51 protein-coding genes (1 of these 51 running past the window's edge) are annotated in these 57,671 nt (G+C 40.0%); 40 read left to right on the top strand and 11 right to left on the bottom strand.

What is annotated here, in order from left to right:
* From AAGC65_RS05025 to AAGC65_RS05010, 4 genes are all read left to right on the top strand, one after another.
* Positions 1–46 carry the 3' end of a hypothetical protein gene (locus AAGC65_RS05025; protein WP_343111322.1) on the top strand. Its footprint begins 152 nt before the window's first position, so 46 of the gene's 198 nt are visible here — the last part of the coding sequence; its start codon lies off the left edge, out of view; it ends in the stop codon at positions 44–46.
* Between the two features lie 143 nt (positions 47–189).
* Complete coding sequence (locus tag AAGC65_RS05020) at positions 190–375, top strand: hypothetical protein (RefSeq protein ID WP_343111321.1); 186 nt, start codon at positions 190–192, stop codon at positions 373–375.
* Between the two features lie 70 nt (positions 376–445).
* Positions 446–1,612, top strand: coding sequence for an HlyD family efflux transporter periplasmic adaptor subunit (locus tag AAGC65_RS05015; protein WP_343111320.1), 1,167 nt, complete (start codon positions 446–448; stop codon positions 1,610–1,612).
* Positions 1,613–1,622: 10 nt separating this feature from the next.
* Positions 1,623–3,734 carry a peptidase domain-containing ABC transporter gene (locus AAGC65_RS05010; protein WP_343111319.1) on the top strand — a complete coding sequence of 704 codons (2,112 nt, stop codon included), beginning with the start codon at positions 1,623–1,625 and terminating at the stop codon, positions 3,732–3,734.
* 58 nt (positions 3,735–3,792) lie between these two features.
* On the opposite strand, the gene AAGC65_RS05005 is transcribed toward AAGC65_RS05010, so the two are convergent.
* Entirely contained in the window at positions 3,793–4,890 is a 1,098-nt protein-coding gene (locus AAGC65_RS05005) for a hypothetical protein (RefSeq protein WP_343111318.1), read from the bottom strand.
* A gap of 2 nt (positions 4,891–4,892) precedes the next feature.
* Between AAGC65_RS05005 and AAGC65_RS05000 the strand changes: the two genes are divergently transcribed.
* Together AAGC65_RS05000 and AAGC65_RS04995 are read left to right on the top strand one after the other, a co-directional pair.
* Positions 4,893–5,465, top strand: coding sequence for a thymidine kinase (locus AAGC65_RS05000; protein WP_343111317.1), 573 nt, complete (start codon positions 4,893–4,895; stop codon positions 5,463–5,465).
* Positions 5,466–5,625: 160 nt separating this feature from the next.
* Positions 5,626–5,994, top strand: coding sequence for a response regulator (locus AAGC65_RS04995; RefSeq protein ID WP_343111316.1), 369 nt, complete (start codon positions 5,626–5,628; stop codon positions 5,992–5,994).
* Positions 5,995–6,049: 55 nt separating this feature from the next.
* Here the strand turns inward: AAGC65_RS04995 and AAGC65_RS04990 are convergent, their stop codons facing one another.
* Positions 6,050–8,221 (bottom strand): TonB-dependent receptor domain-containing protein, encoded by a 2,172-nt coding sequence (locus tag AAGC65_RS04990; RefSeq protein WP_343111315.1) that lies wholly within the window; start codon positions 8,219–8,221, stop codon positions 6,050–6,052.
* A 334-nt stretch (positions 8,222–8,555) separates the two neighbouring features.
* Here AAGC65_RS04990 and AAGC65_RS04985 point away from each other — a divergent pair, with 334 nt between their 5' ends.
* Positions 8,556–8,747, top strand: a complete 192-nt coding sequence (locus AAGC65_RS04985; RefSeq protein WP_343111330.1) for a cold shock domain-containing protein — start codon at positions 8,556–8,558, stop codon at positions 8,745–8,747.
* Between the two features lie 187 nt (positions 8,748–8,934).
* Here AAGC65_RS04985 and AAGC65_RS04980 read toward each other — a convergent pair whose 3' ends face one another.
* The 3 genes from AAGC65_RS04980 to AAGC65_RS04970 all read right to left on the bottom strand — a co-directional run bounded on the left by AAGC65_RS04980 (position 8,935) and on the right by AAGC65_RS04970 (position 13,247).
* The gene (locus AAGC65_RS04980; protein WP_343111314.1) at positions 8,935–9,795 is read right to left on the bottom strand and encodes an RNA polymerase sigma factor RpoD/SigA; all 861 of its coding nucleotides are present in this window, start codon (positions 9,793–9,795) and stop codon (positions 8,935–8,937) included.
* A gap of 304 nt (positions 9,796–10,099) precedes the next feature.
* Positions 10,100–12,562 carry an AsmA family protein gene (locus tag AAGC65_RS04975; RefSeq protein WP_343111313.1) on the bottom strand — a complete coding sequence of 821 codons (2,463 nt, stop codon included), beginning with the start codon at positions 12,560–12,562 and terminating at the stop codon, positions 10,100–10,102.
* Positions 12,563–12,656: 94 nt separating this feature from the next.
* Positions 12,657–13,247 carry a DUF4202 domain-containing protein gene (locus AAGC65_RS04970; protein WP_343111312.1) on the bottom strand — a complete coding sequence of 197 codons (591 nt, stop codon included), beginning with the start codon at positions 13,245–13,247 and terminating at the stop codon, positions 12,657–12,659.
* Between the two features lie 286 nt (positions 13,248–13,533).
* Between AAGC65_RS04970 and AAGC65_RS04965 the strand changes: the two genes are divergently transcribed.
* Positions 13,534–14,232, top strand: a complete 699-nt coding sequence (locus AAGC65_RS04965) for a Crp/Fnr family transcriptional regulator (RefSeq protein ID WP_343111311.1) — start codon at positions 13,534–13,536, stop codon at positions 14,230–14,232.
* A gap of 15 nt (positions 14,233–14,247) precedes the next feature.
* Here the strand turns inward: AAGC65_RS04965 and AAGC65_RS04960 are convergent, their stop codons facing one another.
* Together AAGC65_RS04960 and AAGC65_RS04955 are read right to left on the bottom strand one after the other, a co-directional pair.
* The gene (locus tag AAGC65_RS04960) at positions 14,248–16,095 is read right to left on the bottom strand and encodes a chloride channel protein (protein ID WP_343111310.1); all 1,848 of its coding nucleotides are present in this window, start codon (positions 16,093–16,095) and stop codon (positions 14,248–14,250) included.
* 88 nt (positions 16,096–16,183) lie between these two features.
* On the bottom strand, positions 16,184–16,837 hold the full coding sequence (locus AAGC65_RS04955; protein ID WP_343111309.1) for a Crp/Fnr family transcriptional regulator: 654 nt from the start codon (positions 16,835–16,837) through the stop codon (positions 16,184–16,186).
* 250 nt (positions 16,838–17,087) lie between these two features.
* Here AAGC65_RS04955 and AAGC65_RS04950 point away from each other — a divergent pair, with 250 nt between their 5' ends.
* Positions 17,088–18,971 carry a chloride channel protein gene (locus AAGC65_RS04950; RefSeq protein WP_343111308.1) on the top strand — a complete coding sequence of 628 codons (1,884 nt, stop codon included), beginning with the start codon at positions 17,088–17,090 and terminating at the stop codon, positions 18,969–18,971.
* A gap of 14 nt (positions 18,972–18,985) precedes the next feature.
* Here AAGC65_RS04950 and AAGC65_RS04945 read toward each other — a convergent pair whose 3' ends face one another.
* Positions 18,986–19,270 carry a hypothetical protein gene (locus AAGC65_RS04945; RefSeq protein WP_343111307.1) on the bottom strand — a complete coding sequence of 95 codons (285 nt, stop codon included), beginning with the start codon at positions 19,268–19,270 and terminating at the stop codon, positions 18,986–18,988.
* Positions 19,260–19,631, bottom strand: a complete 372-nt coding sequence (locus AAGC65_RS04940; RefSeq protein ID WP_343111306.1) for a DUF488 family protein — start codon at positions 19,629–19,631, stop codon at positions 19,260–19,262. Before AAGC65_RS04940 ends, AAGC65_RS04945 begins: the two co-directional genes overlap by 11 nt.
* Before the next feature lie 127 nt (positions 19,632–19,758).
* Here AAGC65_RS04940 and AAGC65_RS04935 point away from each other — a divergent pair, with 127 nt between their 5' ends.
* The 4 genes from AAGC65_RS04935 (at position 19,759) to AAGC65_RS04920 (ending at position 23,099) form a co-directional block, all read left to right on the top strand.
* A complete protein-coding gene (locus AAGC65_RS04935; RefSeq protein WP_343111305.1) occupies positions 19,759–20,823 on the top strand; it encodes a hypothetical protein in 1,065 nt (354 codons plus the stop codon).
* Positions 20,824–20,871: 48 nt separating this feature from the next.
* Positions 20,872–21,441, top strand: a complete 570-nt coding sequence (locus tag AAGC65_RS04930; RefSeq protein ID WP_343111304.1) for a porin family protein — start codon at positions 20,872–20,874, stop codon at positions 21,439–21,441.
* Between the two features lie 96 nt (positions 21,442–21,537).
* Complete coding sequence (locus tag AAGC65_RS04925) at positions 21,538–22,113, top strand: RNA polymerase sigma-70 factor (protein WP_343111303.1); 576 nt, start codon at positions 21,538–21,540, stop codon at positions 22,111–22,113.
* Entirely contained in the window at positions 22,110–23,099 is a 990-nt protein-coding gene (locus AAGC65_RS04920) for a FecR domain-containing protein (RefSeq protein ID WP_343111302.1), read from the top strand. The genes AAGC65_RS04925 and AAGC65_RS04920 overlap by 4 nt, the downstream gene beginning before the upstream one ends.
* 159 nt (positions 23,100–23,258) lie before the next feature.
* Here AAGC65_RS04920 and AAGC65_RS04915 read toward each other — a convergent pair whose 3' ends face one another.
* Together AAGC65_RS04915 and AAGC65_RS04910 are read right to left on the bottom strand one after the other, a co-directional pair.
* Positions 23,259–24,944: a hypothetical protein gene (locus tag AAGC65_RS04915; protein WP_343111301.1), complete on the bottom strand. Its 1,686-nt coding sequence runs from the start codon at positions 24,942–24,944 to the stop codon at positions 23,259–23,261.
* A gap of 279 nt (positions 24,945–25,223) precedes the next feature.
* Positions 25,224–26,015: a CHAD domain-containing protein gene (locus tag AAGC65_RS04910; RefSeq protein ID WP_343111300.1), complete on the bottom strand. Its 792-nt coding sequence runs from the start codon at positions 26,013–26,015 to the stop codon at positions 25,224–25,226.
* 539 nt (positions 26,016–26,554) lie between these two features.
* On the opposite strand from AAGC65_RS04910, the gene AAGC65_RS04905 reads away from it, so the two are divergent.
* The 27 genes from AAGC65_RS04905 to AAGC65_RS04775 all read left to right on the top strand — a co-directional run.
* Positions 26,555–27,607: a response regulator gene (locus AAGC65_RS04905; RefSeq protein WP_343111299.1), complete on the top strand. Its 1,053-nt coding sequence runs from the start codon at positions 26,555–26,557 to the stop codon at positions 27,605–27,607.
* 463 nt (positions 27,608–28,070) lie between these two features.
* Positions 28,071–28,835: a polysaccharide biosynthesis/export family protein gene (locus AAGC65_RS04900; RefSeq protein ID WP_343111298.1), complete on the top strand. Its 765-nt coding sequence runs from the start codon at positions 28,071–28,073 to the stop codon at positions 28,833–28,835.
* A 40-nt stretch (positions 28,836–28,875) separates the two neighbouring features.
* The gene (locus AAGC65_RS04895; RefSeq protein ID WP_343111297.1) at positions 28,876–31,188 is read left to right on the top strand and encodes a polysaccharide biosynthesis tyrosine autokinase; all 2,313 of its coding nucleotides are present in this window, start codon (positions 28,876–28,878) and stop codon (positions 31,186–31,188) included.
* A gap of 250 nt (positions 31,189–31,438) precedes the next feature.
* Positions 31,439–31,984 (top strand): UpxY family transcription antiterminator, encoded by a 546-nt coding sequence (locus AAGC65_RS04890; protein WP_343111296.1) that lies wholly within the window; start codon positions 31,439–31,441, stop codon positions 31,982–31,984.
* On the top strand, positions 31,971–33,260 hold the full coding sequence (gene tviB / locus AAGC65_RS04885; RefSeq protein WP_343111295.1) for a Vi polysaccharide biosynthesis UDP-N-acetylglucosamine C-6 dehydrogenase TviB: 1,290 nt from the start codon (positions 31,971–31,973) through the stop codon (positions 33,258–33,260). Before AAGC65_RS04890 ends, tviB begins: the two co-directional genes overlap by 14 nt.
* A 9-nt stretch (positions 33,261–33,269) precedes the next feature.
* Positions 33,270–34,709 (top strand): lipopolysaccharide biosynthesis protein, encoded by a 1,440-nt coding sequence (locus AAGC65_RS04880; protein WP_343111294.1) that lies wholly within the window; start codon positions 33,270–33,272, stop codon positions 34,707–34,709.
* Positions 34,706–35,881 (top strand): DegT/DnrJ/EryC1/StrS family aminotransferase, encoded by a 1,176-nt coding sequence (locus tag AAGC65_RS04875; protein ID WP_343111293.1) that lies wholly within the window; start codon positions 34,706–34,708, stop codon positions 35,879–35,881. The genes AAGC65_RS04880 and AAGC65_RS04875 overlap by 4 nt, the downstream gene beginning before the upstream one ends.
* Positions 35,878–36,735 (top strand): glycosyltransferase family 2 protein, encoded by an 858-nt coding sequence (locus tag AAGC65_RS04870; RefSeq protein WP_343111292.1) that lies wholly within the window; start codon positions 35,878–35,880, stop codon positions 36,733–36,735. The genes AAGC65_RS04875 and AAGC65_RS04870 overlap by 4 nt, the downstream gene beginning before the upstream one ends.
* Before the next feature lie 24 nt (positions 36,736–36,759).
* Complete coding sequence (locus AAGC65_RS04865; RefSeq protein WP_343111291.1) at positions 36,760–37,881, top strand: glycosyltransferase; 1,122 nt, start codon at positions 36,760–36,762, stop codon at positions 37,879–37,881.
* A 37-nt stretch (positions 37,882–37,918) separates the two neighbouring features.
* Positions 37,919–38,686 (top strand): DUF2334 domain-containing protein, encoded by a 768-nt coding sequence (locus AAGC65_RS04860; protein ID WP_343111290.1) that lies wholly within the window; start codon positions 37,919–37,921, stop codon positions 38,684–38,686.
* 33 nt (positions 38,687–38,719) lie between these two features.
* Entirely contained in the window at positions 38,720–39,988 is a 1,269-nt protein-coding gene (locus AAGC65_RS04855) for a DegT/DnrJ/EryC1/StrS family aminotransferase (protein WP_343111289.1), read from the top strand.
* 16 nt (positions 39,989–40,004) lie between these two features.
* Complete coding sequence (locus AAGC65_RS04850) at positions 40,005–40,616, top strand: sugar transferase (RefSeq protein ID WP_343111288.1); 612 nt, start codon at positions 40,005–40,007, stop codon at positions 40,614–40,616.
* A 3-nt stretch (positions 40,617–40,619) separates the two neighbouring features.
* A complete protein-coding gene (locus tag AAGC65_RS04845; protein WP_343111287.1) occupies positions 40,620–41,855 on the top strand; it encodes an O-antigen ligase family protein in 1,236 nt (411 codons plus the stop codon).
* Positions 41,856–41,879: 24 nt separating this feature from the next.
* The gene (locus tag AAGC65_RS04840; protein ID WP_343111286.1) at positions 41,880–42,941 is read left to right on the top strand and encodes a glycosyltransferase; all 1,062 of its coding nucleotides are present in this window, start codon (positions 41,880–41,882) and stop codon (positions 42,939–42,941) included.
* Positions 42,942–42,961: 20 nt separating this feature from the next.
* Positions 42,962–44,803 carry an asparagine synthase (glutamine-hydrolyzing) gene (gene asnB / locus AAGC65_RS04835; RefSeq protein WP_343111285.1) on the top strand — a complete coding sequence of 614 codons (1,842 nt, stop codon included), beginning with the start codon at positions 42,962–42,964 and terminating at the stop codon, positions 44,801–44,803.
* 19 nt (positions 44,804–44,822) lie between these two features.
* Positions 44,823–45,554 carry a hypothetical protein gene (locus tag AAGC65_RS04830; protein ID WP_343111284.1) on the top strand — a complete coding sequence of 244 codons (732 nt, stop codon included), beginning with the start codon at positions 44,823–44,825 and terminating at the stop codon, positions 45,552–45,554.
* Positions 45,551–46,465, top strand: a complete 915-nt coding sequence (locus AAGC65_RS04825) for a hypothetical protein (RefSeq protein WP_343111283.1) — start codon at positions 45,551–45,553, stop codon at positions 46,463–46,465. Before AAGC65_RS04830 ends, AAGC65_RS04825 begins: the two co-directional genes overlap by 4 nt.
* Positions 46,452–47,540: a glycosyltransferase gene (locus AAGC65_RS04820; RefSeq protein WP_343111282.1), complete on the top strand. Its 1,089-nt coding sequence runs from the start codon at positions 46,452–46,454 to the stop codon at positions 47,538–47,540. The genes AAGC65_RS04825 and AAGC65_RS04820 overlap by 14 nt, the downstream gene beginning before the upstream one ends.
* A 46-nt stretch (positions 47,541–47,586) precedes the next feature.
* Positions 47,587–48,042: a hypothetical protein gene (locus AAGC65_RS04815; protein WP_343111281.1), complete on the top strand. Its 456-nt coding sequence runs from the start codon at positions 47,587–47,589 to the stop codon at positions 48,040–48,042.
* 189 nt (positions 48,043–48,231) lie between these two features.
* Positions 48,232–49,326 carry an NAD-dependent epimerase gene (locus AAGC65_RS04810; protein ID WP_343111280.1) on the top strand — a complete coding sequence of 365 codons (1,095 nt, stop codon included), beginning with the start codon at positions 48,232–48,234 and terminating at the stop codon, positions 49,324–49,326.
* Between the two features lie 197 nt (positions 49,327–49,523).
* Positions 49,524–50,963 carry a pectate lyase gene (locus AAGC65_RS04805; protein WP_343111279.1) on the top strand — a complete coding sequence of 480 codons (1,440 nt, stop codon included), beginning with the start codon at positions 49,524–49,526 and terminating at the stop codon, positions 50,961–50,963.
* Between the two features lie 257 nt (positions 50,964–51,220).
* Positions 51,221–52,363 carry a glycosyltransferase family 4 protein gene (locus AAGC65_RS04800; RefSeq protein ID WP_343111278.1) on the top strand — a complete coding sequence of 381 codons (1,143 nt, stop codon included), beginning with the start codon at positions 51,221–51,223 and terminating at the stop codon, positions 52,361–52,363.
* A 47-nt stretch (positions 52,364–52,410) separates the two neighbouring features.
* Positions 52,411–53,214 carry a phytanoyl-CoA dioxygenase family protein gene (locus tag AAGC65_RS04795; RefSeq protein WP_343111277.1) on the top strand — a complete coding sequence of 268 codons (804 nt, stop codon included), beginning with the start codon at positions 52,411–52,413 and terminating at the stop codon, positions 53,212–53,214.
* Positions 53,215–53,255: 41 nt separating this feature from the next.
* Entirely contained in the window at positions 53,256–54,227 is a 972-nt protein-coding gene (locus tag AAGC65_RS04790) for a hypothetical protein (RefSeq protein WP_343111276.1), read from the top strand.
* On the top strand, positions 54,224–54,730 hold the full coding sequence (locus AAGC65_RS04785) for a GNAT family protein (RefSeq protein WP_343111275.1): 507 nt from the start codon (positions 54,224–54,226) through the stop codon (positions 54,728–54,730). Before AAGC65_RS04790 ends, AAGC65_RS04785 begins: the two co-directional genes overlap by 4 nt.
* A 23-nt stretch (positions 54,731–54,753) precedes the next feature.
* A complete protein-coding gene (locus AAGC65_RS04780) occupies positions 54,754–55,782 on the top strand; it encodes a GNAT family N-acetyltransferase (protein ID WP_343111274.1) in 1,029 nt (342 codons plus the stop codon).
* A 39-nt stretch (positions 55,783–55,821) separates the two neighbouring features.
* On the top strand, positions 55,822–57,671 hold a 1,850-nt coding region (locus AAGC65_RS04775), incomplete at its 3' end, for a nucleoside-diphosphate sugar epimerase/dehydratase (RefSeq protein WP_343111273.1).

The following is a 57,671-nucleotide window of genomic DNA, read 5'->3' as shown; positions in this document are numbered from 1 at the left end:
CGGTGTAAATTTAAACTTTATTATTAAAGCTCTTCAAAATTTATAATAAAGGTATTTTAAACGGCCGTTGCCTTAAATAGTGTTAACGGCTGTTTATTTTGATGTTTCTATTTACAGTTATATTAATAGGAGTAACTCAAAAAGCCTTTAAAAAAGTAAGGACTAAGCTTTATTCACAATCTATTTATCATGAAAAATTTAGAATTAAAAAATCTTGGTGTTCAGGAAATGAACACTACTGAAATGACAAAAGTTAACGGTGGTGGTTTGGGTGATATCCTGATTAACATCAACCTGGAGCCTGTATTTCAACTTCTTACTAATATATTAACAGGTGTAGTAACTGGCTTAGGCAAATTATTGCAGGGCTTATAAGCAAAAAATCATTAAATAGCTGTTATCCTCATTGTAATAGGGGATAGCAGCTATTTTGTATTTCCATACTATGGCTGTATATAACTATTCTACCGAAGCAATTACCCATACTTCAATTGTTTATCGCTCGCAAATAAGTAAGCGTACAAAACTTATTTATCTTATTACAATTGTAGCTACGCTGGCAACTTTCGCCGCTTTACCATTCATTAAAACATCAATAAGTATAAAAGGCAGTGGCCTTATACAGTCATCTGTTGAAAAAACAGAATTAACCATACCGGTTAATGGCCGGTTAATCGGGCTAAAACTTACCGACAATCAAAAAATTAAAGCGGGTGATACTATTTTAGTTATAGATGCATCCGTACAAAAACAACAAGGCGACCTGGCCGAAAGGCGTAAAAACCAGATTGGCCAGTTTCTGAATGATATTAATCAACTAATGGCCGGTGTTAACAGCCGGAGTCTAAATACTCCGGGTTTACAAACCGGACAATACAATGCCTCATGGCAACAATTTGCACAAGAACTTCAAAATGCGGCAATAGCCAGGCAACAGGCAGGCAGCACCTTTAATCGTTATGATGAATTATATAAAAATAAGGTGCTCACAGAATCGGAGTATGAAAAATATAAGTTTGAATACGAACAGGCTAAATCGGCTTACCTGATGGTACTGGCAAAATATAAAACCCAGTGGCAAACTGAAGCTAATGGGTACAGGAATGAATTAAGGCAGCTTAGTGGTCAGGAAGCAGAATTAAATGAGCAAAAAAGACAATATACGCTGAGAGCCCCTATAGGTGGCTCAGTTCAAAATATAGTAGGCCTGCAAAATGGCGCTTATGTTTTTGCTAATCAAAAGATAGGAGAAATATCTCCCGATTCAAATTTAACGGCGTTTTGTTATATAAAACCTGAGGATATAGGCCTGATCAAAAAAGGGCAGGAGGTGCGTTTTCAGGTTGATGCTTTCAATTACAATCAATGGGGTCTGGTAACCGGCAAGGTGATAGATATTAGTGATGATATTATTGTGGTGAACCAGAATCAACCTGTATTTAAGGTAAAGTGTTCGTTTGACAAAAATTACCTCAGCCTAAAAAACGGTTACAAGGGTTATCTGAAAAAAGGTATGAACTTTACAGCACGCTTCAAGGTAACCAGCCGCAGCCTGTACCAGTTATTATATGATAAAGTTGATGATTGGGTAAACCCTAATATAGGAGCATAAAAATAAAGCTATGAGCATTAAGATAAAACAACGGGATATAACAGATTGTGGTGCAGCCTGCTTAGCTTCTATTTCATCGCATTATAAACTTGACCTCGCGGTTGCCCGCATCAGGCAGCTTGCCGGTACCGATAAAAAAGGTACCAATGTTTTGGGCATGGTAGAAGCTGCTCAAAAATTGGGTTTTGAAGCCAAAGGTGTAAAAGGCCCATTTGAAAGTCTGTTTAAAATACCAAAGCCCGCGGTAGCACACCTGGTTGTTAAAGAGATTTTGCACCATTATGTAGTGATCTATAAGGTTACCGATAAATACGTGGAGGTGATGGATCCTATTGATGGTCAACTGCACCGCAGAACACATGATGAGTTTAAGGCAGAATGGTCGGGTACGCTTGTGCTGTTGCTACCCTCTGAGGATTTTCAAACAGGTAACGAGAAAAAATCGGTTCAGGGGCGTTTCTGGAATCTAATAAAACCACATAAAAACATTCTGGTACAGACATTATTTGGTGCGGTGATCTACACTATTTTAGGTTTATCAACCTCTGTTTTTGTTCAAAAGCTGGTTGATTTTGTATTGGTTGATGGTAACCGTAACCTGCTGAACCTGATGGGCATTGGCATGGTGGTTATTCTGGCGGTTCAGCTTTTTATTGGTACCGCTAAAACGGTATTTACCCTCAAAACAGGGCAGATGATAGATGCCCAACTTATATTAGGCTATTATAAGCACCTGTTACGTTTACCGCAGCAGTTTTTTGACACCATGCGCGTGGGGGAGATCATCTCGAGGATCAACGACGCTGTTAAGATCAGAACGTTTTTAAATGATGTGAGTATCAACTTTTTGGTAAATATATTTATTGTGGTGTTTTCATTCATCATGATGTTTACCTATTACTGGAAGCTGGCCCTCATTATGCTCACCGTTATCCCGCTTTACCTGGCCATTTATTTTATAACAGATAAGATCAATAAAAAGGCGCAGCGAACCCTGATGGAAGATTCGGCCGAGCTGGAAACCCAATTGGTAGAGAGCTTAAACTCGGTAGGCACTATCAAACGTTTTGGGTTGGAAGATTTTGCCAACGAAAAAACTGAACTGCGTTTTGTGAAGCTGCTTAAAACGGGTTTTAAATCAAATATAAACTCCGTTTTTTCGGGTACATCATCTGAGCTGGTATCACGTATGCTAACCATTATATTGCTTTGGGTTGGTGCAGGCTTTGTAATGGACAATACCATTACCCCCGGTGAACTGTTGTCGTTTTACACATTGATAGGTTATTTTACAGGTCCGGTTTCGTCATTGATTGGTATGAACAGAACCGTGCAGGACGCGGTGATAGCTGCCGACAGGCTATTTGAAATTATGGATCTGGAACGGGAAAGCGATGAAAACCAGATAGAGCTTACGCCCGATAAAATTGGTGACATTCAGTTTGAAAATGTTTCGTTCAGATATGGTACACGAGTTGCCGTTTTTGAAGATCTTAACTTAACCATACCCAAGGGTAAGTTTACAGCCATAGTAGGCGAAAGCGGCTCGGGCAAATCAACCCTGATGTCTATACTGCAAAATATTTACCCCATTCAGGATGGTAATGTGCGCATAGGCAAATACGATCTGAAATATATCAAAATCAGTTCACTTCGCAAACTCATTTCAGTTGTTCCCCAGCAGATAGATCTGTTTGCGGGTAACGTGATTGATAATATTGCTATTGGTGATGATGAGCCGGATATGCAAAAGATCATTGACATAGCTACCAAACTTGGATTGATGGGTTTTATAGAAGCACTACCAAAAGGCTTCCAAACCTATCTGGGCGAGAACGGTACTTCATTATCGGGCGGGCAAAGGCAGCGTATCGCCATAGCCAGGGCACTATACCGCGACCCGGAGATACTTATTTTAGATGAGGCCACATCATCACTTGATTCTGCTTCTGAAAAATATGTTCAACGAATGATAGAGATTTTAAAGGCCGAGCATAAAACGGTGATTGTTATTACACACCGTTCAAGTACCTTAAACAATGCTGATAATATCATTGTGCTTGATAAGGGTATAGTTATTGAACAAGGCAGCCATAAAATGCTTAACTATAGCCTGAGCTAACTCAAACGATTAAAAACAACAAAGCCGGACATAATTGCCCGGCTTTATTGTTTAGCGCCTAACTGGCGGGATATCTTCGTCTCAATAAATCAAAAAACTTTTCGGCTGTTACAGGTTTATCTGCCCAATGGTTTTTTGTTACATAGTTGGTTTTCAGAAAACGTTCGGCTTCCTCAAATGAGTTAAAGCGGTTTACGATCTCTACGGCTTCGCTGTAAGCCAGGCTGTAGCCGTTAAACAGATCTTTAATATATAAAAGCTTGTCATTAAGATTAATGGCCGATTTTAGATCGGTTATGGGTAAAAGAGCAGGCTGTTGAGGTGCGCTTTTTTCCTTTTCGGCCATTAATGCAGATATTTTCTGGTTAATGGTTAATACTTTATCTTCACTGATCTCTTTAGAGCCATTTAAATCTGCAGTAGCCTGGCCATTGGTTGCCAATGTAAAAGGTGGCTCCGGAGTATGCTCAACCTCGGGTGCAAGGGGAGGTAATTGCTCGGTCAGTTCTTCCTGCTCAAAATGGTCGCCTTCATCTTCCCAATCAGGAGTAGTATCGAGTTCCAGTTCTTGTTCCAAAGGTTCCGGCTCTTCTCGCTCAAATGAATAAGAATCCACAACCGGGGCTTCTGTTTTCAGGTCGATTTCAGCAACTGGTTCCTCTTCATTTTCAGGAATAATTACCGGCTCGGGTATGACAGGGTTATAAGGAGCTTGAACGGGAGGTTCGATGGCCTGGGTTAACTCAAACTTCTCTGTAGTTGGTTTTTGTTGTACAACAGGTTCAAAATAACGCTGCTCATGAATAGGCTCCGGTTTTTTTTCTGGGGCCGCCGACACAATTGGTTTTTCAATAACCGGTTCAGGTATTTCGGCAGGTGGGGCCGGTTGGGGTTGGGTTGGTAAACTGCGTTCATGTAACCTACGCAGTATTTCTGCATGATCTTTTAAAAAATGAGCGTTGGCAACAAAAAGCTCCAATTCAAGCTCATTTAAGTCATTGCCGTCGGCTTCAAGGTAATCATATTGGTCATTAAGCTCTTTTAAAATACCACCTATCTTTTTAAATACATCCATTTGCTTCATGGCTTCCAATGTTGTGAAAATGCTTACCAAAAATAGGATTAAATTCTGATATTTGCCCTCCAGAATAGTCATAAATGGTATTTAGCGAAGAAGTTTTTAAACGTAAAAATGAGTTTGGCGGCAGTATAGAATTAATCTGCGGATCGATGTTTTCGGGCAAGACCGAAGAGTTGATCAGGCGGCTCAACCGGGCCCGCATAGCTAAGCTGAAGGTCGAGATTTTTAGCCCCAAAGCCGATACTCGTTTTGTTGAAGATGCGCTTGTATCCCATAATGCCAACTCTATTTCCTCAACTCCGGTTGATAGTGCTTCGGCCATATTACTGCTGGCTAATGATGCCAATGTAATAGGTATAGATGAAGCTCAGTTTTTTGATAATGAACTGCCTGAGGTTTGTAACATATTGGCCAATAAAGGTATACGTGTAATTGTAGCTGGTTTGGATATGGATTTCAAAGGCCGTCCCTTTGGTCCTATGCCAGCCATAATGGCCATTGCGGAATCAGTTACCAAACTGCAGGCTGTATGCGTGCAATGCGGTCACCCTGCCCTGTACTCATACCGGTTAGTGCCTGACGATGCCCGTATATTATTGGGCGAAAAAGAAAGTTACGAACCACGCTGCCGTGTTTGCTATCGTCATTAAACACTTTTAGGTAAAATTTTTATATAAATCCCTGTTTTTCAAAACAAAAGGTAGCCTGTTAAGTGTTATGCTTTTGGATAAACTTGAATGTGTCTTTTAATTAACTAATTTAATTAGAATTAAACTTTCAGGTTGTGTTATTACCTAATTGCAAGGATTTATGGCTAAAAAAATTTTAGTGATCGAAGATGATAAAGACATCAGGGATACCATTGTTTATGTGTTGGAAGAAGAGCAGTATGAGGTGATTGCCTCTGATAATGCCAGGATCCTTAAAAAATTAAACAATGTTGAGCCCGACCTGATATTGCTTGATAATTGGCTTACCGATTGGACAAGCGATGCAAACGGGCAGCAATTAAGTAAAGAACTAAAAAATGACCCCGCTACAAGCCATATCCCTATTATCATTATTTCGGCTGTGAATAATTTAAAAGAAATTGCTGAGGCTGGTGAGGCAGATGGCTATCTTAAAAAACCATTTGATTTAATTGAGTTGGTTGATATAGTTAAAAAGCACGTAAAATAATATCATACCTTAAATAACAAATGGCCTCTTCAATATTGAAGAGGCCATTTTTATGTTAGAGTTTTAAACCCAGGCTAATATTAAATGTACGGCCATCGGCAGGTAAAATACCCGGGCCGGGATACATATTAATCCGCCGGGTAAAATAGCGGGAGTTAAAAATGTTATTAACGTTTGCGCCTACACGGTAATTTTTCAGGAAATTATAATTGAAGGCCCAATCGGCAACATGGTAGGCGGGTACCAGGCCGGTAGCACCTGTAGGGTTAAACACGGTATTGTTGGCATCGCTAAAGCTTTTACTGGTATAGCTGTATTGCAAGGTGCTGGTTATATGGCTGCTTAAAAATGTTAAACCTGTACGGTTTATCCAGTCGGGAGTACTTTCGGTATGGTTATTTTTGAGGCTGATATTTGTACCGTTTTGGTTAATAGAACCGCTGGTATAGCGCCCATGAGTGTAAGCCAGTGAATTGAAAAGGCGTAAATCCCAGTTGGCATGTTCGTCAAATGAACGTAGTATAGATACCGATGCATATGCTTCGATCCCCTTAGCCACGGCGTTACCAATGTTGGTAGCAAATAGGTGTGGCGCATTATTGGCATCGGTTTGAGTTAAAGTTCCGGCACGATTGCCATAGTACACATAAAAGCCGTTAACATCATAATTAAGTATGGTGCTAATATGGCCACGGTATCCCAAATCAATGTCATACCCACGGCTGTCTTTAATGTTTGGGTCAATGATGGTAAGCTGATCTGCCGGGGTAACTGCCGCATATAAATAAGGACGATAGGCCTGCGATATATTGCCATACAATTGGCTGCTATTGTTGAATTGATATTGCAAGCCTGTACCAAATAGCGGATAGTTGCGGTTGCCTTTATAACCTATAGGGAAGCTGGCATTATTGATAACTCCGGATGTGGTAGTTTTAATTACCTCGTAACGTACACCCGGTGTAATGCTGAAAGCCGGCGTTACCTGAAAGGTGTTTTCGGCAAAGGCGGCATAATTCATGCTATGCAACCGGAGATCGATGCCGTAAGGCTTAACCAGGCTCAAATCAAAGTCAGATGCGATGGTGCCGGTGCCTTTTTGCTTGCGTTTGGTGGTTTCTTCAAAATATCTTATACCAGCAGTAAATGTACTCTTAAGCTGACCAAGTTGATAAGTATGCAATAGGCGGGCTTCGGTAGTAAAAGCAGCATAGTAATCACGATCAACCTGGCGCGGATTGTAAGTGTTGGTTTTGGTATTAACCGTATCGGCTATGTTAGGTGTATTGATAAATTGAACGCTATTGCGCTGGCCAAATAAAGCGTGCGAGGTAACCTCCAGTTGGGTGTTACCGTTGAATGCGTAATTAAACAGCAGGGCCGGGATATTGATCTCCGGATTGAAAAAATTACGGAAACGGGTCGACTGTCGGTTGTTGGCATCAAACTGGACATCGGTTAAACCGCCTGCTATCTGTTGCCTGTAATCTGACCTGGAAAACTGTAGGGCAATACTTCCCTTGCTATTAAACTGGTAGCGTATATTGGCATAGTACGCCCTATAGTTAAAAGCCGCGTCGGGCCGCCAGCCATCTCCGGTACGGGCCGAATAATAAGCGTAATAACTTATTTTGCCAACTTTACCGCCTATGGCATTATAGGAGTTGAAAAAGCGGTTTGAGCCCGCGCTTTGCTCCGTTTCAAAACCAAACACTTTAGTGCTGTCACCTTCTTTAATTTTAAAATTCATCATGCCGCCAAACTGGCTACCAAACTGCAACGCAGCTGAACCTCGTACATATTGAATTTCGCTGATGGCCTGGAAGGGTATATTATAATGATTTTCAGGATAACCGAATACGTCAGAATTGGTATTGTACCCATTTTGGCGCATATTCATCTCAATAGACCGATGCGGATCTGTACCGCGTGTGCCTATGTTGATTTGCAGGCCGGCACCGTCCATTTCCCACACATTAACCCCGGGTACCTGCGACATGAGCATACGGGCGGTATTGTTGCCCAAATTTATTTTACCCGCATCAGGGTAAATCAAATTAGTTTTCTTGCCAGTAAAAATATAAGTTCCTGTTATGTTGTGTAAATAATTCTGGCGGTTTTCTTTAATAATTACACTATCAAGCTGAATGGTTGTTTGCTGTGCATGCAGATAACCGGAACCAGAAATAAACAATGCAGTAAGCGCGAGTTTGTAAAGTTTAGTCATGTATTAATACAGTCAGGTTTATTGTTTGCCATTGGAAGGCGTGGTGTATGGGCTAATATATAATTATGCTCCTGTATTACCAATAACGAGTTATATTTAATTGGAAATAGTTTAAATACAAATAAAATTAATCCACCAATATCAGGAAAATGAGATAGTGTATTTTGTACATCTTACTCAAGCTAAAGCGCTTAAAGCAAGGCAATTCAAGGCTGTTCATGGATGAACTTTTAGTGCTAACTTTTTAAAACTTTTGTAGATATATTAACTTAATTGCCTTATTTATAGTTGATTATTGCTTAATTACTGTATCTTTACTTAATTAAATAAAAATATAATGCAAGGAACAGTAAAATTTTTCAATGAAAGCAAAGGTTTTGGATTTATTATACCAAGCGATGGTGGAGCCGAAGTTTTTGTACATGCCTCAGGCCTTATTGACACTATCCGTGAAAACGATAGCGTTACCTACGATGTAGAACAAGGTAAAAAAGGCGTAAATGCGGTAAATGTAAAAGTAGGTTAATATACTATCATTATAATCGTACGACGAGGCATCTGCACAATTGCAGATGCCTTTTTTGTACCCTGAGTTTCCTATTCATCTATTAGTATAGATAAGCCAGAAGCTACTTAATAGATATAAAAAAAGCGCCAATGATTACCATTGGCGCTTTTTAATTATATAGAGTGCTGTGCACCCTGCAGGTATTTTAGTTCAAATATGATTGCAACAAGTTTGACTTGGAGTTGTGGCGTAAACGCATTAAGGCTTTATCCTTTAACTGACGTACACGCTCGCGGGTAAGGTTAAACTTCTCACCAATTTCTTCTAAAGAATGCGCGGCATAGCCACCTAAACCAAAGAATAAAATAATAACCTCACGATCACGCTCAGCAAGAATACCTAATGAACGTTTGATCTCCTGTGACAATGAATCGATCATCAGATCGGTATCGGTTGCAGCATCAGTGCTTTGCAATACATCAAGCAAAGTGTTTTCCTCGCCTTGTATAAACGGAGCATCCATTGATATCTGACGACCGGCGTTGCTCAGTGAATCAGATATTTTATCAACCGATATTTCCAGATCTTCGGCAAGTTCTTCAGGTGTTGGCTGACGTTCAAATTCCTGCTCCAGTTTGGAGGCGGCTTTGTGAATCTTGCTTAATGAACCAATTTGGTTTAAAGGTAAACGTACAATACGTGATTGCTCGGCCACGGCTGATAATATTGACTGACGGATCCACCATACGGCGTATGAAATGAATTTAAAGCCTTTTGTTTCATCAAAGCGCTTGGCGGCTTTAATTAAGCCTAAGTTTCCTTCGTTTATAAGATCGCCAAGGGTAAGGCCCTGGTTTTGATATTGTTTTGCTACTGATACCACAAAGCGAAGGTTAGTTTTTGTTAACCTCTCTAATGCAGCCTGGTCGCCCTCACGAATCTTTTGTGCCAGGATCACTTCTTCCTGCGCGCTAATTAAATCCACTTTGCCTATTTCATGCAAATACTTTTCAAGCGACTGAGACTCGCGGTTGGTAATGGATTGGGATATTTTAAGTTGTCTCATTTTTTTGAATAGATTTTTTCAAGCTAATAACAGTCCGATAAGATATTGTCTGGTTGGTTAACCAGACGCTAATAAATAATAAATTAAATTAAACTTTGCTTCGGTGATCTTCTTTTCTTTCTGTACCCGGGATTGTTACGAGGGTTGATAATGCAATTATTGCTGAACGAAGCGTGGTGTTAGTAACCAATAAATGTTTAATCAATATATGATCTCTTAAATGGATGCACAAAGGTACGTAATTCAATGCCATTATTGTGTCAAAAATACATCTAATTGCAGGCTCTGTTGTTTTAGCATATTTTTATTGTTTAACTTCAGCAGCTTCTTCAATAGGCTCATTCTTTTTAGGTCTGTTTTTGTTCCATTTTATTTTTATTTTCCCGTCATCGCCATCAGTAGCTAATATATGTAATACTATGCCGCGCATGCGCTTTTTATTTCGTTCAGTTTTATCTACAATGGCTGTGTCCTTCTTAGGGTTGCGCAATGGTATGTCCAGGGCTATATTGGTGCCCTTTGATAATGAATAAACACCGGCTACATCCATGTTAAGCACACTTGAATTAATTTGCATGGGGCTGATAGTTATTTTATCGCCCGCGATATCAAATTTGCCTTTCAGATTGGAAAAGGTGATGTTTTCCAGATCACGAAACGGGAACGCGAATTTACCTACACTCTGAATCGGCTCAAACTTGATCAGTGCACCTTTTTGTAGGTCAATTGTAGTAACCCCATTTATCGACCTCGGTACTAAATTGCCCTCGCTATTAATACTTCCTGTAACATGAGCCTGCGCCGAAAGAAATCCTTTAAGATTTTTATAAGTAAAACTTTGCAGGCCAAAATTATTAAACGAGTAAAAAAAGTTGTTCACATTCACGTTATCGACTTGGGTATTGAGTAAAAAGTTATTTACTGCGCCATTCTGTGTGATATTACCAGCCAGTTTTAATGACCCGCCGGCGTGTTTTACACTTGCATTTTGTACACGTATGGTGTTATCCGCCAACAGTAGATCGGCAGTGGCATCAGTAGCCAAAAACTTTTTATAATAAACTTTAGCAACCCGCAAATGCAACTCGGCTCTGCCTTTATCAAAAGCGGTGTTTAGCTGGCTATTTAAATTAACCTTGCTATTTTTGGTAGATACTTCACTTTTACGGGCATTTAAAAAACTTAAAAACTCGGCTATATGTAATTGCGGGCTCCTGATTTGCCAACTGATCAATATTTTTTCCGGATCGGTATAATACAGATTCAGGAAGTTATTTACGCGCCCCTCCATATATACTATACTGTTGCCGGTTTGCATGCGTATGTTATCGATAAAAAGATCATTTCTGGTGAATTTAAGCGAGATGCCGGTGTTTTTGAAATTAAGGTTGCGAGGCAAATAACTTACATCGGCATTTTTAATGTTAACTACACCATTTAATACAGGTTTGTTGAGTTTGTAGTTAACAAGGTCGGCCCGATACGCCAGTTTAAGATCGGCAGTGCCTTTGGTAAATTTAAGGCTTTGTTCGCCAATGACGCGGTTAAGCTTGCTTACATCAAAATGCGATTTAAATACGCCTGTGGCAACCGGGGTATTCAGGTTATTGATAAAAGCAGTGTCAACCGTAAACGGAAGGTCTTTATAGCTGCCATTTAAATGGTATAGTTTTACTACCGAATTGCTGTCGTCTAAACCCTTGCCGTTAATATAATTATTGGAGAATACTCCGTTAAAGCTGGCATTATCAATTTTGCCGCCGGGCGTGGTTATAGTATTGTTTTTTACTTTAGCTGTTACATAAATCAAAGGATCGCCACCACCGCCAAAGCTGCCGTTCAAATCGCAAGTTACGGCTATAGGTTCACTAATGTTAAACATGCTGAGAGCCTTGGTAATATTTGGTGCAAGCAGATTAGCAGCGCTTGTCCATAAAATACGCTCGTTGGCAATATTAAGGGTAAAAATAACCGGGTCTTTAGCGAGGTTAAACTTGCCGCCTATGGTAAACAGGTCATCGCCTATATAAAGTTTATTGGGGTCTACAATGATAAGTTTGTTGTTCTCATTAAAATGAATATCAAACGGGCCACTCAGGATCTTATTTTTCATAAAACTGCCTCGTTTGGTGTTAAATGAAAAGCTTTTTACCAGCGTTTTTAACTCTAAATGGGCATTCCAGCCGGTGGATGGATAATTCATTCTTCCGGATACATCGTTTACCTGGAACTGGAATAGTTTAAAAGCACGGCGATCATCAACTGTAAAACTTACATTGTTGAGCTCAAAGCGTTTGATCTGGGTTGACGAACTTCCTTTGTCTTTAGGTTGCTCATTGTCTTTTTTATTGCTTTTGAAAACGGTAGTGTTGCTATAGCCGGTACTATCGGTAAACAGATCAATAACAGCATTGCTGATCTCGATCTTGTCAATATCAACTGTGCCTTTTAGCAAGGCAATAGTATTTACCGATACATACAAGTTTTTAGCATCTAATAAAGTATGGTGATGGTTTGCCCAGAGTTTATCTTTCAGGGTAACATTTTTTAGCGAAACAGATACGCCCGGAAAGCCTTTGAAAAAAGTAGGATCGAGTGCGCCAATGGCGAGGCTGCCATTAAGGTTTTTATTGAGTTCGGTAGTAATCATCTGCAATACTTTCTGCTTATTAAATACTACGTAAACCGTAATAGCAATAAATGCTACTATAATAAAAGCTATAGCGCCACCGGTAATTTTTAATATTATTTTAACCCACTTAGGCATTTTTGTTAATTTAACAATAAAGTATTGAAAAGCCTAATTGTTTGAATATAAAGCCTGTGGTTGTGGAAAGTAAGGAGATTGTTACTTGGGCTGATTATTTTTTCATAAGTTTTAAGGCTTCCTGAATATAATACATACCCTTTTCAGAATAATTTAAGGCAAGGGCGAAGCTATGGCCGTGCGCATCCATTTTTAGCAATGATTTTTTAAGGATATTGATCACCTTGTCGGCCTCATATTTAGGATGAAAATCTTCGTATTGAAACTGTAGAAACACCAGGCAAAGGGCGTTTTCCATAGTTTGTACATCATGATCAACCTTGAGTTTTTGTTTCAGGTGAATTTGTTTTACACGGGCAATCTGCTCAAATGAATATCCCACCGATTCCATAATAGCGGCTGCTTTTTCGGTATGGTATAGCGCCAGGTCTTTACGCCATTTCAAATAGGCTTCTCTTCCTTCAGGATAGGTGTTGCGTGGAATTTCCCAACGGCCAATGTGCTGGCTCCTGGAGGCCAGTAATAGTTCTTCGCTGGCATCTGCGTCAAGTTGTTTGACCCAATTATATAATTTGACAGCTAAAAAGTATTCCTGCGGATAGCTAACTCCTTCCCGGGTAAAAATGTTCGGATCTTTTTTGTTGTAAGCATCAAAATGCTCAAATGCAGCAGTTAACTTATTCATAGCTATAAATTAATTGTAAATATAATTCATTTAACAATTGTTGCTATGGTTGAGTTAATGATAATTGTTAAGTAAATAATGAGCTGAGTAGGTCTTTTGTTTGTTAATTATGGAGCTTGTGTCTTTTAATTTCTGTTTAAATTGGATTTTTTTGGTTTTAATAAAACTGAAATTGTTTTTTTTGTTATTTTTTGTGATTTTAATCATTTAAAAATCAATAAATAATTGTTGTTTTTATTGATTAGTATTGTAAAGTTTGATATATTATTGAATAAATTAGCTTTTAATGAAAAAAATACAAAATAATTGTGATGGTTTGGACTGTTTTTTGTGTAAAAACAGCTTAAAAGAATGGTTGCCTGCTATTAATGCTCATAAATCTACTTATAAAATTAAAAAAGGAGAGAAGGTTTTTAACGAGGGCGATCCGGTGACAGGTATTTATTTTGTTAATTCTGGTAAAGTAAAGGTTTATAAACGATGGGATGAGGATAAAGAGCTAATTGTTCGTTTTGCAAAAGAGGGTTCTCTTTTCGGGCACAGAGGTTTGGGTAAGGGCGGTATTTATCCTATATCGGCAGCAGCCCTTGAAGCTACAGTGGTATGTTATGTTGATCTGGCTTTTTTTGAAGCTGCTTTAAAAGTAAATTCAGATTTAACCTATCAATTGCTAATGTTTATGACCGAAGAGTTGAAGCAATCTGAAAGAAAAATGCGCAACCTGGCGCATATGTCGGTAAAGGGGCGTGTTTGCGAGGCACTGATATCTTTGCAAAATCAATTTGGTGTTACCGAAGAAGGGTTTATTAATATTGAGTTGAGCAGGCAAGATCTGGCATCATATTCAGGGGCTACCTACGAAACTGTTTTCCGGATGATGAATGAATTAGTGAACGAGAAGCTCATCAGTTTATCGGGCAAAAGTATCTGGCTGGTTAATAGGGAAGAGCTTTTAAAGCTTGCTCAGGATATTGTTTTTTTGTGAGGGAGCTTGTGTAACTTAGCTCGAATACTCTTTAAGCAATTGCCGATATTGGTTCAATACGCTCGATTTTGAAATGAAGCCAACAAACCTATGCTCATCAACTACAGGTAGGTTCCAGGTGTTGGTTTCGTCAAATTTCTTTACAATGTCCCGTACATTATCTGTAGAATTTATGATGGCAACCGGATTTACCATTACTTTTTGAACGTTCAGTTCATCATATAATTCTTTGTTAAACATAACTGGTCTGATATCATCAAGCCTGATAATCCCTTCCAGTACATGATCATCGTTTGTTACGGCTATAAAGTTTTTCTTGCCTTTACTGATCAGATCAATCAGTTCAGTAAATGACGCGTAAATATTAATTTCAGGTATATCCTTTTCAATCAGATCAGGAGTGTTAAGTAGCAGCAACAGGTTTTGATCATGTTCACGCGTAAATATTTTGCCCTCCTGGGCCAGTAACTTCAAATCGGGCGATATGGCCGAGAAACGCTTAGCTATTAGGAATGAGGTTACCGAAACAATCATCAGCGGTATAAAAAGGTCATATCCTGAGCTTGATTCGGCTATCAAAAATATGGCTGTTAAAGGCGCATATAATACGCCGCTCATTACCCCGGCCATACCCACAATAACCATATTGGTAGTTGGTACGTCGGCTATACCCAATTGAGTACACAGGGTGGCAATAAAATAGCCTAATGTGCCCCCCGCAAACAGCGCGGGTGCAAAGTTACCGCCATTGCCGCCACCATAAATGGTTATTGATGTAGCAAAGGCTTTTAAAAGGCAGATAAACCCAAGAAACAATAAAATGAACCATTCATGAAAAGTAAAATACTTAAAAAAACTCGCCTGCATAAACGTAACAACCTGTCCGGTTGCCCAGCCCTTAACAGCGGTATAGCCTTCTCCAAATAAAGGAGGGAATATGACACATAGCAGCGAGAGCAAAGCGCCGGCAATGAGTGCTTTTTGCAGGCGGCTCCGTTTGGAGTGTTTAAACTTATGCTCTACCCATTGTGATATCACTACAAAGTAACGGGCATATAAGCCGCAGGCTATTCCTAATATAATATAGTAGGGAATATTTTTATAGTTAAAAGCGTGTCGTGATGTAAACTGAAAAAGTGCTTCTTCATTCAGAATAACTTTTGATATCAAACTGCCGCACACGGCTGCAACCACCAGCGGAATAAAATCAGTAAAAACAACTCCGGTGAGCAGTATCTCAAAAGCGAACATCATGCCCGCGATAGGCGCGTTGAAGGCTGATGCAATACCGGCGGTAGCGCCCGCTGCTAATAAAAGAGTGCGGTCTTTATAATCTAACTTATAGGTTTTGGCAAAGTTAGCACCTATTGCCGATCCGGTTACAGCTATGGGGCTCTCTAACCCTGCCGAACCACCCAGGCCAACGGTAATAGCGCTTTGCACTATTTGCGAATACATTTTTACCGGCGATACAAGGCTGGAGTTTTGGGCTATTTCATATAATATAGCCGGTATGCCCTTGCGGTCGTTACCGCGATAGATATATAATACTACCAATGTGGTGAGTACAATACCCAGCAGCGGGAATACCACATAAAATATGATCTGTTGCTCAAACTGAAATTTAGAGGTAATGATATAGTGGATGTAGTGAACCAGCATTTTTAAAACCACGCCCGCTAAACCGGCGGTGCACCCTACCAATATGCCCGAAAGTATTAAAAAATGACTGTGTGAAAGATGCTTTCGTACCCAAAGTAAAATGATCTCGTAACTTTTAACCTTCTGAACACTGTTGGCCCTGAAGTCCCGCTGAAATTTTAAAAAATTATGAAACCGTTTTAATTTGCTGTATTTACTCACCTTATTACCTCCGTTCGCAATTTACTAATTAATTAATTGCCATGTTTTGAAAACGTTTATAAGGAAAGATTAAAAACAGGAGATCATACTATTTTTTGCGGCCCAGGCTTATTTCCTTCAGGGCATCTTCATTTAATAATTTGAGGCTTTTGCCGTTTAGTTCTATCAGGTTGTTTTGTGTAAACTCCTGGGTTACTTTAAAAAAGGTTTCATATACCACACTGGCGTAGGATGAAATGTCCTGCCGGGTAAGTTCAATATCAATAAAGCCGCCTGAATTTAAACCAAACTGTTTACGGAGCGATAACATGGCCTGGGCTATGCGTTCTTTTACAGGCATATGGGCCAGGTTGCGCATCCTTTTTTCTGATTCCTGCAGTTCATTGGCAAAAAACTTCAGGAGTTTGTAGGTAAGCTGGTGGTTTACATTTAATGTTGATTCAAAAAAATCAAGCTTAACATAGCAGACCACCGCCGGTTCAATAGCCGTGGCCGAGATAGGGTAGGTTGAGGTATCACCCAGACCTAAATGCCCAACAATATCACCAGCTTTGGCAAAGCGCAACACCAGGTCTTTTTCATTTTCCCATTGCTTATGAACTTTAACAATGCCCTGGTATACAAAATAGATACCCGTTACGGTATCGCCTTCTTTAAATAATTGCTGCCCTTTTTTTAAAACAAAGTTTTCGCGGTTAGTGCCAATGGCAGGCAGCCAGTCTTTCAGGCTGTTTCTGCACATAAAGCAGGTATTTAAATCGCATGTGCTTTTACTCATATATGTTCCGTTTGCCTCAGGTGCTTGCAATATTAATTATTATTAAGATACTAATTTACCAAATAGGTATAAACTATTGTTTGGTTAATGTAATTACAACTTAAATTGTAAGTTTAATGTTTAATTATATTGTTTGTGCAATATTAATCAAAATAAATCTTAATTTTGCACTACCAAAAAGCTGGTTAGCACAATAAAAAGCCAGCAAATAAAAATGAAATCATCAGCAAATAAGATTGGCATCCCCATTTCGCCGGCATTAAGTAACATTGAGGCTCAGGCTGGCGCCTCCAAAAACGGTCACTTTTTAAAACAACGATTAGTATTAATTTCCTGTTTATCGGTTACGGTGGCCATAGCCATAAGCGTAATAGCCAGAATTTTGGTGTACTTGATTAACCTGGTTACTAATATTTCATTTTATGGCATGTTTGATCTGGGTTTCCATTCTCCGGCCAATAACCATTTAGGCGCTTGGGTTATCGTAATCCCGGCTATTGGCGGTATCATAGTAGGTATTATGGCATTTTATGGTTCTAAAGCGATCAGAGGTCATGGTATACCTGAAGCTATGGAGCAGATATTGGTTAACGAGAGTAATATTAAACCATCAATTACCATTTTTAAGCCGGTATCATCGGCTATAGCTATAGGTACAGGCGGCCCGTTTGGTGCCGAAGGGCCTATCATTGCAACAGGCGGCGCGTTGGGGTCAACCCTGGGGCAGCTGTTTAAAATATCGGCTAATGAGCGTAAGATCATTTTGGCGGCGGGGGCCACGGCAGGTATGTCGGCGATATTTGGTACTCCTATAGCGGCTGTGTTTTTGGCCATTGAGTTGCTGTTATTTGAGTTTTCACCAAAAGCTATCTTACCGGTTGCATTGGCTTGTATCACCGGTGCTGCAGGTCACCACTTGTTGTTTGAGGCGGCTCCGGTATTTGAAATGCCCGATCTGGTTACACCTTCAAACCTGGCCTTAGGTATTTATAGTTTTATGGGTATCATCATTGGCTTTTTATCTATAGGCATCACCAAAATAGTATATACCATTGAAGATAATTTTGAAAAAATACCTATTCACTGGATGTGGTGGCCGGCCATTGGCGGTTTAGCGGTAGGCGTAATCGGTTATTTTGCTCCGCACACCCTGGGAGTAGGCTATGATAATATTACCGGTTTATTATCTGGCAAATGGCCGCTGTTCATTATCTGCAATTTGCTGTTCCTGAAGTTTTTGTCATGGGCCATTGCATTGGGCAGCGGTACCTCTGGTGGAACTTTAGCGCCTTTACTAACTATGGGTGGCGCTGCTGGCGCGCTTATTGGTACATTGATATTAATATTGTTTCCTAATTGTGGTGTTACTATACCTATGGCTGCGCTGATTGGCATGTCGGCTATGTTTGCCGGTGCTTCAAGGGCTTACTTAACAAGTATTACCTTTGCCCTGGAAGCCACTATGCAATCGCATGCTTTGCTGCCTTTGTTAGGTGCTTGTACTGCTGCTTATATGGTTTCATTTTTCCTGATGGAAAACACCATCATGACCGAGAAAATTGCCCGTCGCGGTATTTTTACACCTGATTCTTTTGAACCCGACCTATTACAAAAAATGATTGTAGCGCAGGTAATGAGTGAAGAAGCTACGGTGATCAACATAAACAATACCGTTGCTGATGTACGTAACTGGGTTAATACCAATAATGTTACAGATAATTACCTGATTGTAGTTAATAACAATGATGAGTTTAGCGGCACCTTAAAGCTTACTGATATTTACAGCGGGGAGATCAGTCCGGAATCATCATTACAGAGCATGCTTAAAAAAGAAATGGGCGCTTCTGTAAGCGATAAGGATACGCTAAGGTATGCTATGGAAACGATGTCAAAAGCTGATGTAGAAGTATTGCCTATCTTATCCGCAAAAGATCGTAAGGTGATGGGTATACTATCTTACCGTGATATCATATCCGCATTTAAAATAGATGCTGATAAAACCCAACAGCCTTACGTAAACATATCTTTAAAGCGTCAGCGCATGAAAATGCTGATCAAAGGCCGTAAAACGGTTAACGTAGATACTCAGGATAAATAAATTATTCCTACGCTCTATGGAGTGTAAGGAAGAATACTAAATACCTTATTCGCCAGCTCGTCATTAATGGGGAGCTGGCATGATAAACTTAAGTTTGGTTTGTTCAATGGGTTAGCCGCCTGTATGGCTACCATACAGGTGGCACAACGACCCATTCCATCGCAGCGGCCAAAGTTTGGCGGCTGTATCTCTTTATTGATCAACTCCCGCAGATCATCATACTCCCCTGAAAAGGTTTTTATTTTGTAGGTCTCTCCTGCATATAGCAAAGTAAATGTAATGTAGCGCTTAAATAGCATGGCCGCTTTTCAACAAAGTATTTAAAAAGCGCTGTAAAACCAGCACATGGTTCTGTTGCTCATTATGCGCGGCGTATAACAGGGTAACCGTTTCTTGTTCTTGTATTAAATGGGCTAATTCTTTTACTGCTCCCTGCTGTTTTAGCTCTGCTATATAATCATGCTCAAACTGAGGCCAGTTATCCGGATTTGCATGAAACTGTTTTCGTAATTCAGTTGATGGAGCCACATCTTTCATCCACTGGTTGAGTTGCGCGCGCTCTTTGGTTATTCCCCGAGGCCACAGCCTGTCAACCAAAATCCGTATCCCATCTGTTTTTTCAGCCGGTTCATATATCCGTTTGATCAATAAATCCCCCATCGTGAAGTGTTGTTGTAAGCTATCAACTCAAATATAAGACAGTTAATTTGAAGTTTTTAAAAAACAGAGTCAGGGTAAAGTTCAAATAGTGTGTCATTGCTGTAAATACACAGTAAATAATACAATTATGAATTTTGATCCTTACAAAGACAGCATCTTATCTATCATTTTAAAGATCTGGACACTTATTTTAATGCTGATTGGCGGTACAACCGTACATGCTCAAAACAGCGAACGTGCCAAAACCAATATTGGTTTAGTTTATCCCTTAAGCAGCAATTGGACAGGCGCACCGCGTGATACCAATAGTTTTTCGCTGAACCTGATTGCCGGGGTTTCCGCAGCAGAGCGTGGCGTTACATTTGCCGGTTTCAGTAACTTCATCCACAATGATGCCCGGGGATTACAGGTGGCAGGTTTTTCAAACCACATTGGTAAAAACGCTGATGGTACCATGATCGCCGGGTTTTTAAATACTTATGGCAGCGGCAAAGGCTTTGCCGTAGCCGGGTTTGCCAATATTGCCCGTAACAGCAGCTGCGCACAGATAGCCGGTTTTCTGAACAAAGGCGGCGATGTTTCTTCATTGCAGATAGCCGGTTTTACTAATATAGCCCGTGATGTAAAAGGTGTGCAGATAGCCGGTTTCCTGAATGTGGCCAAAAAGGTTAAGGGCACCCAAATATCATTCATGAACATTGCCGACAGTGCAGGCACACAGATAGGTATCATTAACCTTGCTAAAAATGGCGAGAAAAGTATTGGAGCCACTATTGATGAAAACCAAACCACTCTGTTAACCTTCCGTTCGGGCGGCAAAGTGATGTATGGCATTATTGGTATCGGATACAACTTCAATAATAAGCGCGATAAATATGCTTACGAAGCCGGTTTAGGCGCACATCTGCTCAGGATCGATATGTTTCGCCTGAATACCGAATTGGTTAGCGGCGGATTGGAAAGCTTTAAGGGCGGCGGCTATTGGAAATCAACCTTCAGACTATTGCCTGCATTTAAAATTACCCGTTCACTGGAAATTTTTGGCGGGCCATCTATTAATTACGTCAACACCAATACCGAAGAAGGCCGCGACATGACCACCAAATACATTTCAAGCTGGACACGCCATAACGGCCGCGACTTGTATGGCTTTTATGTAGGCTATACCGCGGGCTTACAGGTTATTTTTTAATAAACTATCATCAAGCATATGAAATCAATTAAAAGCAAAAATCAAAAAATGAAAACGATTAAATTATTGGCAACAGCTGTCTTATTTACATTAGGTTTAAGCCAGGCAAAGGCTCAGTCATCCGATCTTGAATTTGGTATTAAGGCAGGCGTAAATTTCTCTACCTTAAAAACCGGTTTAAATGCCGTGAGTGATAAAGAGGGTAAAATAGGTTTTAACGCGGGCATATTTGCCCGGGCCGGTAAAACGCTATATTTTCAGCCAGAGCTGAATTACGTAACCTTTAGCGATAAATACCGCTTTAACTCAAACTCATACGATGCCAAGTTCAGACAGTTGAATCTGCCGTTAATGGTTGGTTACAAATTGTTGAATACCGAAGCGTTAAACCTGCGGGTATCAGCCGGGCCCGATCTGTACTACAACCTTAACAAGCCAATTGCTCCCGGAGGTTTTAAATATAAGGATGTAAGTGCCGGTGGAGTTGTAAATGCGGGAGTGGATATCGGCAACCTGACATTTGATGCACGCTACAGTTTGGGCTTAAGCAAAGTGAATAAAGAGCTTGGCCAGAAAGCCAATATCTTTAGCCTTGGAGTTGGCTTTAAGTTTCAATAATAATTAAATTTGATAGGGAGCGGATGGCTATGGTAACGGTCATCCGCTTTTAAAAGATCATATGGCATAAATGTTTACTGAACCTAATAGCCTTTAATGAATAAAAAAGAGATGACGGTTGATTGGTCTGACGATAATGAGACCATTTTTGAGCAATTGTTCAAAAAACATTTCAGGGAGCTGCATGCATACGCTTTTTCGTTATTGAAGGATTGGGATGTGGCAGAAGAGGTTGTGCAATCACTATTTCTGAAACTTTGGGAAAGAGGTGAGTGGGCGCATATTCAAACATCCATCAAATCGTACCTATATAAATCGGTATATCATGATAGCCTTAATCATATCAGGCGACAAAAAGTTCAATTAAAATATCAAACTACAATCGCGTACTCCATGAAAGATCATACAGACGATGCCGCAGGTAAATTAAAAATGGGTGAGTTAGAGCGGCATTTGCAGCAGGCCCTTGCCAAGCTACCCGAGAAATGTCGGGCCATATTTCATTTAAGCCGGTTTGAGGAGTTAAAATATCAGGAAATAGCTACTCAGTTAGATATCTCTATAAAAACAGTTGAAACCCACATGGGCAAAGCTTTACGGATATTAAGAAAAGAGATGAAAGAATTTTTACCATTTATTGCATTGATGCTATATAATATGTTTAAGTCATGAAACAGGATATGAATGAAGACATATTGATCAAGTACATTCTTGGTGAGGCCAGTGATAGCGAGAAACAGGATGTTGAAACCTGGGTAGCTACAAGCAACACTAATGCTAAAAAGTTTGAGGATGTAAAAATTATCCTGGAAACAAGTAAGCGTTTGGCCCAGCAGAGTCCGTTGAGCGAGACAGAGGCCTGGGACAAGTTCAAGGTTAAACGAGCCGCCAATGAGAGCGACGAGACACCGATCAGGTCTATCAACACCAATACAAATACAAGCTGGTTGCGTGTAGCCGCCGCCGCGATGCTTTTAGTAGGCGCGGGCTGGATAAGCTATTATTTATACCAGCGGAGCGGCATGTCATCACAGTTGATCAGTATTAATGCCACCAATATGGTTCGGGTTGATACGTTGCCCGATGGTTCGATAGTTCATCTGAATAAACATTCGGGGATAAGCTACGTAGGTAATTTTAAATCGCAGCGGATTATTAAACTTACCGGAGAAGCTTTTTTTGAGGTTAAGCATAACCAATATGTTCCGTTCACGGTGCATGTGAACGATGTTACTGTGAAAGACATCGGCACAGCTTTTAATATTAAAAGTAAGCCACAAAACACAGAGGTTATTGTAGAGAGCGGCATTGTGCAGGTAAGTAAGCATAATAATTCAGTGCAGTTAAATGCCAGCGAAATGGTGAATATAAAGCAGGGCGATCAGCAGCTTAAAGTTGAAAAAAGTGCTGATATGCTGTATGGTTACTACAGGAGTAACACATTTAATGTCAGTAACCAACCTTTATGGCGATTGGTTGACGTATTGAATGAGGCTTACAATGCCCACATTAAAATTGATAATACTACACTGCGCAACACTCCAATTACAGTAACCATCAGATTGCAGGATTCGCTTGCTAATGTATTGGAGTTAATTAAATCAACTACGCCTGAAATGCGTATTGAAAAACAGGGACAGGATATTATTATTAAATAAATGATGTATTAACTGTTCATCCTTTCTTGTCATTTCGATAGAGCTTGGGAGGGTAGGTGCGTCGGAGCGAAAGAGAAACCTTATACAGAATGCACAGCGCAAGTTGAATAAGATTTCTCCCTCGTTCCTCGTAGAAATGAGACTTTTACGAAACACCTATTACCACACCAGCTGCAATCCCCCCGTAACGCCAATAGCTAAAGCGGTTAATTTGTTATCACTGCTGATACTTTTACTTAACTCCCAGCCGTGTATTTTAACATTATCACTTACATCGGCAGATATGATATTAAGCGCTGGGCCTGCAAACAACTTTACCAATTTGCTCAGTTTATAACCGGGTAATAGCTTAAATGAATTGGTTTGGTAGGTTTTATCTTTAAAATCGGTAATTATTTGCGTAACATATTCGCCATTCAGATAAAATTTACGGTGATTAATAATATGCACTCCCAAACCTATATCCAGCGCGTATTTAGCCTGGGTGTCATCGAACTGATACCCAACGCCTAATAAACCATATAATACCCTGCCACCCGAGCGGAAATCAAGGTGAGCCATCAAAGCTTCGTCGATACTTAGGGCCAGGCTTTTCTCACCGTTTTTTACAAAGTTGATAAGTCCGATGGGATAGTCGCTGCTATCGGCCACATTCACCAACGCAAACTGAAAGCCCTTCACTTTTTTGGAAGTATTAAAAACAGCAGCAAGTTGCGAGCCGGCATTATTTGCCGATGAGTTGAAAAGACTTGAAAATTGTAACCCTTTTGATTGTCCTACTGTGTTAAATAAACCGGCAACCTGCACCCCGCCATTAAAAGCCTTTACACGGTTAAATAAGCCTGCTATCAGGAAACCTTTGGCCTGTTGGTCGGCATTGGCTATACCGGCAACCTGTACACCTGTAAAATTATTGGTTTTATTGGCAATGCCCGCCAATTGTATGCCTTGAGCATTGTTCAGCACATTATTATAAACGCCGGCAGCCTGAATACCGTTTGAGCTGCCGCCAACCACATTAAATATACCAGCCATCTGAAAAAAGCTTACATCCTTACGGTTAATATTGAATAAGCCGGCGGCTTCAAATCCTTTAACACCCGCTGTATATCCACCCAACAGGTTCAGTGAAAAATGATCGATTACCTGACTGTTATACATACCGTGTGAACTTAGCCCGGGAGTAAGCGAAATTTGGTAAGGGGCAGAAGCGAAAAAATTACCCAAATTAAGACCCTGCACCAATTGTTTGGAACTGATGAAAAAGCGAGCGAAACGGCTATGTTCAATCCCGTTTTCTGAACCCTCATCAGGATAATACTGATAGCTTTTATTATTGTGTTTAGAGTCGATATTAACTACTGGTAGTACATAAAGCGAAGTATCACGATAATTTTCTTTACTCACCGTAAGTAAAAGCGATCCGCTCCAGCTTTTGAGTTTCAGCTCAAAATATCCCCGGTCGTCGGTAAGGGTTGATACCAGCTGGTTCTTTTCGTAAACGCTGGCTTTAGTAATCTGCTTTTCGGTGATAACATCATTTACATATCCTTTTACTATGGTTTGTTTTCCAGGATCTTTATCAACCTCAACAGTTATGCGCAATTTGCCCGGAGCATGCCTGAGCACCACATAACCGGGTACTTCCTTAAATTCATAATTATCGCCCAATAACTGGTTAAGCAAATTAAATAGGGTTCCATGATAACCCGAAACAGATACCATACTATCAGCCGGGATAGTTTTGTTGTTATAAGCAAAGTAGAAATTGCCTTTATGAGCAATTTTATCCAGCACACCTGCCATGCGTTGCTGCTTAATATCGCCAATATTAATTTCCTTCATTAAATTGTTTTGCGCATACAAACTGCTGCAAAAAAACAATGTTAAAAAAAGCGATAGGGTATTTGTTATGAACTTTAGGTTTATTGTCATTAAGTTATAATTTGAACCGGCTTAAAGCCAAAATTAGCTGATAAGGCGTTACGATGCCTAATCATTACACGCAAACCTGGTTTTACCCTTACTCTATTTGGTATTTTTTGTTAGATGAAAAATTGGCCAAATAGTAACAAAGAATATTTTTTTAATGACGGATGAATAGATGATCTGTTACAGCTGTTGTTAACTTACCTGTTCAATGGGTAATTCGGCAGTTGTTGTAGCCTGGTTATATAAATCTTTTGTAAGGCGGGTAAGGCGGTTTTTATATTTGGTGTTCTGTTTTTTTAATGAGGCTACGGCTGTTTCATCATTTATAGGATTGCCCGAGAATAAATCTATGGCCTGCACATGATCATGCCAGTTACCTATGGCGGTTTGTACCTGGTCCAGATAGCGTTCATTAAAGCCGGTAGCAATTACCGGGTGGGTTAATTTATGATTGTATATTAAAACCTTAAGCAGTTTGCGGTTGGTATGTAAAGCCTCATTAAACTGAAACCCAGCCAGCGAACTTGCAATTAGTTGTAAGTTGTTTTGATAAAAAAGGCTGATATGCACATTATTTATGGATTTTATTTTTTCCTTCAGCGCTTTGTACACCGCATTTACTTTTTTAAGATATTTTGGGCCGTTTGCCTTAAACCTTGTACTGGTTTGTGATTGCAGTTCTTGCTGGTGGCTAAGGTAAACATCGTTCTGTATTTTATATGTTTTGCCTAATTCTATGTTGATATAAGCGTTGCGTATTTCACCGGCCTTTTTGAATATCTTTTTTACAGGTTTAAAACATTTAATTAGTTTAGGGTGGTGCTCGGTACTTTCTGATAATATTAAAAAGGCGCGTATTTTTTTAACCTGTATCCTGAATTGGTGCAGATCATGCTGTTGTTCTTGTTGTAAATAAGCTTTAAGACTGGCTTTCATTTCTTTCCACTCTTTATCAAAATACCTTCTTTCTTCCTTTTTTTTCATGCTTTTATACCTGGTGTATTTTATTTGATATATAAATATAACATTTTCATGGTGTTATATTCTCAAAACATTTTTGGCTGTATTTTTAGTTGAAGTTTTCAGGATAAATTGCTTTACCAAAATGTGTAAACCGGATATGATTTACCTGTGCATAAAACTAAACGTAGGATGTTTGTTTACATCAGCTTATAAACGGTAAATTGTATTGTTTTTTGATGCTATATACTTGATTATGATAATGCTATAAGCAGTAAGTTGGTCTTCTACAGGTAATAATTGGGCTTTTACAAGTGTGCATTTTATTTTATATAATGTAAGTTTGTTTTATTCCAGCCAAAATAAGCCGATCAGTTATTTTTAACCGATTACCAAGTTTGTATTATAAAATTATAAGTAAATAATTTTTATATGAATAGTTATCCGGATATCAGATCAGCAATAATTATGCGGAAGTCAGCTTTTACGGAGCTTGTAATTAAAATTTGTTGCATGTAATAAAGTCAAAAGCAAATTAACCCTAAAACTTAACCTTATTGACGATGAATGAATGCATACTTATTATTGATGACGAGGACCTGATCAGGTCTGTAGCCGTTAAAATTTTAAAAGGAGCAGGCTATAATGTAATACAAGCAAACAATGGCAAAACAGGTCTTGGTTTGGCGTCCCAACTAAAACCTGATCTGATATTATGCGATATCATGATGCCAGGGTTGGATGGCTTTGATGTTTTGCAATCATTAAATAACATTCAGGAAACCGCTGTTATCCCTTTTATTTTCCTGACCGCCAAAACGGAGCGCCTTGATTTCAGAAAAGGAATGGAAATGGGTGCTGATGATTATATTTTTAAACCCTTTGACAGGCAAGAGTTACTAAACGCTATTGAAAGCCGTTTACGGAAAAACGCGATCAGAAAAGATTCGTTTACCCGGGCATTACAGAACCTGGATAACCTGGCCAATAATTCAAAAGATGAAAAGGCCGAACTGAAGGCTTTAATTGCCAGTCGGAAAATTCGTCAGGTTAAGAAAAAACAGATCATATATTATGAGGGCGACCAGCCTATGGGCATATACCTTATTTTGGAGGGTACTGTAAAAACTGTAAAGTTTACAGACGATGGCCGCGAGTTTATGACTGGCCTTTACAAAACTGATAATTATTTGGGTGTAAATGCCTTGCTGCTTAATGAAGCATTTAAAGAAACCGCGGTAGCCATTGAAGATGCTACAGTATGTTTGCTGCCCCGTGATATTATCCTGTCTTTACTAAGTAGGTATCCCGCAATTAGTCAGCAATTTTTAAAAATGCTCTCTAATAATATAAGTGAAAAGGAAGACCAGTTGTTGGAGTTGGCCTATAATTCTGTAAGGAAACGATTGGCGCAGGTATTGCTGCGATTGAATAAGCAATCTGACGACCCTATGCTGCTCAAAGTGTCAAGGGAAGAGCTGGCGGGCATGGCTGGTATGGCTATGGAAACAGTAAGCCGCACTTTAACTAACTTTAAGGAGGAAGGCCTTATTGATAAAAAGAGCGGTCATATTACCATACTTGAACTAAACCGTTTGGAGAAGATCAAAAACTGATAAATTAAACCCCTATTACAAAAATCCCTGTAACTACTAATGTTGGTTACGGGGATTTTTGCATTATTACTACATGTTTTAAGGTGATAGTATCTCCGTAAATTAACACTGGTGTGGATTAAATTAATAGTTTTTTAACCCTGGGTAAATACACTATGTCTGCCATTTAGCGATCCGTGTAAACGAATGTATTTGTTAAGTTTTTTTTGACTGATAAAAGCAAATACACGTACCACGAAATCGAAAAATAATCTTCAAAAAATTAGGGTACCAGCCAAAGTTTTACACAGCGCTTTCACAGCATATGTAAATGGCACCAAAGCATATTTTACAGTTTCTGTAAAAAAAATGGGTTGGTTTTACAATTTTATTTCAATCCTGAAAAATTATATAATATTGAATATCAATTGGATAGATTTGAAATATCAAATAAGATAATGATAACCCATTACCCTTGTCACTAATGAACATTAAAATATTAACACGAAGCTGCATACTGCTCATCCTGGTTATGAGCGCTTGCGCTCCAAGGAGAGACCTGGTTTATTTTAGCAATATGGCAAATGCTACTAAGGTAACAAACTTGCAAAATCAAGAGGTTCATATTCGTGAAAACGATATTGTTGATATCACGATGAATAGTTCGAGCCCCGAGTCAAACAGCCTGTTCAGCTCTAATAAACCAATCTCAGGATCAACATCAAAAAGAAATGGTTACCAGGTAAAGGTTAACAAAGACGGCAACGTTTATTTACCCCTTATTGGCGACTTTAAAATAGTAGGAATGACGATTGACGAGGCTGAAGCTGGGATTACAGCGGCCCTAAGGAAAAATGTCAAAAATCCGGAAGTTGATATTCAGATAGTCAATTTCAAAATAACAGTAATAGGTGAGGTAAACAGGCCCTCAACATTTGTAATGGATGATACCAACGTGAACTTGTTGGAGGCTTTAGGAATGGCTGGCGATATGTCGGTTTATGGTAAACGGGAAAACGTACTGATCATACGTAACGAAGATGGCCAGAAAACAATGGCCAGGCTTAACCTTAACAACCAGGAGTCAATGAATTCGCCATACTTCTACCTTAAGCAAAATGATATTGTTTATGTAGAGCCTGACCGGGCTAAAGCGGTTGAGTACAGTTCAAATACACGGGTTATACCAATTGTTGTAGCATCTATATCTGCCATTGCGGTTCTGGCGGCCGTATTGTTAAGACGATAAAATTAATAACAAACTACTTGCCCTAATTAAAACTGATAACATGGCTGCAAATTTTATTTACAAACCTGCTAATCGGTCTGATAATTTTCAGGATAAATTGATGCCGTATTTGAAGCGCTGGTACATATTTGTAATAGCAATGGTTATAAGTTTAGGCATTGTTTGGCTATACCTTGATTATGTAACACCTCAATATAAAGTAAGCAGTACCCTACTTATACCCGATGATAAAAAGGGCGATGGGATTTTAAAAGCTACCGCGTTTAGCGACCTGAATATGTTTCAGGAACCTAAAACGGTTGATAATGAAATGGAGATACTCCGATCCCGTGACCTGATCTATACGGCTCTTAAAAAACTTAATCAGCAAACCGTTTATTTTGATGAAAGCAGCTTTAAAATCCGTGAGTTGTACGCTGATGATCTTCCAATCCAGGTGATTGTAAATAAGCTGAAAAAGGTAGCTTATTTCAAAGAGTTGAAAATAAAAAATCTATCGTCATCGACGTTTATACTGGAAGACGGCCCCTCAAGCTGGATATATCGTTACGGTCAGGAAATCAGGCATAACGACTACGTATTTACAGTGATCAAAGGCCCGGCCTTTTCAAATAATCCGATGTTGATCGGTCTGCAGTTTAAAGATCTGTACAAAATGGCAGCCTCTTACAGCGCCTCACGGTTAAAGGTGAACCCGGTAATTAAAGAATCAAACACCCTTATTTTAAGCCTCATAGATCCTATACCCGCCAGGGGGGTAGATATACTGACCAATATCATAGAAACCTATAATATTGAAAACGTACAGAAGAAGAATAAGATGGCTGTTAACACCATTTTATTTATTGATAAACGCCTTAAGGCAATGGAGGAGGATCTTTCCTCAACCGAAGGCGGCATTGAGGCTTATAAACAACAAACCGGTGCTACAGATGTAAATGCCGGTGCGCAGCTTAACCTCACCAAATCTGCCGAGTACAATCAGCTGCTTGAGGCTTCTGACGTGCAGTTAGGCATTGTAAAATCAATTGAAAGTTATTTAAGTAACACTAAAAACCAGTTTAGCGTGGTTCCCAGTAGTATGGGCCTGAAAGATCCGGTGCTGAATACCCTGATAAGCCGCTTTAATGATCTGCAACTGGAGCGCAACCGCATGCTGCAAAGCGCAAGCCTGAGTAATCCCCTTGTACAAAACCTAAGCAACCAGATAGCAGGCCTGCGTGTAAACATTAAAGAAAACTTAAGCAATATTAAAAGAGGGTTTATCATTGAGCACGAGCATCTGAAGTCAAACTCTGCACAGTACAATTCACGGGTACGTTCTGTACCTACGCTGGAGCGAGGTTTGCTACAACGCAGTCGCGAGCAAAGTGTGAAAACCACGTTATACCAATACCTGCTTCAAAAACGCGAGGAAACTGCGTTATCGCTTTCGGCAACCATACCTACTTCGCAGCTGGTTGATAAGCCGGGTTTTGATCCCAATCCGGAATATCCAAAGCAGCCACTATTGTATTTATGCGGCAGTATTTTGGGCCTGTTGTTGCCTGCTATGTTTATTTATCTAAAGGAATTGCTTAACGTTAAGGTTAAAGATTCATCAAGCTTAAATCATATACAAGGGGTAAAAGTGTTGGGCGAGTTGAGCCATAATGATATTAAGAGTCCCGTTGTGATACAAAAAGGTGGCAACTCTATCATCTCCGAACTTTTCAGGTATATACGTACCAATCTGGGGGTATTAAACCCTGATTTGCCTAACCAGGTAATGCTGGTTACATCCTGTATGAAAGGAGAGGGCAAAACATTTTTCAGCATCAATTTAGGTTTAACACTATCGTTATTAAATAAAAAAGTACTGATCATGGAGTTTGATCTGCGTAAGCCCGATCTGCTTCAGAGTTTAGGAATACAGCAGCAGCTAGGGATTTCTGATTATTTACAAGGCGATACAGATTTGCCTTACGATTGTATTCAGCAATATGAGGGAGCTGATAACCTTTTTGTTATGGGTTGCGGGCCAATGCCTCATGATCCGGCAGAACTGCTTATGAGCGATCGCATGTTTAAACTGTTTGATTGGGCTAAAAGCAGGTTTGATTACTTAATTGTGGATACTTCGCCGGTAGGTTCGGTTGCTGACGCCTTTAGTCTGGCTCAGTTTGCCGATCTCAGTATTTACCTGGTGCGCTATAACTATACCAATACGCAGCAGCTGGATATTTTGCAGGATATCTATGATCAGGAAAAGTTAAAAAACCTGATGGTGGTTTTTAACGATGCTAAAAAAGAAAACCGTCCGGCTTATGCCTATGGCGGTTATGGTTATGCTGCCGAAAGAAGCAGCAAATAGTGTGCAATTATAAATTTAACCGGCTTTTAGCCGGCATATAATCAAAATTAATTATTTGTTAAAAAAATAAGCTATGTAAGTGGAGTGGCGAAGCTATGCCTCTCCCTGAAAATGTAGAAGAATTTAAGTGATATACCTCTATTGGCTTTGGCCAATAAACCTCAATAAATAAGTTTTCAATTTTAAGCAATAGCGTCATGTAAGTGATATGGCGAAGCTATTGGCCAATCTCAACCTCTAAATCACATGTATGGAAGTTAAACAACTACACGAAAAAAGATGGCTGGTAATTTATACCAGGCCCAGATGGGAAAAGAAAGTGGATGGCTTGCTGAAACAACAGGGTATAGAATCATACTGCCCGGTAAGAAACGTAGAGAACCAATGGGCCGACCGCAAAAAGGAAGTAAGCTTTCCCTTGTTTAATTCTTATGTATTTGTTCGGGTTAGCCTGCGCGAAGAGGCACAGGTGCTTTACTGCATGGGGGTAATGGGATACGTGTACTATATGCAAAAACCGGCGGTAGTACGTGATGAGGTAATTGATGAGGTAAAAAGAAATTTAACCCTTTACAAAGATTTAGAAATTATAAACCTGCAGAATATTTCTGTAGGCGACCGCGTGCTGGTAAAACAGGGCGCATTTGCTAACCACCCGGGTCAGGTTGTTCAAATACAGGGTAAAAATGTACTCATGGTTTTTGACAACATTCACTGCGCCCTGGTAACCCGCATTCCATTTCAACACATCACCATAAACAACTTAAATCAGAACAACAAAAATGCTGCAAAATAACAAAATAGGAATCATCGGCCTCGGGTATGTCGGTCTTCCGTTAGCTGTAGAGTTTGCAAAACAATATAAAGTATTTGGTTTTGATATTAATACCAAACGTATTGATCAGCTCCGATCGGGTATTGACCATACCCTCGAAATCAGTGAGCAAAGCCTCAAAGCAGTAACTACACCCGTATGTACCACGCCAAAAGGATTATACTTTACAGATGAGGTAGAAAAGTTGAGGGCTTGCTCTATTTATATTGTAACGGTACCAACCCCGGTTGATAAAAACAACCGCCCCGATCTGAGCCCCCTGATTAATGCCAGTTTATTAGTTGGTAAAGTATTGAAAAGAGGAGATATCGTTATTTACGAATCGACCGTTTACCCCGGTGTTACCGAAGATGAATGTATGCCTGTGCTTGAAAAAGTATCTGGCCTAAAATATAATGTTGATTTTTTTGCCGGTTACTCACCAGAAAGAATAAATCCCGGTGATAAACTGCACACCGTAGCCAAGATTAGGAAAATCACCTCCGGATCTACCCCTAAAACAGCTGAAATTGTTGACGCGCTTTACAGTTCTGTAATTACCGCAGGTACATTCAAGGCCGATTCTATTAAGGTAGCTGAGGCAGCCAAGGTTATTGAAAATGCCCAGCGCGATATCAATATTGCCTTTGTAAATGAGCTGGCCATGATATTTAACCGGTTGGGTATTGATACCAGCAAGGTTTTGGAAGCTGCTGGCACTAAATGGAATTTTTTAAACTTCCGCCCGGGGTTGGTTGGCGGGCATTGTATAGGTGTCGATCCTTATTACCTGGCTCAGAAAGCGCAGGAAGCTGGTTATCACCCGGAAATTATATTGGCAGGCCGCCGCATTAATGATTCTATGGGCTCATATGTTGCTGATCAGTTCATCAAAAAAATGATATGCAAGGGCACCTCTTTAACCACAGCAGAGGTGCTGATACTTGGTTTTACTTTTAAGGAAAATTGTCCTGATGTGCGTAATACGCGTGTAATTGATATTGTACGCAGATTGGAAGAGTATAAAGTAAAAGTACACATACATGATCCCTGGGCCAACCCTGATCAGGCCAAACGAGCCTACGGTGTTATCTGTGAAAACGGCGAATCAAAATCCAGGACTTATGACGGTATTTTATTGGCCGTAGCACACGAGGAGTTCAAGTCGATGGATCTGCAAGCGCTTTGCAAACCTGATGCCGTGCTGTATGATCTGAAAGCCTTTTTGCCCGATGAGGTAGTAACCGCCCGCCTTTAAGCTATAATCATGAGTTTAAAAGAAAAAGCTGTTTCCGGAATATTATGGTCATTGTGGCAGCAGTTTAGCGGTAAGTTGGTGGGCTTTGGTATATCCATAACATTGGCACGCATATTGGAACCGGCCGAGTTTGGGCTGATTGCTATGCTATCGCTCTTCATAGCTATCGGTAACACTTTGTTAGATGGTGGCCTTACAACATCCCTGATCCGAACAACAGATGCAGACCAGCGCGATTACTCAACCATATTTTATTTTAACCTGATAGGTAGCACTATTTTATACGCCTTGCTTTTTTTAGCGGCCCCTTTTATAGCTGATTTTTATAAGCAGCCATTGTTAAGCCCGGTGGTGAAAGTATATGGGCTTATCCTGATACTGAATGCGTTTTTTGGTGTGCAAAGTACCCTGCTCATCAAAGAAATGAAGTTTAAAAAGCAAACCAATATTCAGATACCTGCTGCTATTGGCGGCGGCATACTGGGTATTGTATTGGCCAAAATGGGTTACGGGGTTTGGAGCCTGGTTTGGATGGGCTTATGTACCTCATTTTTATCAACAGCCATGCACTGGATCTACTCTTCATGGAGGCCGGCTTTAGTTTTTGACCGGGAATGCTTTAAAAAGCATTTCAACTTTGGTTACAAAATGACTCTGTCGGGTATACTGGATACACTTTATCAAAACATATACCTCATCATTATTGGTAAATATTTTTCAGCCGTTCAGCTTGGGTTTTATTCCCGGGCCGATTCTATCAGCCAGTTACCCATCAGTAATATATCTGCGGCAATTAACAAGGTTGCTTACCCCATGTTTGCCGAGATATCTGATGATGTGGTGCAGTTGAAAAATGTGTATAAGAAACTCATGCAGCAGGTGCTTTTCTGGAACGCGCCGATACTGATTTTTTTATGTGTTGCAGCCGACCCGCTTTTCCGTTTTTTATTAACAGATAAATGGATGCCGTCTGTACCATATTTTCAAATTTTGTGTATCTGCGGTATCATGTACCCGCTGCATGCTTACAATTTAAATGTTTTGAAGGTGCTGGGTAAAAGCGCCTTGTTCCTGAAGCTGGAGATCGTTAAAAAGGTGCTGAGCGTGATTGGTATTTTATCATTCATCTCTTTCGGGATTTACGGGCTGCTTTACTTTCAGTTGTTTTTCAATTTTATTGCCTATTACATCAATTCCATTTACAGTGGTAAACTAATCTTTTATCCGGTTAAAGAGCAAATTGAAGACATTTTACCAATCCTGGCCCTTGCCAGTGTTGTGGGCCTTGCCTGCTACTTTTTGGATATGCTGCTTGCTCACCTGTTTGTACCCGATCTGCTCCGGATAGCCATTATAGGTATAGGCTACGCCGGGCTTTACTACACCTTTAGCCTATTGGCTAAAGTGACTGCCATGAGAGATTTTAAACAATTAATTCTGAAAAAATGATACCAGTAACTAAACCTTTTCTGCCCGCCGAGAAAGAATTTAAAAGTTATGTGAAAAGTATTTGGGAGCGGCAATGGCTAACCAACAATGGCCCGCTTGTAAATACGCTGGAATTAAAACTTAAAGAATATCTGGGTGTAGATCACTTGTTGTATGTATCAAACGGTACTGTGGCCTTGCAGATGGCTATACAAGCCCTCAATTTAACCGGCGAGATCATTACCACGCCCTTTTCGTTTGTGGCTACAACCAGCACTATTGTATGGCAAAACTGCAAACCGGTATTTGTAGATATTGACCCTGAAACATTTAATATTGATGCTTCAAAGATTGAAGCGGCTATCACTCCGCAAACTTCGGCCATACTGGCCACTCATGTTTATGGAACCCCCTGCGATATTGACGCCATACAATATATTGCTGATAAATACGGCCTTAAAGTAATTTATGATGCCGCGCATTGCTTTGGTACACGTTACAAAAATAGATCGGTATTTGATTATGGCGACATTACCGCCACCAGTTTTCACTCCACCAAATTGTTTCATACCATTGAAGGAGGGGCAGTGTTTACCCGCCAGCCTGCTTTGCTTAAAAAAATGGCGCTCATGCGCAATTTCGGCTATTCGGGGGTTGATGAGTTTTCTGAATTAGGCATCAATGCTAAAAACTGTGAGTTTCATGCAGCTATGGGTTTATGCAATTTGAACCATATAGATGAGGTACTTAAAAAGCGGAAATACTTGTCGGCTCAATACATGCTGCGTTTAAGCAGGCTTGATGTGCAGTTTCAAAAGCTACATAGTATTGAAGATTATAACTATGCCTACTTCCCCATCATGTTTAAAAGCGAAGAACTGATGAAGGAAAGTAAGGCTAAACTGGAGCTGGCACAAATTTATTGCCGCCGGTATTTTTACCCATCACTATCGGCACTGCCTTATGTAGATAACGTAAAAATGCCCGTTTGCGATTCAGTAGCCAGCCGTATCATGTGCCTGCCGCTTTATCATACCTTAACCATATCCGAGCTCGATTTGATATGCCGCCTGTTGTTAAGGATACAAAGTGAAAGCCAGGCAGCCGAATCAAAACATTTTGGAATGCTGATAGCTGATCAGATAGAATCTGAAATTAATACCGCGACTGTAAAAGTAAACGGATCATTATGAGTACTCAAAAGCCTATGGTGAGTATTTGCTGCATTACCTATAATCACGGAAAGTTTCTGGCTCATGCAGTTGAAAGCTTTTTAATGCAGCATGCCAATTTTGATATTGAAATTGTTATTGGCGACGATTGTTCAACTGATGAAACGGCCAGTGTTGCTAAAGCATTTGCCGAAAAATACCCGGAAAAAATCAGGTTTACATCAACCAAAAAAAATCAAGGCTCGCATTATAACCTGATCAATACACTGAAGTATTGTAAAGGTAAATACATAGCGCTTTGCGAAGGTGATGACTATTGGACAGACTCGCACAAACTGCAAAAGCAGGTTGATTTTTTAGAGCATAATCCTGACTATGTTATTTGCTGCCACTATACCCGGGTAATTGACGAAAACAATAATACTTTATACGTACACCCAAAACCTGTACCACTGGTGCATACCTACCACGATCTGCTTGCCGGGAAACAGGAAGAAACAAAAACAGCTACCGTAATATATCGCAATGTGCCGGGGGTACATCAACTATTTCACCGGCCTTGGTTTTTTTCTTGTCACGCCGGCGATAAAATATTTAAGCTGTTTGCAACACATCATACAGGCAGCAAAATATATGTTATGCCCGAGGTAATGAGCTGCTATCGGAACCATGTTGGCGGCATATGGAGTATGATCAATACACAGGTGAGGATGGAGCGCATGATCAGTGATTTTAACCTGATCATTCAAAATTTCACTTATCCGGCATTACAGAAAAAAAAGCTGCTGCTATTGTATATAAAAAGATACTTATTGTTTGAACTCAGCAAGTTTAGGCTGCGTAAGGCTTATAATACCGTAAAATACCTGCTTTAAGTTAATCAGGAACCCCTATTTTTCATGAAAACACTATCTGCTTTGCAATACAAGCCCACTTTGTTCTTTATCATTCCGTCATTAAAGGGCGGCGGCGCCGAAAGGGTGCTCATTGCGTTAGCTAACCATTTTAACCAGTTAAACTGTATAGCCATAATAATTGCGCTAAACTTTGGCGAACCGGGGTACATTATAGAAGATGGGATAGAGGTAATATATCTGCTTGACCGCAAAAATGATATGTTGCTGTACAGAGGGTATTATGTACTGCTTACGTTTTTCAAATTGCTTAGCCTGTTGGTGAAAAATAAGCCAACCTGCGTTTTGTCATTCATCACATCGGCTAACATATGGACTGGTATAACCTGTGGTATTACAGGTACGCCATATATAGTTTCTGAAAGAACCTCGCCCAAGCGTACCGTAAACCAATTCAATTATTTGCTTAAGCGTTTGGCCGCCTTGCTGTATAGGAAAGCCAAAGTTGTGGTGGTTGGGGCCAAAGGTGTTGAAGACTGTTTGCGTGAAGATAAAGCATTTAAAGATCTCAGTAACATTCATAAAATCACCAACTCCGTACCAGTATTTAAACCTTTGACCGGGCAGCCTGTACATCACCGAAAATTTATATTAGGAGTGGGCAGGCTTGAATATGTAAAGGGTTTCGATATGCTGATAACTGCCTTTGCCAACGCGCAAATTAAAGATACAGATCTGTTAATTGTAGGCGATGGCGATGAAAGAAACAAATTGGTATCTCTCGTTTCAGCTTTAGGATTATCTGACAGAGTTATATTCACAGGTGCCAAAAGTGATCTTCAGGATTATTATGACCAGGCCGAATTATTTGTATTGCCATCCCGGAACGAGGGCTATCCTAATGCCTTGGTAGAGGCCATGAGCTTCGGCTGCCCAAGCATAGCTATGGACTGTGAATTTGGCCCGTCAGAAATTATAGTTAACGAGCATAATGGTCTTTTGGTTCAGGCTGCAAACGTTGCCGATTTAACAAGCGCCATTAACAGGTTAATGAACAACCCAACATTCCGGCAAGATCTGGGCCGCGAGGCAGTACACATCAACGATACAAACAGCCCTCAGCAGATATTTAAAAAATGGGAAGAAGTGCTTTTGACGCAAGTTTAAAAATTAAGACATCCCTAATTAAATCAATTAAATATTTATGGTGCAATACATGATCCGTTTGGATGACCTTTGTCCGACCAATAATTTAAAAAAATGGGAACGGTTTTTCAACCTGTTTGATACTTATGATATTAAACCCATTATTGCGGTTATTCCGGATAACCAGGATCCTAAGTTAAACGCCTGCGGCGAATATAATCCTAACTACTGGCAGCTGGTTCGGCACCTTCAAAAAAAGGAATATGTTATCGGGATGCACGGTTTTGAGCATCGTTATCAGATTCAAAACTCGGGCTTATTTAAAGCCAATAACCGTTCGGAGTTTGCCGGTTTACCATTGTATGTTCAGGAACAAAAGATAAAAGCAGCAGCAGCCATATTTAAAAGGGAAGGAGTGCGTACGCCACTTTTTATAGCTCCGGCACATACGTTTGACCGTAATACGCTTAAAGCACTTGATAAGTACTCTGACGTAATGATTATCAGCGATGGCTTGTTGCAATCGCCTTATTTAAGGTTTGGTTTTGGGTGGATCCCGGTGCAGCTTTCGGAAGTTGCTGATAAGGCAAAAAATACCTGGACATTTAACTACCATCCCGAAACCTGCACCGATGAAGCATTTGAAAAGGTCGAAAAATTCATAGCTGAAAATCACCAGCACTTTGTTTCGCTTTCGCAGTTAACTTTTAAAGATTATACGCTAACAGATTATTGTAAAGAGTACTGCAACATTTATAGCCGCCTGGCTAAAGATTTTATAAAAGATCAGTTAGCAGCGTTCAGAATTTATAAACCGGCCAGATAAAATCCCCCTTTTATCGGCATAATAACCTTTTTTATGATAAATATCCCGTTTTCACCGCCATTTATTGACCAGACTGTAGTGGATGAGGTTTTACAAACACTGCAATCCGGATGGATCACTACTGGTCCCAAAGTAGCCGCATTAGAGCAGGAAATTGTGAGGCTGACATCGTCAAACGCCGCTGTTTGTGTTAATTCATGGACCTCGGGAACCATATTGATGCTGAAGTGGTTCGGAGTAAAAGCGGGCGACGAGGTTATTGTGCCGGCATACACCTATTGTGCAACCGCATTAAGTGTATTGCACTGTGGTGCAGTACCTGTTATGGTTGATATTAATAGCGATTTCAGCATATCGCCAGATGCTGTGCGTAAAGCCATAACCCCAAAAACAAAGGCTATTATTGCTGTTGATATTGCCGGCTGGCCCTGCGATTACGATCAGCTGAATGCCATTATTAACGAACCGGAAATAACCGGCATGTTTATGGCAGAATCTTTTAAACAAAGCCTGCTGAACAGGATCTTGCTGATCAGTGATGCCGCGCATTCATTAGGCGCCCGTTTTAATGGGTTTGCATCTGCCAAAAAGAGTGACATTACCATTTACTCTTTCCATGCTGTTAAAAACGTTACTACCGCCGAAGGTGGCTGCATTTGTTTAAACCTGCCCGAAAAGTTTGATACCGCGGCTGAGTATAAATATCTCAGAATGTATACCCTGAATGGTCAAACTAAAGATGCCCTGGCAAAATCACAGGGAGCAGGTTGGCGCTATGATATTTTGTTCCAGGGACTCAAGATCAACATGCCTGATATTTGTGCCTCGATCGGGTTGGCTCAACTTAAAAAGTATGAATCAGATCTGCTGCCTATGCGCAAAAGTATCGCCTTAAAATATTGCGATGGCTTTAAGGATATGGATTGGTTTGTGCCGCCACCCTTGATGGATGATAAACGCGAAACCAGTTACCATTTATTCCCGCTACGGATTAAAAACATCACTGAAGACCAGCGCGATCTCATTATTGAAGATATAACCAATAAGGGTGTTACGGTAAACGTACATTTTATACCTATGCCCATGTTAACCTATTTTAAAAGTCTGGGTTACCACATTACCGATTATCCGGTGGCTTACGAACAGTACGCCTGCGAAATTTCACTGCCTATATATCCGCAACTGACTGATGATAAGATCAGTTTGATCATCGCGTCTGTTATCACAGCTGTTGAAAAACAGGTAGGCGTTCGCAAACTGAATGTAGTAAGCGGTAAATATGAGCCTGTTCCCGTTGGTTAGTTTTTAAACTGAAAACATGTTTCTGAAAAGAGTTTTTGATGTGTGTGTTGCATCGGCTGCTATCATGCTACTACTACCGTTGTTTTTAGTAATAACGTTATGTGTGTGTATGGGCTCACGTGGCGGAGCTTTGTATATTCAGCGTAGGGTTGGCCGGGATGGTGTTGATTTTGATCTGTTCAAATTCAGAACAATGTATACCAATGCAGATCGCGGTGGGTTGTTAACCATTGGCTGTCATGACTATCGTATCACCCCGGCCGGATATTGGCTGCGTAAGTACAAGCTTGATGAACTGCCCCAGTTATTCAATATTCTTTTAGGCGATATGAGTTTTGTAGGCCCCCGTCCCGAAGTACGCAAATATGTAGAGCTTTACACTGTGCACCAGCAAAGAGTACTAAGCGTTAAACCCGGTATTACAGATCGCGCTTCTATCAGGTACTTTGATGAAAGCGACATTCTGGCCAAAGCCGAAGACCCTGAAAAGCTTTATGTGAGCGAAATTATACCATCAAAAATTCAATACAACCTTGATTACATTGATAATCAAAACCTGTGGTTGGATATGGTTATCATCTGGCAAACCATCAAACGCATCTTCAGTAATAAACCCGCTACGCTTTAGGTTATGTTATTTAAAAAAGCTGTTGTTTTTGCTTTAATGGCTGGCTATCTGTACACAGTTGCCTTCAATATTTTTATGACCAGTATTTTCAGGATACCAGCCCCGATGATATTTGGCTTGTTGTTGCTGCCTTTTATACAGAGGCCACTGCCACCTTTTATTTACTTAAGGGAATGTATTTTGTTTACCCTTGCCTTGTTCCTGTATCATATAGTAGGGATGAGTGATTATACCGGCTTTTTTTTAAGTTTTGTTACCATTATAGCCTGTGCCCTTTATTTCAACTATTTTGTAGGTACAAATAAGTTGCGTTTTAATATTTCTGTAGCCATGTTATTTGCCTGGCTGGCATTTTCTATGATCATTATGGTGTTTGATCACACGCATCCTGACCTGATCGACGCGATCAGGTCACGGCTGCTTGATGAGCAGATTAAACAAAGCCCCGCGGGTTTGGCTATTACTCAATTTACCTTTGGTTATCAGATAGCTGCCTTTACTACTTTAGCCTTCATAGCCACATTTACATTTAGGCTTAACGCTTTAACTAAGGTGTTGGTTTTTTGCGCTTGTATGCTGTTTTTATACCTGGGTATGAATCGGTCGGCCCTGATCAGTTTTGCCGGGGCAGTAATGGTGTTTTTGTTTATTCAATACCGGTTAAAGGCCGTGATCCTGGTTGCGATTGTTGCAATCATAAGTATACTGATTTATAATTATGTACTTAAAGATAATTTCGATTCCAAAAATAACATCCTTGCTAAAAATGAAGCCAAGGAAGCCAATGATTTTAACAGGGCCAACATGGCTGCCGAAAATCTGAAGATTGTTGCCGATTATCCCTTCGGCCTCATATTTTACGGAAAAGATTGGGACGAGGTAACTTACCGAAATTCGTTATTCACTTTTGGCTTGAGCTCACACAATGCCTATTTAATGTTTATAACCTATTTAGGGCCCTTTTTAGGAATCGGATTATTGGTAGCCATTTACTATCGTATTACCCGCTTGTTTGCCGAAGTTGTAAAACACATTAAGCTTAAACACAACGCCATATTGGTTGCCTTGATCTTTGCATTTTTAGCAACATCATTAAACGCGCTATCGCATAACGGCTGGTTAATTGATGCCGATGGGCCTACCTTGTTTTTGTACCTGGCTGTTCTGCATAGTGCCCGGCTAACATCACCAGAGCCGCTTCCGGAACCTGTTGATGAATTAAGTTTGGTTGAAGCATAAACTCAGTTTATATCAATACTGATCATGAAAAAGAAAATATTCCTGATAGTGGGCTCACTTGGAGCTGGCGGTTCAGAACGTGTTTACTGGTTGCTTTCGCAATATTTTAATAAAGAGGATTATGAGGTATCGGTTGTATTTTTAAATGCAGGCGAGCAATGCTTCTCTACCGATATTGAGGGCATACGGTTTATTGATCTTAAAACTGTTAAGGCGTCCCGGTCATTTTTTAAACTCTATAGGCTATTGAAAGATGAAAAACCATTCGCGGTTTTTTCAACTACAGATCACATTAATATTTTAACTGCGATGGTGGCTTGCTTTTTAAAAGTGCCCCATCTTATAGCGCGGGCATCTAACAACCCGCAGCAAATGAAAAAATTTTATGGGTACAAAACCAGGTTCTACAACCTTTTTACCAGGCTTTTATCTATCAGGTTTAATTTTATTGTTTGCCAGTCTCCGGAAATGCAGCAGTCGGTTTCAAAATTATATGGTGTTAGTTCGCGTAAATTAAAAGTAATATCAAATCCGATACTGCATACACCAATGATCAAAAAAGAATTGAATAATGCCGAATTGAAAAAACTAATAGTAGTAGCCCGTTTAAATGCCGAAAAAGGATTGTTCCGTTTGCTTGAAGCTATGAATGGGCTCCCTCCAAATTATATATTAACCATAGTTGGCTGTGGGCCTTTAATGGACGATCTGAAGACTGAAGTTGATCTGAAAAAATTAGATAAAAGGGTAAACTTTTTAGGCAAGATAAATAATGTTTCAGCACAGATGGTACAGCATGATCTTTTTGTGTTAAGCTCCTATACAGAAGGTTTTCCGAATGCTGTTTTAGAGGCTTTGTCTTTAGGTGTTCCGGTGGTTACTTTTCGTGTGGATGGCACAAGAGAATTGATTCAGGAAGGATTTAACGGCTATGTGGCAGAGCAGGATAATATAACCCAGTTAAGAAATCTGATAATCAGGGCATGTTCACAATCGTGGCAGCATGAGGCCATTAAAGCCGATGCTTATAACCGGTTTTCGCTTGATAAAATAGGGCAGGCCTATGAAAGCCTGCTACAGGATTGATCATTCTTAATAATATAAATATGTGCGGTATATACGGATCTACGGTTTATTATAATGATGATATTGTTCGGGCTAAACTGGAGAAAATACATTTTCGCGGGCCCGACCATTCAGGTTTTGAACGTGTAGGATCTGTTATACTGGGACATAACCGCCTGGCCATTGTTGATCTTGATCCACGCTCCAATCAACCGTTTACTTATAAACATCTTAAAGTAGTTTTTAATGGGGAGATATATAATTACCAGCATTTGAAATGCAGGTTAAAAAAAATAGGCCATGCGTTTTATACGGATTCAGATACCGAGGTACTTGCCGCCGCTTATCTGGAGTATGGCGCACAATGTGTTGATTATTTCAACGGCATGTTTGCTTTTGTAATTTATGATACCAAAGAGCAAATGTTTTTTGGCGCCCGCGACCGTCTGGGTAAAAAGCCATTTTACTATGCACATAAGGGGCGCGATTTTGAATTTGCAAGTCAAGGCGTACAAATAACCGTTGGGCAGCAAACTAATATTGATCAGCAGGCTATTCAGGAATATTTTATATGGGGATATGTGCCTGAGCCTCGCTCGGCCTGGCAGGAGATCAAAAAACTGCCTGCGGGCCATAGTTTTAAGTTAAATTTGATTACAGGCCAATTTAAAACAGAAAAATTCTGGGAAATTGGACATGTAAATACAAGTATTTATACCGGTAGTTACCAGGATGCTAAAACAGAACTTCGGGAATTATTAAAGGATGCTGTTGGCATCCGCATGCATGCTGATGTACCGCTTGGCGTATTTCTTTCGGGGGGTATTGATTCGTCGCTGGTTGCTGCGCTCGCTTCAGAAAACACCGAACAGATCAAAACATTTTGCATCAAGTTTAAAGAGAAGGGCTTTGACGAAAGTGTTTTTGCCTTGAATATTGCCAGGCACCTGAAAACAGATCATTATGAAATAGTATGCGATGACGACGAAGGCATGAGCCTGATTGAAAGCTTCGGGAAATACTATGATGAGCCCTTTGCCGATTCAAGCGCTATCCCATCGTTGTTGCTTAATAAATATACCAAAAAGCATGTAACTGTGGCCCTGAGCGGTGACGGGGGGGATGAAAGTTTTATGGGCTACTCAAGGTACAAGTGGTTAAATATGGCAAACCAGTTTTTTGATTGCCCTATAGCCTTGCGTAAAATAATGGGTGAGCTTATCAAATTATCGCCCAATTATCGGCATAAATTAATAGCAATGGGTATTAGTACAGCTTCTATTGATGTATTATATGCCTTAATGCTGGGCGGCTTGGAATATTCCTGGCTCCAGCAACCAGAATTGGGGCTGAAAGTTCCTTATATGGGTATTTTGGGTTCAGCATCAGGAAGCTTTTTACAAAAAATGTCGGCCTTTGATATCAAAACCTATTTAAATGGCGATATCAATACCAAGGTTGATCGCGCCTCAATGGCATTTGCAGTTGAAACGCGGGCCCCGCTTATGGATCACCGGATAGTTACGTTTGCCCAGCGGTTGCCCGATAGCTATAAATTTGGTAACCGGGTTCAAAAAAGAATATTGAAAGATATTTTATATCAATATGTACCTGCCCAATTGTTTGACAGGCCAAAATCAGGCTTCACTATGCCGTTTAGCCATTGGTTCAGGAGCCAGCTCAGAACTTATGTATATGATGAGCTGTCGTTATCAGAATTAAAAGATATTCCTGGCATTGATGTCGACAAAGCGTTTTGTATGATCAACGACCACATGGCTGGTAAATGGAACCGCGCTCCACAAATATGGAAATTGCTGGTGCTGAAACAATGGTTAAAAAATCAGAAAGTAACTGCTTTGCCCAACTATCAGTTGGCCTAAAAATAAATACCTGCTACCTATGATCCAGATTAAGACCACGGCATTTCATCTGATGCCCGTTAATGTAATTTGGTTTGCCGATAAACCTCAAAAATGGCAATGCCTTTACAGCTATTATAAACAAAGCACGCATGTAACACCGGTTGCTGGTTATCATCGTGAAGATTTTTTTACCAAGGTTATTGATTTAACCTCCCCGTTAGAGGTTATTGAATCGGGATTTGATCAAAAAACGGCCTATGAAATAAGACGGGCCATTAAAGATGGGGTTACAACCACCACAGAAAGCGATATAAAACATTTTATAAACTTTTACAATTTATTTGCCCAAACCAAGCAGCTACCCAGCATCGGCAGCAATGTTACTAAATACAAATCACGCATGGTGATAACTAAGGCTGTATATGATGCCCAGGATATCGTAATGCATGCTTATTTGATTGACATCAGCATGAAAAGGGCGAGGTTGTTGTATTCAGCATCGCTTTTCAGAAATGAGCAGGATACACAGTTGCGGGCCGTAGTGGGCAGGGCCAACAGGCTATTGCATTTTAAAGATATGTGTTTATTTAAACAGCAAGGGTTTAGCGTTTATGATTTGGGAGGTTACGCAGTAAACACAAAGGATGAAGCACTTATCAGGATCAATTATTTTAAAGACAGTTTTGGAGGCACACTTGTACACGAGAGTGATTATTTGCCTTTTCCTGCCCTGGTTTTATCTTTCCTTAATAAAATGTTTAAATCATGACTGTAATAAGCCTGCTACTAATATGTTTTAATAAGTTGTTTGTTTCTGACAAATGGAATATTGGTTACGTTCATCAAACCCCCGCCGACCTTATTGCTACTCAAAAACTCAGGGGTAAAATTACCTGGCTTAAAGAGGGTGATGATGATTATGCGGCCGATCCTTTTATAATTAATATAGATGGACACCTGTATATTTTTTATGAAGAACTAAATTTCTGGAAGGGGAAGGGCGAGATCGCATTTATTGATGATCTGAGCCTGAAAAAGAAAAAAAGGGTAAAGGGTATCATGAACAGATCGGTACACCTGTCATACCCATACATGTTTACAGCAAATGATCAATTATACTGCATACCCGAAACTTCAGAATCAAAACAGGTTGCTTTATATGAGGTGGATAAGAATAATCTTCAGAATTTTAAAAAGGTAAGCGTTATTTTAAAGGATGATAATTACGTAGATAACTCTATCATCTATTATCAGGATAAATATTGGTTGTTTACCAGCATTTCCGGAAAGCATGGCGAGTTATATATTTATTATGCTGACAACCTTTTTGATGATTTTAAAGCGCACGGGCAAAACCCAATAAAAGTTGATGATCATGCCAGCAGATCAGCAGGCAGGCTATTTATAGTTGACGGAAAGTTATATATGCCCAGCCAAAACCCTGCAAAATGTTATGGCGGTTCTGTCATGATCAATGAGATCACGAAGCTAAACGAAACTGAATTTGAACGCCATACCGCGTTCGAGCTATTGCCTCAGGCTCCATATGATAAAGGTTTACATACCATAACTTTTGCCGACGGCTTACTTATAGTTGATGGAAAACGCAGCGTTTATAACGCGCTGAATCCGCTTAAAAAAGTAATCAGGAAAATCAGGAACAGCAATGTGTGGAGTTAAACAAAACATGGTCTTTGTTTCCATGTCTGACGAAGCTAATGGAGCCGAAAACGTGCTGCTAATGGCTGCCACGGCTGCAAGCGCCCCTTTATTGTTTTTAAAAAAGGCAAAAGCAGGTGGTTTACGTATTCCGGCCGGTCAGGCATCACAATATGTTACAGATAAAAGCATGTTGATGGGTTTCTGGGGGCTTACTGCTTTGCTTAAGCCTTATCGAAAAGAGTTTATCATCATGAGTACCCATCCTTACCTGAACGCGTACTTAGGGTTTTTAAAACGGATAGGATACTTAAAGTCGCAGCTTATCGTACGCGAGTGCACATCCGTTTTTACCAGGTTTACAGGTTTAAAAAAATGGAGCTACAGATTGGCTTACCGTTTAGGTTACCCGGGTGTAAATCTGGTTGTTTGCCAAACAGAGCTGATGCGTAACCAATTTATACAGCATGTATCTTTTGTACCTGAGCATAAAATAGTGGTACAAGCTAATCCGGTTGATTTAAAGCAGATTTTGCTGAAAGCCGAATATCCGCTGCATGATACTGATACCGATGCCGGGTTTATATGCGCTGCAGGCAGATTGATACCAGAAAAAGGTTTTTCGTTATTGATACACGCGTTTGAAGGGATCTATAAACAATATCCCGGCCTTAAGCTACTGATATTGGGCGAGGGGCCTGAAAGGGGTGCTTTAACTAACCTGATTGATAATCTTAAACTATCACAGCATGTAATATTGAAAGGGCGTATTGATAACCCGATACCTTATTTTAAAAAAGCAAGGCTGTGCGTGGTATCATCTGTTAAAGAAGGATTTCCGAATGTTTTGCTTGAAATGATGACAGCTAATCAGACGGTTGTTTCAACTCTTTGTGCCGGTGGCATCGAAGCCATTCCGGGCATATTTAAAATAAATGTCAATAGCGTAAACGAGTTGGAAGCTGGCCTGAAAAAAGCGCTTGATAATAATAGTATTAATAAAAACGAAACGGTTCAGCAATATCTGCATAACCGCACACCACAAATATTTGTAAGCTCATTATTACAAAATTTTGAAAAGATACCTATCTACTAAACAACCCTTAAGCCGGAGGTAATTATGAAACCTAAATTAAATTCAAATGAAAAGCAAATTGATACGCTTTCAAAAAGTATTGTTATCCGGTATTTTATTCACAACAATAATCTTTTTTAACGGCTGTAAAAAAGAAGAAGCAAGTAAAATAAAGCCATCAACAGTTATGCAAACGGTAAAAGAGAAAAAGCCGGGCTTGTATATTATAGATTTTGATGGCTTAAGATCAGATGGTGGATTTTCTTATAAAATTGGCTATGTAATTGAAGGCGGCGACTCAAATGATGAACCTGAAAAATCTGTTTTAAGATTGTTCGAAAATGGTATTGAATTGCACCCAGCACATTCCAACCATCAAGGCATTCGTGATTACGGTAAGGGGCGTTTTAGCCATTGGGGCACAACCTTGTATTTTTCTACCTCGGATAATACCGATCCGGTTGCAAATGGCAGGGAGTATACTTACACACTAAATGGTGCCGGGTATCCGGCAGCAAATTGAACGTATACCGCAGCAGCCATCCGGATATAGTAATAATCTGTTCATTGGCGGGTTAGGGCCCTGCGCTCGGGCCTTGCCCTCCAATCATTTCCTGGCCTGTTTACGGGCTTTCACAAACTTTTAATATTAACATACCTGTTTGCCTTGTGCTCATAAGGCTCCATTTTTCAATCTTAAACTGTAAATCTTATGAAAATTTTAATTACTGGTACAGCTGGTTTTATTGGCTATCATTTGGCAAAACGTTTGCTGGAAAGAGGCGACACCGTAGTCGGCATAGACAACATCAATGATTATTATGATGTAAAGTTGAAATATGCCCGGCTTACTCAAACCGGAATTACCGTATCAAAACTGGAATATGGCAAACCAGCACACAGTAAATGCTATCCTAATTATACGTTTATCAAGCTTGATCTGTTAGACAAAGACCAGTTAGAGCAGTGTTTTCAAACTTACCAGTTTGATGCGGTGTGTAATCTTGCTGCCCAGGCCGGCGTACGGTATAGTTTAACCAATCCTGAAGCTTATATTGATTCAAATATTAAAGGTTTTCTGAATATATTGGAGTGTTGCAGGCATTTTAAAATAAAACATCTGGCTTATGCCAGTTCGTCGAGTGTTTATGGGTTAAACAAAAAAATGCCATTTAGCGAGCATGACATTGCCGATCATCCGGTTTCTTTATATGCGGCATCAAAAAAGGCTAATGAAATGATGGCGCATACCTATAGCCACTTATTTAATTTACGCACTACCGGACTTCGTTTTTTTACAGTTTATGGCCCTTGGGGCAGGCCAGATATGGCACTCTTTATTTTTACAAAAGCCATGCTTGAAGGCAAGCCTATTGAAGTATTTAATAACGGTAATATGATGCGCGATTTTACCTATGTTGATGATATTGTTGATGGTATTACACACGTGATAGATAAACCGGCTGAACCCAATGCTGATTGGGACGCCCAAAAACCGGATCCGGCAACCTCAAAAGCTCCTTTCCGTATTTTTAACATAGGCAGAGGAGCACCGGTAAATTTGCTTGATTTTGTTACCGAGATTGAAGCACAAATGAACATTACCGCCAAAAAAATATTTTTACCCATGCAAGAGGGGGATGTGGCCGAAACCTGTGCCGATGTATCAAACCTGGATACAATGTTAAATTATAAACCGCATACTTCTGTTCATGATGGGGTTGAGCAATTCACCAATTGGTATAAATCGTTTTATCAGGTCGGAAAGCAGTATTCTGAACCGGTTACGTCAGAAATTACAATGTAGTTTTGTCATATTAATGTCATGAAGTGTATAGATTTATACACCGGGTTTACAACTTAACTTTACACTTTTTAAGAGTAAAAAGTTACATAAACGCAGTTTTTGAACCTTTTTAATTTTAAGACTATTCTTTCCATGTAAGTTTTGGTGGCAATTTTTCAAACGCAGTGCCGTTTGATGGCCTTACTAAAAAAATATACATGGAAAGAAAAACAAAACCTTTTAGAAAAGTGGCTGCCGTCAGTATGATGTTAAGCGTAATTATCTTCATGGGTAGTTGCACAAAAAATGGAGAAGCACCGTTACGCTCATCAGGCACCGACTCGTTATCAACTCAATTAGAAACTTCGGCTGCTACATCTACTACCGCTGCAACAGCAACAAGCTTTACAGTTAATTTAACCAGTATTAAATCAGACGGAGGCTATGCCTACAAAACTACCTATCCTTTAAGTAAATCAGGCGACTCAAACGAGCAGCCTAAGGCCTCTACACTTAGGCTTTTTGAAAATGGCGTTGAATTGAAACCACCACATTCAGTACATGATGATATTCGTAACCTGGGTAAGGGTCGTTTTAGTCACTGGGGCACCGGATTAGTTTTTTCAGCTTCTGATAACTCTAACCCTGCAACCAACGGACGCAAATATACCTATACATTTGATGGTTCTAATGGTTCATCTGGTTCAACTGCTCCGGTAACACCGCCAGCTACTACTCCGTCTAACCCAACCACCACCGATGGCCTTTTAGGCTATGCAATGGTTAGTGGAACAACCACCGGAGGCGCTGGAGGCGCATCAGTTACCGTAACAACGTTAGCGGCTTTAAAAACTGCTCTTGGCGATAACGCTGCAAAGATAGTTTACGTTAGCGGAGCCATAAAAGGATCTGGTGACGATCCGGTTTATGTAAAATCAAACAAATCTATCATCGGTAAACCAGGCGCTTCAATTGAAGGTATATCACTGTATATGTTTACTGTAAGTAACATTATTATACAAGATGTTAGATTTAAAAACTATGTAACCGACGCGGCGCTGATGATCAAATTTCAAACACACCATGTGTGGGTTGATCATTGCGAGTTTTCTACAGACCGCTCACATGGATGGGATTACTGGGGTAAAGACATCTCAATCACCCGTGGGAGTGATTATATTACCGTTTCCTGGAGCAAGTTCCATGATACCAACCTTTCTGTGCTGATAAGCGGCGGAATAGATGCAAGTAATGCAGCTGATGATAAAGGTCACCTGCGTGTTACCATGCACCATAACTACTGGTACAATGTTAGCGAAAGGGAGCCTACTATGAATTACGGTAGCGTGCACATGTTTAATAACTATCACTTAAATAACAGTAGCTACTCATTAGGAGCAAGGGCTGGTGGTACTGTACGTACCGATAATGAGTATTTTTCAGGCTGTCATAAACCAATCACTACTAATTTAGATGGTGATCCTCCGGGTTATTTCAGTGGTGTTAACACCAACATTTATTCAAATTGCGGTGCTAATAGTATTACTACAGCAATTTCAACATGGGTACCTCCATATAGCTATGCTTCTGCATTAGATGCAGCTGCAAACGTGCCTGCTAAAGTAGTAGCCGGTACAGGGCCAAGAGCTATTCATTAATTATATATTTAATATAAGAGTTTATTTAAACACCCCCTCTGACCGCTTTGGCGGTTGGGGGTGTTTTAAACGGTTAGGAAACTAACCTATATACCTGTTATCTATCACTATTATTAAGGCCCCCGGGTCGCTGCATACAACGCTCGTTGAATGCTTTTATAACCAATACACGCTTACCCTCATTTGTTTAACATTAATATTTGCTTTGTGTGATATTTTCATTACACACATATGCAGGTATGAATATGATATTGTTTATGAACAGAGTAGGACAAAAAATACTGATCGTATGCGATTCATCTAAATCATTGATTGATTTTAGAGGGAAGTTGATTGAACAACTGGTGCAAAACCATCAGGTAAGTGTATTTACCCCTCAAATAACACATCAAAGTATACGCGAAAAGTTAAGCCAGTTGAATGTTGATGTTTATGAAAATAAGCTTGATGGCAGTAATGTATCTGTTTTTGCCGATTTAAAATTTATTGGCCAGTTATATAAACTCATTAAAAAAGTAAGGCCCGACGTTTTTTTTCCTTACACTTTTAAACCGGTTATTTACGGAACCTTATTGGCCAAATTATGCAAGGTGAAAAAAATAACGCCAATGCTTACAGGCTTGGGTTACAACTTTACCCAGGAAGGAAAAACAGGTTTATTAAGTTATATAACCCGCAGGCTTTTAAAATTTAGTCTGGGCAAAAACCGGCGGCTCAAAATCATTTTTCAGAATAAGGATGATTACCAAACCTTGCTTGATCATAAAATTTTAACAACTAAGCATAAAGTAGCCATAGTGAACGGCTCAGGTGTTGATCTGGAACATTACGAATACACTATGCCCGATGCCAGTAACATCAGTTTTTTAATGATTGCCCGCTTAATAAATGCTAAAGGTATTAATGAATATTATGAGGCGGCCAATAATATTCAGTCACAATATCCTGATATACAATTTAGGCTCATAGGTGCCTATGGCCCTAATGTAGATGCTATTAGTGATGAATTATACAACAAGATAAAATCAGGTAAAACCATTACTTACCTTGGCGAAGTTCATGACGTACGACCCTATATTAATGATGCGTCTGTTGTGGTATTACCTTCTTATTATGGCGAGGGTGTACCCCGTTGCCTTTTGGAGAGCATGGCAATGGGAAGGGCCATTATTACCTGCGATTCTGTGGGTTGCCGGGAAACCATCGAAACGGCTGCTGAACCCAATGGCTTTCTGATCCCGGCCAAAAATGTGAACGAACTTGTTTCTAAGATGGAATTTTATCTGAATAACCGGGACACTGTGCGCAGTTACGGTATAAACGGCCTGGCCTATGCCCGTAAAAAATTTGATGTGAACCTGGTAAATACCGAGATGCTGAAAATTATGCAGCTTAACTAACCTTCAATTTGAACAAACTTTTTTAGTAACCAATAAAATTTTATGCGATGGAAAATAGATTGATCTACGCTGACCGAACGCTAAGCGATTTTCAAAACATTATAGACGAATACGGCTGGATTGTATATGAAGGCGCTTTAACCCCCGATTTTATTGATGAAATAAACAGCGATCTGGCCGTGGCTCACGTGCTCAGAAGAGACATACAGGTTAAGAACGGCATCAGTGCAAACATGGATGGCACACTGCATCACCTACTGGAACGCGATAATTTTGCACTCAGCTTTTTGGATAATATGTATTGTAATGAGGAGATCGGCTGGTTTTTAGGTGGCAACTATATACTCAATGGTATCAATGCGGTTGTTCATGCCCGGCAGGAGCATCCATACCTGAGCAATATGCACCGGGATGTACGCACCTTTATGAAAGAAACAAAGTTGCTGGTTCAGATGATTGTTACGCTGGATGATTTTACCATGAATAACGGCGCTACTTATTTCCTGTCAGGTTCTCATAAAGTTGATGTAAGACCCGATGAAGCTTACTTTTATGAGCATGCCGACCGTGCTATAGCACCAAAAGGCAGCATCATCATGTTCAATTCAAACTTGTGGCATGCCGCCGGCGAAAATAAAACCAATGGTTTAAGAAGGGCTTTAACGCTTGGCTTTACCAAACCGTTTTTTAAGCAGCAAATGGATTATCCTCGTTTTTTGGGTTACGAATTTGGTAAGGGCCTAAGTCCTCAACTACGCCAGGTTATAGGCTATAATGCCCGTACGCCTGAAAACCTGGATGAATACTACCAGCCTCCGCATTTAAGGATGTATCAGCGCGATCAGGGTTGAATGTAGCCCTTTGCCAACACCATTCACTTTAACTTGTAGCAATGCCTAAAACTAAAACTACTCCAAGATCTATTGGGGGGTATTTTGAGTTGCAGCTCACTCCTGGTTCTGAGTATTACCCCAATCTCATCCGGCTAAATACCGGCCGTAACGCGTTAGAGTATATTTTAAAGCAAAAGGGATATACCAAAATATATATACCTTATTTTACTTGTGATGTTATACTTGAGCCGCTTATCAGGCTAAACGTTGAGTACAGGTTTTATTCAATTAATGAACAGCTTGAGCCTGTTATAGATTTTGCTATTGAACCTTATGCTTGTTTTTTATACACTGATTATTTTGGTGTTAAGCGTGATGCGGTGATACGATTAAGCAAGCAGATCAAACACCTTATCGTTGATAATTCGCAAAGCTTTTATTCGGAGGCCTTGCCCGGTATAGATACTTTTTATTCGTGCCGGAAATTTTTTGGTGTGCCGGATGGAGCTTATTTACAGATCCGTAAAAAGCTTAATCGGAAACTGCCGGTTGATTCATCAGTGAACCGTTTTTCGCATCTGATAAAAAGCATAGAACTGGGCACCGAAGCTGGTTATACCGATTTTAAAGCCAATAATGAAGATTTGGAAAACAATGAGATCAGGAGTATGTCGCCCCTGACCCAAAAAATTCTATCGGGTATTGATTATGCGGAATGTGCCAGGATACGTAAACGGAACTTTGATTTCCTGCATAAGCACCTGGAAGCCACTAACCTGTTCAAGTTTGATATTGCCGACGATTGTGTACCAATGGTATACCCATTTTTACACAATGCCCGTGATTTAAAAGTACATCTGATACAGAAAAAAATATTTGTGGCTACTTATTGGCCAAATGTATTTAAGTGGACAAACAAAAAAATGTATGAGAATTACTTTACCCAACATCTGGTGCCTTTGCCAATAGATCATCGATATAACCTTCAGGACATGTTTTATATGTTAACCATTTTACAACATTTTATATGACCGTTTCAGTATATATCCGCCCGCTGGCATTGGAAGATGCCCAAACATCATATTTATGGAGAAATGACCCCCAGGTATGGACTTATACCAATTTTAGAGCGACACAGCGCATCACCTCAAAAATGGAAACCGCCTGGCTACAGGAAAACCTGAATAAGCCAGATCAAAGCCGTTTTGCCATATGCCTTAAAGAATTGGATACCTATGTAGGCAATATTCAACTGCTGGATATCAAAGATAAGACCGCAGAGCTGCATTTGTTTATTGGTAACAGGCTTTATTGGGGCAAGGGCATAGGTTACCAGGCCACCATGCTCATATTAAAGTACGCCTTTTTTTATAAGGAATTGGAAAGTTTACATCTGCGGGTGCATCCGGCTAACATACCGGCTTTATATATCTACGAAAAAGCAGGCTTTGAGATCACCGGAGAAGTGGATGGCCTGGTTAAAATGAAGATCCTCAAAAAAAATTTTGTAAATCAAGGACAACTGGTCAGGTAACCTACTTAAAAAGCAATAATCATATGACTAACTTACTTACCATTGATGATAAAATGGAATGGGCTTCGTATGTACAAAAAGCCGCTGAATATGACTTTTATCATACCTGGCACTATCATGCCTTAGAAACCAAAGTGGGTGCGCCAATTTTATTTGTTTACCAGGAACAGGGTGATTTTATAGCATTTCCGCTGCTCAAAAGGGCTATTCCCGAGTGTGATCATTATGATCTGAGCAGCGTGTATGGTTATTCGGGGCCTTTTTCCAATAAAAAAATGGAAGATCTGGACGATTCATTACAGGAAAACTTTAAGCAAGCTTTTCTGAATTTCCTGACCGACGAAAAATATGTATCCGTATTTACCCGCATACATCCTTTTTACAAACAGCAATTGCTGCTTGAGAAATTTGGTGGTGTACACGATAATGGACTAACCGTAGTAATTGATCTGTCGCAAAATATTGAAGATCAACGTAAAAAATACAGGCAATCAACTATGGATGCGGTAAGGCATGCCTGGAAAAAAGGCTTTGTTGTTAGAGAAGAGAGCGGCCCCGAAGCTATCGCGACATTTGTAAGCATCTATACCGAAACTATGGAACGGGTAGGTGCCTCTGATTATTATTTATTTAACGAGGAGTATTTTTCGAGAATCCTGAATACACAGGAATATGATGCACGCCTGTTAACGATGTACGATGGAGATACAGCCATTTGCAGTACTATTGTCATGCTTACCAATGGTATTATACAAGCTCACTTAATAGGTACACGTACGGTATACCTGCAGCACAGCCCATCCAAATTCATGGCCGATCAGATATCTGTACTTGGCCGTACGCTGGGCATGCGTTATTATAATTTAGGAGGTGGCCTTGGTTATAAGGAAGATGCGGTTTTTAAGTGGAAGTTAGGCTTCACAGATCTTTGTATGGATTTTAAAAGCTGGCGGTACGTTGCCAACCCTTCTATGTACCAGGAATTATTGGATAAAAAAGAGATTGATAAAAATGCGGATATCGATTTTTTTCCGCTATACAGATATGCTTAAACTAATAAACTATCCCTTAACTCACTAAACTTATTTGTCATGATATATATCAGAAATTTATTGTTTCAGGAAAGGTTTCATTCCAGGTGGTTAGTTCTTTTAATTGATCTGATGATTGTATTTATATCACTTTGCCTTGCTATTTCTTTAAAAAATAAACTTGATTTAAAACAAGACAATATTTATTATCTGGTTTTTTATTGTAGTAGCGCAATCTTCACTTTCCTGATCATGCGTATCCATACCCGCATTATCCGGTATTCAAATACTAAGGATATGCTGCGTGTTTTTGTTGCGGTGCTGGTAAGTAATGTGGCATTTATGCTGCTCTGCAACATATTATTTGAGCCTTATCTCCGGATTAGTCTCGCCGGGCTGGGCGATATATTGTTGATCAATTTTTTCATATCGTCATCATTGTTGATGGGAATGCGCATTGTAATAAAAGATCTGTTTGTATATCTGGAAGAACCTGCAATAACCGCTAACCGGGAAAACGTGCTGATATTTGGCTCAGGTACACCCTCCATTCTAATTAAAAAAGCTGTTGAATCGCAAAAAGGACTCATGCTGCAGGTTCAGGGTTTTATAGATGTGGGTGCTGATAAAATTTATAAGTGTATTGAGCAAAAGCAAGTTTACCCGGTACGTGCGCTTGCCGATCTGCAACAGAAACAAGCCATTAAAACAATGCTCATCACCGCCGAAGATCTGAACATTGCAGGCAAGCGCGATGCTGTTGAAAAATGTATTGAATTGGGCATTAAAGTTATTACCGTTCCGCCTTCTGATCAGTGGATTAACGGAACTCCCAGTCCTAATCAGTTTAAAGATCTGAGGATAGAAGATTTGTTGGAGCGTGAGCCCATTGAGCTATGTAAAGATCATATTTTAAGTGAGTTTAAAGGTAAGCGGGTGCTTGTAACCGGTGCTGCGGGCTCCATTGGATCAGAGATCGTGAGGCAGGTGATGGGTTACAATCCTGAATGTATCATATTATGTGACCAGGCCGAAACACCTTTACATGATATACAAATGGAAATTGAGGATGGGAAAAACACTTGTAAAACAAGAATGTTTATAGCCGATATTCAGAATACGGCCCGTATGCGATCGTTGTTTAATTTATACAAACCACAAATTGTTTTTCATGCGGCGGCATACAAGCATGTACCCATGATGGAAAATAACCCGACAGAGGCGGTATTAACCAATGTATGGGGCACCAAAAATGTAGCAGATATTTCGCTGGAGTTTGGAGTCGAAAAATTTATCATGATCTCAACAGATAAGGCAGTACGCCCAACAAACATCATGGGGGCTTCCAAACGTATTGCCGAAATGTATATCCAATCCTTAAACAAGGAAATTAATGAGCAGCAGGAATTTTTTCAGAACATTGATACCGGAACAATTAATCAAACCAAATTTATCACCACCAGGTTTGGTAATGTGCTTGGTTCAAATGGTTCTGTGATACCCAGGTTTAAGGCTCAGATAGAGCGCGGCGGGCCGGTAACTGTAACCCATCCGGATATTACGCGTTATTTTATGACCATACCCGAGGCGGTTCAACTGGTACTGGAAGCTGCCATCATGGGTAAAGGATCTGAAATATTTTTGTTTGATATGGGTAAACCTGTGAGGATAGCAGATCTGGCAGCAAACATGATCAAGTTGGCTGGTTTTATACCCGATAAGGATATAAAAATTGTTTTCACCGGTTTGCGGCCGGGTGAAAAGCTTTACGAGGAGTTGCTGAATATTGAAGAGCAAATTATCCCCACTTATAATAAAGATATCAAAATATCCAAAACCATACCTAACCTTTATGCAGAAGTTAATAATGTGATCAAAGAACTGCTGGAGCTAAGCAAACTAAACAACGA

Origin of the sequence: Mucilaginibacter sp. (assembly GCF_039207105.1) — a bacterium.
GTDB lineage: Bacteria > Bacteroidota > Bacteroidia > Sphingobacteriales > Sphingobacteriaceae > Mucilaginibacter.
The sequence above is the reverse complement of the archived record's forward strand: the minus strand, read 5'-3'. Positions and strand labels throughout refer to the sequence as shown.

Excerpts from the sequence above, each read along its gene's own strand:
- AAGC65_RS05020 (WP_343111321.1), top strand. The coding sequence starts at position 190 with ATGAAAAATTTAGAATTAAAAAATCTTGGTGTTCAGGAAATGAACACT.
- AAGC65_RS05015 (WP_343111320.1), top strand. The coding sequence starts at position 446 with ATGGCTGTATATAACTATTCTACCGAAGCAATTACCCATACTTCAATT.
- AAGC65_RS05010 (WP_343111319.1), top strand. The coding sequence starts at position 1,623 with ATGAGCATTAAGATAAAACAACGGGATATAACAGATTGTGGTGCAGCC.
- AAGC65_RS05005 (WP_343111318.1), bottom strand. The coding sequence starts at position 4,890 with ATGACTATTCTGGAGGGCAAATATCAGAATTTAATCCTATTTTTGGTA.
- AAGC65_RS05000 (WP_343111317.1), top strand. The coding sequence starts at position 4,893 with ATGGTATTTAGCGAAGAAGTTTTTAAACGTAAAAATGAGTTTGGCGGC.
- AAGC65_RS04995 (WP_343111316.1), top strand. The coding sequence starts at position 5,626 with ATGGCTAAAAAAATTTTAGTGATCGAAGATGATAAAGACATCAGGGAT.
- AAGC65_RS04990 (WP_343111315.1), bottom strand. The coding sequence starts at position 8,221 with ATGACTAAACTTTACAAACTCGCGCTTACTGCATTGTTTATTTCTGGT.
- AAGC65_RS04980 (WP_343111314.1), bottom strand. The coding sequence starts at position 9,795 with ATGAGACAACTTAAAATATCCCAATCCATTACCAACCGCGAGTCTCAG.
- AAGC65_RS04975 (WP_343111313.1), bottom strand. The coding sequence starts at position 12,562 with ATGCCTAAGTGGGTTAAAATAATATTAAAAATTACCGGTGGCGCTATA.
- AAGC65_RS04970 (WP_343111312.1), bottom strand. The coding sequence starts at position 13,247 with ATGAATAAGTTAACTGCTGCATTTGAGCATTTTGATGCTTACAACAAA.
- AAGC65_RS04965 (WP_343111311.1), top strand. The coding sequence starts at position 13,534 with ATGAAAAAAATACAAAATAATTGTGATGGTTTGGACTGTTTTTTGTGT.
- AAGC65_RS04955 (WP_343111309.1), bottom strand. The coding sequence starts at position 16,837 with ATGTGCAGAAACAGCCTGAAAGACTGGCTGCCTGCCATTGGCACTAAC.
- AAGC65_RS04950 (WP_343111308.1), top strand. The coding sequence starts at position 17,088 with ATGAAATCATCAGCAAATAAGATTGGCATCCCCATTTCGCCGGCATTA.
- AAGC65_RS04945 (WP_343111307.1), bottom strand. The coding sequence starts at position 19,270 with ATGCTATTTAAGCGCTACATTACATTTACTTTGCTATATGCAGGAGAG.
- AAGC65_RS04940 (WP_343111306.1), bottom strand. The coding sequence starts at position 19,631 with ATGGGGGATTTATTGATCAAACGGATATATGAACCGGCTGAAAAAACA.
- AAGC65_RS04935 (WP_343111305.1), top strand. The coding sequence starts at position 19,759 with ATGAATTTTGATCCTTACAAAGACAGCATCTTATCTATCATTTTAAAG.
- AAGC65_RS04930 (WP_343111304.1), top strand. The coding sequence starts at position 20,872 with ATGAAAACGATTAAATTATTGGCAACAGCTGTCTTATTTACATTAGGT.
- AAGC65_RS04925 (WP_343111303.1), top strand. The coding sequence starts at position 21,538 with ATGAATAAAAAAGAGATGACGGTTGATTGGTCTGACGATAATGAGACC.
- AAGC65_RS04920 (WP_343111302.1), top strand. The coding sequence starts at position 22,110 with ATGAAACAGGATATGAATGAAGACATATTGATCAAGTACATTCTTGGT.
- AAGC65_RS04915 (WP_343111301.1), bottom strand. The coding sequence starts at position 24,944 with ATGAAGGAAATTAATATTGGCGATATTAAGCAGCAACGCATGGCAGGT.
- AAGC65_RS04910 (WP_343111300.1), bottom strand. The coding sequence starts at position 26,015 with ATGAAAAAAAAGGAAGAAAGAAGGTATTTTGATAAAGAGTGGAAAGAA.
- AAGC65_RS04905 (WP_343111299.1), top strand. The coding sequence starts at position 26,555 with ATGAATGAATGCATACTTATTATTGATGACGAGGACCTGATCAGGTCT.
- AAGC65_RS04900 (WP_343111298.1), top strand. The coding sequence starts at position 28,071 with ATGAACATTAAAATATTAACACGAAGCTGCATACTGCTCATCCTGGTT.
- AAGC65_RS04895 (WP_343111297.1), top strand. The coding sequence starts at position 28,876 with ATGGCTGCAAATTTTATTTACAAACCTGCTAATCGGTCTGATAATTTT.
- AAGC65_RS04890 (WP_343111296.1), top strand. The coding sequence starts at position 31,439 with ATGGAAGTTAAACAACTACACGAAAAAAGATGGCTGGTAATTTATACC.
- tviB (WP_343111295.1), top strand. The coding sequence starts at position 31,971 with ATGCTGCAAAATAACAAAATAGGAATCATCGGCCTCGGGTATGTCGGT.
- AAGC65_RS04880 (WP_343111294.1), top strand. The coding sequence starts at position 33,270 with ATGAGTTTAAAAGAAAAAGCTGTTTCCGGAATATTATGGTCATTGTGG.
- AAGC65_RS04875 (WP_343111293.1), top strand. The coding sequence starts at position 34,706 with ATGATACCAGTAACTAAACCTTTTCTGCCCGCCGAGAAAGAATTTAAA.
- AAGC65_RS04870 (WP_343111292.1), top strand. The coding sequence starts at position 35,878 with ATGAGTACTCAAAAGCCTATGGTGAGTATTTGCTGCATTACCTATAAT.
- AAGC65_RS04865 (WP_343111291.1), top strand. The coding sequence starts at position 36,760 with ATGAAAACACTATCTGCTTTGCAATACAAGCCCACTTTGTTCTTTATC.
- AAGC65_RS04860 (WP_343111290.1), top strand. The coding sequence starts at position 37,919 with ATGGTGCAATACATGATCCGTTTGGATGACCTTTGTCCGACCAATAAT.
- AAGC65_RS04855 (WP_343111289.1), top strand. The coding sequence starts at position 38,720 with ATGATAAATATCCCGTTTTCACCGCCATTTATTGACCAGACTGTAGTG.
- AAGC65_RS04850 (WP_343111288.1), top strand. The coding sequence starts at position 40,005 with ATGTTTCTGAAAAGAGTTTTTGATGTGTGTGTTGCATCGGCTGCTATC.
- AAGC65_RS04845 (WP_343111287.1), top strand. The coding sequence starts at position 40,620 with ATGTTATTTAAAAAAGCTGTTGTTTTTGCTTTAATGGCTGGCTATCTG.
- AAGC65_RS04840 (WP_343111286.1), top strand. The coding sequence starts at position 41,880 with ATGAAAAAGAAAATATTCCTGATAGTGGGCTCACTTGGAGCTGGCGGT.
- asnB (WP_343111285.1), top strand. The coding sequence starts at position 42,962 with ATGTGCGGTATATACGGATCTACGGTTTATTATAATGATGATATTGTT.
- AAGC65_RS04830 (WP_343111284.1), top strand. The coding sequence starts at position 44,823 with ATGATCCAGATTAAGACCACGGCATTTCATCTGATGCCCGTTAATGTA.
- AAGC65_RS04825 (WP_343111283.1), top strand. The coding sequence starts at position 45,551 with ATGACTGTAATAAGCCTGCTACTAATATGTTTTAATAAGTTGTTTGTT.
- AAGC65_RS04820 (WP_343111282.1), top strand. The coding sequence starts at position 46,452 with ATGTGTGGAGTTAAACAAAACATGGTCTTTGTTTCCATGTCTGACGAA.
- AAGC65_RS04815 (WP_343111281.1), top strand. The coding sequence starts at position 47,587 with ATGAAAAGCAAATTGATACGCTTTCAAAAAGTATTGTTATCCGGTATT.
- AAGC65_RS04810 (WP_343111280.1), top strand. The coding sequence starts at position 48,232 with ATGAAAATTTTAATTACTGGTACAGCTGGTTTTATTGGCTATCATTTG.
- AAGC65_RS04805 (WP_343111279.1), top strand. The coding sequence starts at position 49,524 with ATGGAAAGAAAAACAAAACCTTTTAGAAAAGTGGCTGCCGTCAGTATG.
- AAGC65_RS04800 (WP_343111278.1), top strand. The coding sequence starts at position 51,221 with ATGAACAGAGTAGGACAAAAAATACTGATCGTATGCGATTCATCTAAA.
- AAGC65_RS04795 (WP_343111277.1), top strand. The coding sequence starts at position 52,411 with ATGGAAAATAGATTGATCTACGCTGACCGAACGCTAAGCGATTTTCAA.
- AAGC65_RS04790 (WP_343111276.1), top strand. The coding sequence starts at position 53,256 with ATGCCTAAAACTAAAACTACTCCAAGATCTATTGGGGGGTATTTTGAG.
- AAGC65_RS04785 (WP_343111275.1), top strand. The coding sequence starts at position 54,224 with ATGACCGTTTCAGTATATATCCGCCCGCTGGCATTGGAAGATGCCCAA.
- AAGC65_RS04780 (WP_343111274.1), top strand. The coding sequence starts at position 54,754 with ATGACTAACTTACTTACCATTGATGATAAAATGGAATGGGCTTCGTAT.